Raw genomic sequence first — 57,671 nt, 5'->3', positions numbered from 1 at the left:
AACTTAGAATGTATATTGACTATGTCGAGAATCATTCTGTTTTGATGGATGCGAAAATTATTTTAACAACAATCAAAGAAATAATCATAAAATGAGTACAATAACTAAAATTCCTTTTTCTAAAATTTTCATAGGAGATAGTGAAAGAAAATATTTAAATGAGGTATTAGATTCTGGCTGGTTAACTACGGCAGGAAAAACACTTGAGTTTGAAAAAAAATTTGCTGATTTTATTGGAGCCAAATATGCTTGTGCTGTAAATTCTTGTACAGCCGCATTGCATCTCGGAATCGATGCATTAGGAATAAAAGCTGGAGATAAAGTACTTATACCAAGTATGACATTTGCAGCAACCGGAGAAGTTGTAAGGTATATTGGCGCAGAGATAATTCCAATCGATACAGAATATGGTACTAATTTGATTACACCAGAGATTTTAGAAAAAGCAATAGAAAAACATAAAGACATTAAGTTGTTAATTGTTGTTCATTATGGTGGTCAAGCTGCTCAAATCAAAGAATTAATTGAGATTTGTAATCGTCATGGAATAAAAATTATGGAAGATGCAGCTCATGCATTTCCAACTCGAAAGGATGGGCAATTAGTAGGCACTTTTGGAGATATTACTTGTTTTAGTTTTTATGCAAATAAAACAATAACAACGGGAGAAGGAGGGATGCTAGTCACTAATGATGAAAGTGTGTATAAGAGGGTGAAAACCATGCGTTTGCATGGGATTAATAGAGATATATGGGATCGATTTACATCAAAAACTCCATCTTGGGAATATGATGTTATTGATGCTGGATACAAATATAATATGCCAGATTTAGCTGCTGCTATTGGATTAGGACAGTTAGAAAAAGCTGAATTGTTTAGATCTGAGAGACAAAAGGCAGTAGAGTTTTATTATGAAAAATTGAAAGATTTATCAATGATAGATTTGCCAATATGTCATGGTGAATTGGAAGATCATGCTTGGCATTTATTTCCAATCGTTTTAAACCAAAAAGCTTCAATCTCTAGAAATGAATTTATTGAAAAAATGTCGGAACAAGGAGTGGGTACTTCTGTACACTACAAACCGATTCATCAATTAACTTATTATAAAGAACGATACAATTTGATTAAAGAAGATTATCCAAATGCCGAGTTAACTTGGTCAGGAAACGTTTCTTTGCCATTATATCCTTATATGACTAGTGAAGAACTGCAATACATTGTTGATGCAGTTAAAAATATATTAGCTTAGTCTAGATTGTTAGAATAGTGTGTAAATAGAGTTTATTTTAAATTAACTATATTATATTGAAACAAATTAAACTTCCTAATTTAATAAAAGGAGGAATTCATACAGATGAACGAGGGCAGATTTCGTTTATTAATGATTTTAAATTTGATATTATTGAGCGATTTTATATTATTTGTAATTCAGATGAGTATCCATTAAGAGGCTGGCATGGGCATAAAATCGATAATAAATTTTTTTATTGTGTCCATGGAAAAGTTAGGGTACATTTTGTAAAAATAGACAACTGGGAATCTCCTTCAAAGGACTTACAGATAGAAAACATATTACTTACTTCAGAGGAAAGCAACATACTTCATATTCCAGAAGGTTATGCTAATGCTATTGAATTTTTGGAATCAAGTTCAAAATTAATATCATTTACAACATTACCTCTGACTAATGTAGAGGAGGATAGTGTTCGTTATCCCTTTGATTATTGGCTTATTAATGAATAAAAAAATATATTTATCGTTATGTCAAGAAAGCGGATTTGAAAAAGAATACATTACAAAGGCTTTAACTACGCAATGGATTACTACCGGAGGTTCTAATGTTGACGAGTTCGAAAGTGTATTGGAAAATTACTTAGGACAAAATTCTTTTGTTTCGGCTTTAAATTCAGGAACTTCAGCAATACATCTCGCTTTAATTTTGCTAGGCGTTAATAAAAACGATGAGGTTATTTGTCAAAGCATGACATTTTCGGCATCTGCTAACCCTATTTTATATCAAAATGCAACTCCTATATTTGTTGATAGTGAGTGGGACACTTGGAATATTTGTCCCAAACAATTGGAGATTGCGATTAAAGATAGAATTAGAAAAGGGAAAAAGCCAAAAGCGATCATTGCAGTTCATTTATATGGTATTCCATATAAAGTTGATGAAATTCATGCAGTTGCAGATAAATATTCTATTCCTATAATAGAGGATAGTGCTGAAGCCTTAGGGAGCACCTATAAGGACAGAAAATGTGGTACTTTTGGTGATTTAAGTATATTTTCATTTAATGGAAATAAAATTATTACTACTTCAAGTGGTGGAGCTTTAGTTGCTAGAAACCTTTCTCAAAAAAATAAAGCTATTTTTTACTCAACCCAAGCTAAAGACCAAGCAGTACATTATCAGCACAGTGAAATTGGATATAATTACAGAATGAGTAATATTTGCGCAGGGGTAGGGTTGGGACAAATAAAAGTACTAAATGAAAATATTCTTAGAAGAAAAGAAAATCATAAATTTTATAAAGAGATTTTTGATCAGATAAAAGATGTGAAACTTTTGCAAGTTTTAAATGAGGACTATGAATCTATTCATTGGTTAAATGCAATCTTAATATTACCGCAAAGTGGGAAAAGAAGTGAAGATTTAAGAATTGCGTTAGATCAAGAAAATATTGAGAGTAGGCCTTTATGGAAGCCAATGCATTTACAGCCAGTTTTTGAAAAATATCCTTATTATGGAGGAAAAGTTGCTGAGAGCTTATTTGAAATGGGATTATGTTTGCCTTCAGGATCCAATTTAACAATCGAAGAAATGAATAGAATTAAAAAAGTGATTTTTAATTTTTTTAAAAATAAAAAAGATTTTTAGTGTATATGAAAATTAAGGAAACATATATTAAAGATTTACTAATAGTCGAACCCATAATTATCAAAGATGAAAGGGGCTATTTTTTTGAATTGTATAATAAAAAAAAATTTTCTGATTTTGGAATTGATATAGAATACGTTCAGGATAATCAGTCTTTTTCAAAGCAAAATACTTTGAGAGGATTGCATTATCAAAATCCACCTTTCGCGCAAACTAAATTATTAAGTGTATTACAGGGAGAGATTATTGATGTAGCTGTAGATTTGAGGAAAAAATCTGCTACGTATGGAAAAGCATTTAGCATACTATTATCTGCGGAGAATAAAAAACAATTATTTATTCCGCAAGGTTTTGCCCATGGTTTTTCTGTAATAAGCGAAACGGCTTGTGTAATGTACAAATGTGACCAATTCTATAATAAGGCTTCTGAAGGAGGAATTAAATATGATGATCCATCTCTGAATATTGATTGGGGAATGGATTTAAATGATGCAATTGTTTCAGACAAAGATCAAGTTCTACCTTTCATTGAAAATTGTAATAGCTTGTTCTAAATGAAAAAAATTCTTGTAACGGGAGCAAATGGACAGCTAGGGTCAGAACTTAGAGTTCTAGCTGAAAATTATAAAAATTATGAATGGTTTTTTGCAGATCGCATTGAGATAACATTAAACAACTTGGAGTTGCTTAAGACACAGTTAAATAACATTAATCCTGATGTGATTTTTAATTGTGGAGCTTATACAGCAGTTGATAAAGCAGAAATTGAAAAGGAAACAGCCTTTATAATAAATCATTTAGCAGTTGAAATAATTGCAAAATTTACTTCAGAAAATAATGTGAAGTTAATTCATGTTTCTACTGATTACGTTTTTGATGGCACTTCTTCAATTGCTTTAAATGAAGAGGCGCAAACAAATCCAATTAATCTATATGGACAAAGCAAATTGGCGGGAGAGATTGCATGTTTAAAAGAAAATCCAGATTCAATCATTATTAGAACTTCATGGGTATACAGTAAATTTGGTAATAATTTCGTTAAAACTATGCAACGATTAATGCAGGAAAGAGAAGCGATAAATGTAGTTAACGACCAAATTGGCTCACCAACTTATGCCCATGATTTGGCGAAAGTAATGATTGATATCGTTGAATCTCCAAACTGGATTCCTGGAATTTATAATTATTCAAATGAAGGTGAAATAAGTTGGTACGACTTTGCGTTGAGTATTAAAGAATTAGGCAGGTACAATTGTAATGTAGTAGGCGTGCCATCATTATCTTATTTTACTCCTGCTAAACGCCCAAAATTTTCATTATTAGATAAGAAAAAAATTAAAGAGATTTACAATTTAGATATTCCAGATTACAAGGAAAGTTTAAAAAAAATGTTTTGAGCAAATATGAAATGATTTAAAAGATTTAGGTATATAGTTTCAACTTAAGGGAAATCTAAAATCTAAAATCTAAAAATCTAAAATCAATTTTATGAAAGGAATAATATTAGCTGGAGGTTCTGGTACCCGTTTACACCCATTGACATTAGCAATGAGTAAGCAAATGATGCCCATATATGATAAACCGATGATTTATTATCCATTATCAACTTTGATGATGGCCGGTATTAATGAGATTTTGATTATTTCAACTCCTCATGATTTGCCTAATTTTAAAAAACTTTTAGGTAATGGAAATACGATTGGTTGTAAGTTTAGTTATGCTGAACAGTTAATACCTAATGGTTTAGCTCAAGCTTTCGTAATTGGAGAAGAGTTTATTGGTAACGATGATGTAGCTTTAATACTGGGAGATAATATATTTTTCGGTTCAAATATGCAAGAGCTTTTAAAATCAAATACAAAACCACAGGGAGGAGTTGTTTTTGCTTATCATGTTTCAGATCCGGAGAGATATGGAGTAGTTGAATTTGATGAAAATTTTAAAGCAGTTTCTATAGAAGAGAAGCCACTCGAGCCAAAATCAAGTTACGCAGTTCCTGGATTGTATTTTTATGACAATTCTGTTGTGGAAATTGCAAAAAATATTGAGCCAAGCGCACGTGGTGAATATGAAATTACTGATGTGAATAAAGTATATTTGGAACGAGAAGCTTTAAAAGTAGGTATTTTAAGTAGAGGTACTGCTTGGCTTGACACAGGAACTTTTAACAGTTTGATGCAGGCTGGTCAATTTGTACAAGTTCTTGAGCAAAGACAAGGACTGAAAGTTGGTTGCATTGAAGAAATAGCGTGGAGGCAAGGTTTTATTAATGACGATCAACTTCAAAAAATAGCTATGCCTTTAGTTAAATCAGGATACGGAACATATTTGTTAGATTTTATAAAAGCAAAAGAAAAAAGAGGATAAATTTAATTTCTTTTAGAAATAACGATTTAAGCCTTTAATTTGTATTTTTGTAAGATATTATAAGTTTACAAAACTAAACTAAGCCAAATTGGATACCGAGAAATCAACAAAAATATCGTCCTTGCTTTATACTTTTTTATCACCAAGGAATCTGAAAGCTAATATCAATAATCTAAGTTATCTACCTAGATGGATTATTGTTGCAATAGATGTAATGGTTTTGATTTTTTCATTTACCTTCACTTATATGCTGTTTGAAGGAACAGCTCTGGGGTATATTATAACCTCTCATGATTTTTATTTTGTGGGGAGTTTAATACTAGTAAATATATTTTTCTTTTGGTTATTTCGGACTTATTCGGGAATTATTAGGCATTCATCATATATAGATGCTATTAAGCTGTTGTTTTCTCAAATGTCAGTTTTGGTCTTCTTTTTATTTTTCAATTTAGTTTTCGAATTATATACAGGACACAAGGCATTTTTAAATACAGCACTTTTTATTAATTTAGTATTGTCTTTTTGTGGTTTGTTTTTGTATAGAGTTATAGTTAAGCAAACTTTTGAATTGTATTTTTCTGAAAAAGCTAATACAAAGCTAATTAGAACCGTAATTTATGGTACAGATGCAAATGCAATATCTGTTGCAAATGCATTAAAATTTGAAACACCTTCTCGATTTAAAATAGTTGGTTTTGTTGATAAAAACAACCAAAATGCATCCAAGAGAATGTTGGATTTGCCAATCTTAATCCTAAGAAAAAAATTGCCTGCGTTGATGCGTTCTGTAGCTGCAGAAGGAGTGATCATTGCAGATAAAAGTTTGTCTAAAGACGAACAATTAATTATTGTAGATCAATGTTTGGAATTCAATTATAGAGTTTATACAGTTCCGCTTATTTCAGATTGGGAAAACCAAAAAGAGATTTCTCAAAAGGTAAAAAATATTCAGATTGAAGATTTATTAGAAAGAAAACCGATTGTTTTGGATAGCAAGTCAATTTCTAAGCAGTTAAAAGATAAGACTATATTGATCACTGGTGCTGCAGGATCTATTGGAAGTGAAATCGTACGACAAGTTCTTGGATTTAATCCTAAGGTAGTTATTATATTAGATCATGCTGAAACTCCATTGCATAATTTGTGTTTAGAAACATTTGCAACAAAAGCAGAAACTAATATAGTTGCCGTAATTGCAGATGTAAAAAGCAAAAAGGCACTAGAAAAAGTTTTCAAAAACTATAATCCGCATGTTTTTTTTCATGCTGCGGCTTATAAACACGTTCCTTTGATGGAAGAAAATCCATCTCAAGCAATTTTGACAAACATAAAAGGCACTAAAAATCTCGCAGATTTGTCTTGTAAATATCACGTTAAGAAATTTGTTATGGTTTCTACAGATAAAGCCGTGAATCCTAGCAATGTAATGGGGGCAAGCAAGCGTATTGCAGAGAAATATGTTCAGTCATTATTTTTGAAAAACCAACGCGAAAATAATCATCATGTTACTAAGTTTATTACAACTCGTTTTGGAAACGTATTAGGATCAAATGGTTCTGTAGTTCCTCTATTTACAAAACAAATTGCAGAAGGAGGCCCAGTCACGATAACGCATCAGGATATTATACGTTATTTTATGACTATTCCTGAGGCTTGTCAATTAGTTCTTGAAGCTGGTGCAATGGGTAATGGAGGTGAAATTTATATTTTTGATATGGGTAAACCTGTCCGAATTATAGATTTAGCTAAAAAAATGATCAAATTAGCAGGTTTTATTCCAGATAAAGAAATCAAAATAAAGATTGTAGGCTTGCGTCCTGGTGAAAAACTTTACGAAGAATTATTAAATGATACTTCTAAAACGTTACCAACCTATCATAACAAAATTATGATTGCGCAAGAAATTCAGGATGAATATGAAAATTTGCATACTGATATAGACGAACTTATTGGGATAGCTGATTTTTATGATAACGACGATATAGTAGCAAAAATGAAAAAAATTGTTCCCGAATTTAAAAGTATGAACTCTGCTTTTGAAGTTTTGGATAAATAAAATTCGTACAATAAGATCGTAATTTTATTATTAATTATAAGAAAAGGTGTTTTTTAAATAAAAACACCTTTTTGCATTTTGAAGAATTTGTAAAAGGGTAAAAATCTTGTTAATTAACCGAGCTTTGTCTGCATGATAAATTAAATTTTTAAAAATGGTTTAATAGCTTTATTTGTTTGTCTTTTTTCTATATTGCGCCAAAATTTAAATAATTATTCTACTCAAATTTAAATGGAATTAAAAACCACTGTTTACCAAAAAACAAACAATAAAAAAATTGGTAAACTTTTACTAGAAAGTCTCAGTGACATGTATAGTTCTCGTTTTTTAGCAAAGCAATTGGCAGTTCGTGATATCAAAGCACAATACCGTCAATCTTTTTTAGGTATTCTTTGGGCATTTATTACCCCATTGTCAACAGCTTTAGTTTGGATTATTTTGAGTAAGTCGGGAACGGTGCAACTTACGGATACTGGAGTGCCTTATCCTGTTTTTGTGTTTTCAGGAACATTATTATGGTCTATTATTATCGAATCTATTAATGCCCCAATGGTCAATACGAACGGAGCACGAGGAATACTTTCTAAAATTAATTTTCCGAAGGAAGCCTTAATTTTATCTGGTGTTTACAAATTAATCTCAAATAGTTTTGTGAAAATAATTGTGCTTTTAGTTTTCTTAATTGTTTATGGGGTTGGTTTTCATGCTTCAGCGTTATTTTTTCCACTTGCTTTTTTAGGGATTATTTTTTTTGGTACGACTTTAGGTTTATTTATTACACCTTTAGGGATGCTTTATAATGATGTGGGAAAAATAATTAGTATGGGATTAAGTTTTTTGATGTATGCAACTCCAGTAGTATATGCTATTCCAAAGACAGGGTTGCTAAAAACGTTAATGGAGATGAATCCTTTGACGCCTTTATTGCTGACTACTAGAAATCTGTTGTTTGGACAAAATTTGGATTATTTGACGTATTATTTTGGAGTATTTACAGTTTGTATTCCATTGTTTTTTTTAGGATTAGTTTTTTACAGAATTTCTATTCCAATAATTGTTGAACGTATGAGCGCTTAATTATGGAGGAGAATGAAGTATTAGTAAAAGTTGAGAATCTTTCAAAGAAGTTTTGTATAGATTTAAAAACGAGCCTGTGGTATGGTGTAAAAGATTTATGTTACAATGTTTTTGGTAATAAAAATGAAAATTCAGAAGAATTGCGGCCAAAAGAATTTTGGGCAGTAAAAGATATTAGTTTTGAATTGCGACGTGGAGAATGCCTTGGTTTAATTGGCCATAACGGTGCTGGAAAATCGACATTGTTAAAAATATTAAACGGATTAATTAATCCAGATGAAGGAAAGGTAACGATCAAAGGAAGAGTTTGTGCTTTAATTGAATTAGGTGCTGGTTTTAATCCGATATTAACAGGCAGAGAAAACATCTATAATAATGGTGCTGTTTTAGGTTTTTCAAAAAATGAAATCGATTCGAAAGTAGAAGAAATTATTGATTTTGCTGAGATCCGTGAATTTATTGATATGCCTGTGCAAAATTATAGTAGCGGAATGAAAGTGCGTTTGGGATTTGCTGTCGCTGCGCAAATGGAGCCAGATGTACTAATAATAGATGAGGTTTTGGCAGTTGGAGATTTGGGGTTTAGAGTGAAATGCATGAACAGGATTACAGACTTGTTATCAAGTTCAGCAGTTATATTTGTATCACATTCAATGGCCCAAGTCACAACAGTGAGTAATGAAGCAATGCTATTAGAGCATGGAAGGATAGATTCTTACAGCAAAAATGTTGGCGATGTAGTTGAAAAGTATTTTTTTAAGTTTCAAACGAGTGATGAGCAATTAATTGGAGATGGAAGCATAAAATTAACTGAATTTAGCTTTATTGAAAATTCAAAAAAAGTTGTTGAAACTTATATTAGAAATGGAGAAGATTTGAAAATTGAATTTGAAATAAAAGCTGATGAGGATGTTGAAAATCTAAAATTTAGAATTGGTTTTTTTAATATTGAATATAAGCTTCTGGCTGAGGTTGATTCCGATACAGTAAATTTTATTGGAAAAGTGGTTGATGGGAAACTTATAGTGAGTGTAGTTATTAAAGGATTATACTTAAGATATGGAAAGTATAGTATTCATCTGCATGTAATAAATCTTGATACAAATAAAAAATTATTACGGCAGAGCAATATTGGTCACTTTATTGTAAAACCAACCATTTCTATTGGAGCTGATTTTTTGTTGCCAAGTGAATGGAGTTAGCTATGTAGTATTTTAAAATAGGCCCTTTAGGCAATTTGATTTATAAGCTTGTTCGAAAAACAAAAGTTATGTATAAAAACTTCAAAATGATTGTTCTTTTCCCGTCAGTAAACATTTATATAATTGATCCGGAAAGCGAATAAAAGAAATATAGTTTGTATTGAGATAGTATGTTAAATCAAGAAAATTTTATTAAAGAGTTTGAAAATCATGAGTTTTTATTTTATGATATTAATTGGTGGCCTCTGATAAAAGTACAGGTGGCATATCAACTGCATTTAAAAAATAGCGGTATTTTTAAAATAAATAATAGCGCCAAGTGTTTCTGTGAAATTGCAATAAAAATAACTTTAAAGGATCGTTTAAAGTTTTATCGACAAAGTTTTAAAAGAAATAAAACGATTAAAAATGTAATTGTTACTGACTCTTCTCAGAAGATTAATTCGGTTTATGGTTCAATGGATTTGATTAATCCATATACAGATCCATTTATTGATTATTTTGAAAAGCTAAAGATTGATTACTGTATTTTTGATTTAAAAAAAGAGAATTTTTTTCTTGGTTATGATATAAATATTTTAAAAAAAATCTATTTAGATAAAGTTAAAAACGAGTTTAATAAAAATTCGGAAATCAAATTCAAGCTAAAACAATTTTGTGAGTTTTTAACTCATGAATATGGAAAAGATTTTAATCTTTATAATCATTTAGTGCAAAATATTATCACCAATCAAACTGAGTATTTTGTGTATTTCAATGTTTTAAGAAAAAATAATGTAAAAAATATTCTATTGTATTGTTATTATAATAATACAATGATGAGTATTATTAGAGCGTCAAACAAATTAAATGTTACTACCCTAGAGTATCAGCATAGTCAAGTAACGGCAAATCATTTTGCATATAGTAGCTGGAGATCTATCCAAGGAAGTGGAAAAGATTTTTTTCCTTCAAAAATTTGGGCATGGAGACAGAGTGATGCTGCATATTTAGAAAGGCAATTTCAAGACGTAAAAAAAATAGATTACATTATAGGGGGTAATCTTTCTTTAGAGTTGTCAAAAAAAATAGAACTCCATAAAACAGACTCGCGTATTAAGGTACTTGTTACTTTGCAAGGAACTGGCTTGCCTGATTATGTAATTAATTGTTTAGATAGACATCCACATTTAGTATTGTATTTGAGATTGCATCCACGTTATTTTCAAGATAAAGAAATATGCGAAATGCTTAAATTAAAGTATAAAGAACAAATAGAAATTGATAAAGCAAATTCATTAACCCTATACGAACTTTTTAGTATTGCAGATTATCATTTAACTAATTTTTCAGGTTGTGCAATTGAAGCAGAATATTTTGATCTTACAAATATTATCTATGGAGAAAGAGGATATTTGGCATATGAAAATGAAATTAAATTAAAAAAATATTTATTTGTAAATAATCAAGATGATTTAGATTTTATTTTTAATCAAAAAATAAAATACAAAGGAAATTCAAGAGTTGAGAAAAAAGATATTTCTAAATTGATTAAGGAAAATTTTAGTTAAATGGGATTATTTAGGAAGATATATAGGAAATTTAAAAATACTTTAATTAGGAAACTAAAAAAAACGGATATTGAAAATATAATTGAGTCGAAGATTCAATGTTCAGAGTTAATTGATGAAAGTGCACAAGTACTATTTTCAGAATTAAGAGGAAAAGTAAAAGTTGGTCCAAGAAGTTTGATAAATAAGGTGCTATTTGATGGTAACATAATTATAGGTTCAAATACGACGATTAATGGTCCTAATACAGAGTTCTATTCTTTAGATTTTCCAATAAAAATTGGTAATTTTTGCTCAATTGCTAGAGGAACAAATATCCAAGAGCATAATCATGATATTAATTGCATAACAAGTTACTTTATTAAATATAGAATTTTTAATGATAAATATGGCTCAGATGCTGTTTCTAAGGGAGGCATTGAAATTGGAAATGATGTTTGGATCGGGACGGGTTCTACAATACTAACCGGAGTTAAAATAGGAGACGGTGCTGTAATTGCTGCAAATGCAGTGGTAACAAATGATATACCTCCTTATGCAATAGTAGGAGGAACTCCTGCAAAGGTTTTGAAATATAGATTCTCTGAAGAAATTATAAATGAATTGCTGAAAATCAAGTGGTGGAATTGGGAAATGGATAAAATTAAAACCAATAAAGATTTATTTTATGGGAATTTAACAATGAAAAAATTACATAGTATTAAATAGGCAAATAGTTTTTATGACAACGTATAGTAAAATAGAAATTCAAAGAATAGAACCATTAGATTCACTGCGAGGAATAGCTGCAGTTTTGGTTATGATTTATCATTTGAAGTTTATTTTTAAATTACCAATTGATTCCTACTCAGATTTTATTATTAGTAGATTAGGTCTTAGTGTAGAGCTTTTTTATGTTTTAAGTTCTTTTTCAATTTTTTACTCGTTACATGGTAAAGAATTTTCTATTCAATCGATGCAGTCATATTTTATTAGACGTTTTTTTAGAATAGCACCACTTTATTATTTTTTATTAATAGTGTTCTTCTTTTATAATAATCAATCATTGTTTTCATTGCAATATCTTAGTAACTTGTTTTTAAATATCACATTTTCTTTTGCTTTTTCACCATTACATCATGAAGGTTTGGTTCCGGCTGGTTGGTCAATAGGCATTGAGTTTTTAATTTATTTTGTTCTACCTATTTTATTTTGTTTAATTAGATCTGTAAAATCGGGAATAATTAGTTTAGTTGTTATTTATCTAATATCATCTATATTAGCCTATGAATATGGCTCAGAAAGTTACAAAGGGTTAAGTTATTCAATTAAAAATTTGGTAGTAATGCTTCCTTTCTTTTTTCTTGGAATAATGATTTTTTGGATTTATATGTCATCACAGATTATGAATATACTCTCAAAATGTAGATACTTACTTTTTATTTCATCCCTTATTGGTATTGCCTTAGTTTATTTCTTTTTTTATTATCAGTCACATAATGATAATATGTATGGAAATTTCATAAAGTACTCAAAGTTATATGTTTACATTGCCATGTTTTGTTTTTTGACTGTAATTTTACTTCAACTTACTAAGCCCATAGCTTTATTGCATAATAAATTTTTTAATTATGCAGGAAAATGGAGTTACAGCATCTATTTAATTCATCCGTTGGTTATTTTTTCGAGTAAACCAATCTATGATTATATTTATTTAGTGTTTCCATTAACAAGTATTTCATTTTGTGTTTGTCTTCTATATACATTAATTATTGTAGTTGGAATGTCTTATATTAGCTTTAGATTCATTGAAGAAACAGGGATAAAAAAAGGTAAAAGTATTATTGAAAAATTTAAATTAAAAAAATAAAGATTTATTTTATGGCGATTTATGGGTAAAGTTGCAGAATTTGAAATGATTAAAAAACCGAAAATATTAGTTTTAGCCCATGAGCAATATTTAAATGGGGCATCTCATTCTTTAATTACTATTTTAGAAGGGTTAATGACAGTTTATGAATTTTTAGTAATTGTGCCAGACAACGGAATGATGGTCAATGAACTAAATAGAATCGAAGTAAATTATGAGATATTAAATTTGCCAAGATGTGGTTATTTTAATTATTCTTCATTTCAAAATCATTTAAAGGAAACAATAAAATATTACAAAAAGAAAAGAGTATTAAAAGAAAGACTACTTTTAGTTGCACAAACTTTTGCTCCAGATTTAGTATATACTAATACTTCTGTTATATCTTTTGGTTATGATTTATCAAAAAAAATGAAGAAACCCCACTTGTGGCACATTAGAGAATATGGAGATAAAGACTTTAATATTTCTTATATTCCATCACGGAGAGTAGTCGTAGATAAAATAAAAAAAAGCGCTGTTTCAATTTTTACAACAAATTTGCTTAAGGAACATTGGTTGGGATCAAAAGTTTTCAACTCCGAAGTTGTATACAATGGTTTTTTTGAACATAAGGATGTTTTTGCAAGGGAGATAAATAAAACTACAATTACAATAGGAGTTGTGGGAGTGATTATGATGCTAAAAAAACAAGATTTTGCATTGCAAGTTTTTAAAGAATGTTATAAAAAGAACCATAATTTAAGATTGAATTTTTATGGAGGTGTTTCGGAACATCATTATTATAAAGAATTGAATGAATTTATTGAAAACAATAAATTATCTGATGTTGTTAGTTTTTTAGGATATATACCAAATCAATTGATATATAAAGAAATAGATATATTAATGAGTTGCTCTAAAGATGAAGCTTTTGGAAGGACATTGATCGAAGCAATGAGTAATAAAATACCGGTTTTAGCAAGAAATAGTGGAGGACCATCTGAAATTCTAAACGCAAATTATGATTTGTCTTTATATAATGAAACAAAAGAGGCAATAACTAAATTAAATAATCTTATAAACGACTCTAGTTTTTATAAAAAATCATCAGAAGAAGGTTATAAATTAGCAATTGATTATTTTTCTAAAGATATTTATTTGCAAAGCATGGCTTCTGTTTTTAATAAGACATTAAATGAACAAAACTAAACTGATAGCATTTCATCTGCCTCAATTTCATCCAATTCCAGAAAATGATTTGTGGTGGGGCAAAGGATTTACTGAGTGGACGAATGTAACAAAAGCAATGCCTTTATTTTCGGGGCATTATCAGCCCCAATTGCCTACTGATTTAGGGTTCTATGATTTACGTTTGCCCGAAGCTAGAAAAGCTCAAGCTGATTTAGCGAAATCATATGGAATAGAAGGATTTTGCTATTATCATTACTGGTTTAATGGAAAAAGATTGTTGGATCAGCCAATTGATGGAATGCTTAAACAGAATGATTTGAAAATGCCTTTTATGTTATGCTGGGCAAATGAAAATTGGACTCGCAGATGGGATGGTAAAGAAGAAGATGTTCTAATGCAGCAAGATTATAATTTTGAAGATGACAAAGCTCATATGCGATGGTTGTGTGAACATGTTTTTTCTGATTCAAGATATATTAAAGTAGGTAATAAACCTGTCTTTGTACTTTATAGACATGATTTATTGCCAGATATAAAAACAACAGTCGCTCTTTGGAGGAAAGTAGCAATTGAAGAATTTGGTTTTGAAGATTTATATTTATGTTTTACAGATAGTTTTGGAGATGTGATTGATCCTAAAGAAATTGATTTTGATGCAGTAATAGAGTTTTCTCCTCTCGCAGTAATTAAGAATAAATTGAAAATTAAACAAAAAAAAGCAGTATTTGATTTTTTTAAAAAGAAGCAAAAATCTGTTTCAGTTGATTTTAGAGATTTTGAATTAGGGGTTAAGAAATGTATTGATAAAAAAATACCAGATTATAAGTATTTCCGATCTGTTACACCATCTTGGGATAATACTCCTCGAAAAAAAGAAAAAGGGGTTGTCGCTGTGGGAAGCAATCCAGATTTATATTATAAGTGGTTAAGTCATATTATTGCTAATTTTAAGCCGTATTCAATTGATGAAAATTTTATTTTTATAAATGCGATGAATGAGTGGGCAGAAGGTAATCATTTAGAACCATGCACGAAATATGGTACTGCTTATTTAGAAGCCACCAAAAAAGCATTAGAGTCTTGAATCCAAAAGTTTCCATAATTATTCCTAATTACAACCATTCAAAATTTTTGGTTCAAAGACTTGAGAGCGTATTTAATCAAACTTTTCAAGATTTTGAAGTTATACTTCTGGATGATAAAAGTACAGATAATAGTGTAGCCATTTTAGAACGCTACTCTGATCATTCTAAAGTTTCACACTTAATTGTCAATGAAGAAAATTCAAGAAGTCCTTTTAAGCAATGGCAAAAAGGAATACAGTTAGCCCGAGGTGAATATATATGGATTGCTGAGAGTGATGATTATTGTGAATTAACTTTTTTATCGAAATTAATAAAATATATTGACGACGATCAATCAAAGGGAATTGTCTATTGCCAATCCACTGATGTTGATGAAAATGGAGATTTTTTGAGCCATAGAGTAAATTATACAAATAGGTTTCAGCCTAATATATGGCAGATGAATTTTGTCAAAGAAGGAAGAGAATTCGTTGAATCTTATTTTAGTAATTTTAATGTCATTCCTAATTCAAGCGCTGTAATTTTTAAGAGGGAATTAGTGGAAGATTCTATTTTCTCAAGATCTTTATTAGAAATGAATATGTGTGGAGATTGGTATTTTTGGATCAAATTAGCTTTAAAAACTAAAGTATGTTTTTTATCAGAAACATTGAATTATTTTAGAGAGCATCAATCTGTAAGTCGCAATCATAAAGATGTTCAGAAGAAAAAAAATAGATTACTGGAAGAAAAGATAGTACGAACTTTTATGCGTTCTGTGAAGATTATAAATTTACAGTCAGAGTATTTATTATATCATAAATGGTTTAATTTGCATGGTTATTTGTCAATTTTCAGCAAATCTTTTTATAATGTAAGATTAAAAAACACATCTTATTTTGCCTTTATAAATATGTATATTACATATAGGTTTGCTAGCAATAAATTCACAAAAAAAATCATGATTTTCAAATCGATTTTATGAAACTAACTCAAAGTAGAATTGCTATTATTTCTCCCTCTAAAGATGGTTACTCAGAAACTTTTATTCAAGAACAAAAAAATGGATTAAAAGGAGAAATTTTTTATTATTATGGAGATGTTATCCCACAATATTTGGAAGGAGTTGGGAAATTGAATAATAAAAATATTGCTTGGATGGTAAAAATAAAACGTAAACTTGGATTTAAAACACCTTCTGTTATCGAAATGAATTTTATGCATTCGCTTCAAAAGAATAAAATACAAGTTGTTTTAGCGCAGTATGGTAATACGTCTCATAGAATTTTAAATTTTTGTAAAAAATTAGACATTCCGTTAATAACTCATTTTCACGGATATGATGCCTCGGTTGAAGCTGTAATTAAAAATTGTGATAACTATAAAGAAGTGTTTGCATGCAGTAAATATGTCATAGCAGTCTCGCATTCAATGCAAAAAAAACTGCTTGAATTAGGTTGTCCTAAAGAAAAATTAATATATAGTGCGTGTGGATCAAGTGATCTGTTTTTGAATGTTGTTCCGAAATTTACTGATTCGACATTTTTAGCTGTAGGACGTTTTGTGAATAAAAAAGCACCTTACTATACATTATTAGCATTTAAAAAAGTACATGATAGATTCCCGGAAGCAAAATTAATTATGGGAGGTACTGGAGAATTGTTAGAGAGTTGTTCAAACATAGTAAGAGCATTTAAGTTAGAAGATGCGGTTTTGTTACCTGGAATTATTGATCGACCACAATTTATAGAATATTTATCTAATGGATTGGCTTTTGTACAACATTCTATAACTGCACTAAATGGTGATCAGGAAGGCACCCCTGTTGCAATTTTAGAAGCAAATGCTGCTGGTTTACCTGTAATCTCAACGAGACATGCTGGTATTCCAGATGTCGTCATTGAAGGCGAAACAGGCTTTTTGGTAGATGAACATGATGTAGATACAATGGCTGAAAAAATGATATTGCTATTAGAAGATAAAACCCTTGCGAAAAAACTCGGCACTAATGGAAAAGAGAGGATTAAAAATAATTTTACATTAAAAAGACATTTGGATGTCATTGATGATTTAATTGAGAGATCAATAAGTAATATTTAAAGAATAGCCGTTATTTTTTTTAAAATGACTGCTGTATATAAATTAGAGATGAATGATATACTAATTTCGATTATTATCCCAACATACAATAGAGCAAGTATTTTAAACCAAACGCTTGATAGTGTTTTGAGCCAAACTTACAGTAATTGGGAATGTATTGTAGTCGATGATGGTTCATCAGATGATACTGAGGAGTTGTTAGCCCAATATTGTGCAAAGGATTCTCGTTTCAAATATTTTAAAAGACCACTAGAAACTCCTAAAGGAGGAAATGTTTGCAGAAATCTAGGTTTTGAATTAAGTAAAGGAGCATTCGTTAAATGGTTGGATTCGGATGATCTATTGTCTGCTGATCTTTTACTTTCCCAGATAAGTGCGGCTGCAAAATATCTAGAAGAGAAATATGTTTTGATAACCAGTAAATGGAATTATTTTTCAGAAACCGTAGATGATGTTAAGCCTAGAATAGAGAAAACTAATAAAAATTATGATAGTGGATTTAGTTTAATTTCTGATTTTGGAAACTTTGGTACTTTTTTGCCTTCGCATGTTTATTTAGTTCGAAGAGAGTTAATTCAGAAAAGCGGATTATGGAATGAATCTTTATCAATAAATCAGGATGCCGAATTTTTTACTAGAGTTTTATTAAATACTAAAAAAATTATTCATCCTGTAGATGGTATGGTGTATTATAGATGTAGTTTCTCCGATGAGAATGTGAGTCGTTTTACAACATTAGATAAATGCAGGGACTCGATCATAAGCTGGATACTTATAGATTCGTATATTAAATTATATACTAAAAGTATTCATTCTCACAAATATATCGAAAACGGAAAACGACACCTATTAAGCAAAATTCAAAATAAAGAAATTTTAATTGAATATAATTGGTTTTTAGGCAAAAGAAATTTAAAAGATTGGTTACTAAAAAGAAAGCTGAAAATGTATGGAATTACGAGACATTTCTACTTAATACGTATTTTTAAAAATCACTAAAAAATGACATTTTATTCTTTCAGAAGATTGATTAGACGTAAGGTATTAAGTTATTTTTTTTTATTGAAAGTTCTCTTCACGAGTTCTTTTATCAAGCCGAAACAAAAGAAAATATATATAGATGTTCGAGGTGTAGTATTAAATAGATATCTATTTAATTTTATAAAATTTTTTACACTTAACGACTACACCGTTTATCTGCCATATGATAGTTCCGTTATCGGAAAGCTTTCTTTTGATAATAAAAGCGGCGAACCTAAATATGCTTCAATGATTTTAAAGGAAAAAATTAAAATTGGTAAGCCCATAAAAAAATCAGGTGTTTCATGGATTACGAAAGAGCAGCTTAGTAATGATTTTTTTAACTCGGAATATTACGATAATAAGCTATATTACCATGTTCCAATGAGTAAATATCCCTTAATGTACAATTCTGAATATTTAAGTATTAGCACTGATTTTGTATGTAGTAGAAAGAAATCAGGTTTTATATCAGGTAATTTTGACAATAAGCGATATAAACAAATTACTAAAAATAATTATTTTGACATCCCCAATAGAGTAGAAATATTTAATTATATAGGCTCCCAAAGTTATAATAGGAAAATAAAAACGTATAATGAATTAGTCGATTTTATTGAAAGTGATGAGGACAATATAGTTTTACTAATCAATGCTGAAGATGATTTTAGATTAAGTTTTTCTGAATTAATAAAGACTTTAGAAAGGTTTAGTTTTTTTATTGCCCTACCAGGTGTGGTAATGCCTCAATCTCATAATGTGATTGAAGCTATGAGTGCTGGTTGTATTCCTATAATCCATGATACATACGCAAATTTATTTATACCACCTCTCGTTAATAACGAAACTGCGTTAATCTATAAAAATAAAAAAGAATTAAATGATTTACTAATAGAGTGTTTCGCTAGAAGTCAAGAAGGAATATCAATTTTAAGAAAAAATGTTGTTGACTATTATGATTTGTATTTAAGTCCTTCGTCAGTAGTTGAAAAGATAGTAAACAATCAATTTGATAAAATTTTTATACAGGCAGAACATATAAGTCTTTATTTACTGGAAAATAAAAAAAATATATAATTATGCCTGCTTCATTAAATCACTATGTTTTGAGAATTTGGAGTGCATTATTGATGATGAAGAAGCAATAATTGATTCAGTTATTAGATTTAGATTGTAAGAGAAATTTCGGTTTCAAATATTAAAGATTAAAAGTAGATTTTAGAGATTATTTAAAAGTTATTATTGTAGCAAAAATGAGTAATTTAAAATGGAAAATAAAAAGATAATTTTTAAACTTGGGCAGTTTCCTCACTTGTCCGAGACGTTCATATTAGCACAAATTATAACGGCCATAAAATGGGGATTTGATGTGAAATTGATAGTTGATAAATTATTAGATTTTGAAAGTAGCAAGCAACAGGATTTATTAACGAAATACGAAATCAAGGACAAAATAATTTTAGAAGAGTATAAAATTCCAAAAAATAGAATAATTCGCATACTCAAATGGTTTGTTTTATTGTTTTTTAATTTAAAGAATGTAAATCAGATATTTAAATATTACAAAGCGCATTCAAAATTTAGTTTGACTTGGTTATACCAATGGGTTTTTTATAATCAATTCAATGATGTTGATATTTTTCATGTTCAATATGGAACAAATTCAGGGATTTTATCGTTACTAAAAAAGGTTGGTTTTAAACCTTCTTTAGTTGTTAGTTTTCATGGCCATGATGCGATTTTTCCTATAAGTGGTTTTATACCAAATAATGGTTATTACGATAATCTTTTTAAATATGGAGATTTAGTAGCGGTTAATACTCCGTATTTAGCAGAAATTCTTATAGATTTAGGTTGCCCAGAAAAGATACTTACAATTGTTCCTGTAGGAGTAGATACAGATTTTTTTCATCCAAATAAAATAAAACGAGATGATCAAATCTCCAGATTAATTACAGTGGGGCGATTAAATATTGTAAAAGGACATATTTATGCTTTTCACGCTGTAAAGAAATTAAAACTTGAAGGACTTGATTTTAAACTGACAGTTGTCGGTGAAGGGCCAGAACGTGAAAATTTGGAAAGCTACATCCGTGATAATAATTTAACAGATTCAATAGTTTTAGTAGGTTCTAAATCCCGAGAAGAAATTCGCGAATTGCTATGGGATAATGACATTTTTTTATTGTCGTCGGTTTCATTGCATAATGGGAAAAGTACCGAAACACAAGGATTAGTAACAATTGAAGCTATGGCATGTGGTTTGCCTGTTGTAGTATTTGATTCAGGAGGAGTAAAATATACTTTAGAGAATGGAATTTCGGGATTTATTTGTGACGAGTATAATATTGATTGTATGGCGACTAAAATTAAAAGATTAGTTGATGACAATAGCACTTTAATTGAAATGGGCAATCAAGCCCATTATTTTGCAAATAAAAATTATTCACAGAAAATGGTTGATGCAAAATGGCAAACAATATATAATAGGCTGATTAATGAAAGATAATGATTTAATATCGATTGTTATTCCTTGTTTTAATGATTTTAAGTTTGTAGAACAAGCTGTAGATTCTGCATTAAATCAAACAAACACGAATGTAGAAGTCATAATAGTTGATGATGGTTCAGATTTAGAAACGAAAGAAGTTTTGAAAAGGCTCGAACCAAAAATCACGAAATTAATAATACAAGAAAATCAGGGGCAAAGTAAAGCAAGGAATGAAGGAATTGAAGCGTCAAATGGTCAATATATTCTAGTATTAGATAGTGATGATTTTTTTGAGCCAAGTTTTTGCGAAAAGGCTTTGCTAATTTTAAAAAATGATCCAGATTACAGATTAGTAAGTTGCTATGCTAATTTAATTTTTGAAGATAAAAAGACGACACTGTTTAAGCCTAGTGGTGGTGACATAGTTGATTTTTTATTTTCAAATGCCGCACTGGGTACTTCAATGTTTAGGAAAGAGGATTGGAAAAACTGTGGAGGATATGATGAAACGATGAGGCAAGGTTTTGAAGATTGGGAGTTTTTTATTCGACTTTTGAAAAATGGGGGCACCGCGTACATAATACCAGAACCACTATATAATTATAGAAAAAGAAATTATTCCACAACTACTATAGCCAATAAAGTTAAATATAGTTTGTTGATGGTTATTTATTTAAAGCATAAAGATTTATATGTAAATCATTATGAAAAATTTATAACCCATTTGTTGTATAGAATAGAAAGAGAAGAAAAAGAAAAGATTAAGAATACACTAAGACTTGAGTTTAAAATTGGGAAAGCAGTTTTAAAACCATTTCGATGGCTAAAATCAAAATTTTAATTAAATGAAACCTTTAGTTACTATCCTCTTAGCAACTTTTAATCGATCAAACCTGATTGCTGAAACATTGAATTCAATTGTGTCACAAACTTATTCTAATTGGGAGTGTATCGTAATTGATGACAATTCTACAGATTCAACTGAAGAAATTGTATGTGAATACATAAAAAATGACAACAGGTTTAGTTATTATAAGAAAACAGAAAAATATAAAAAAGGACTCTCAGGAACTAGAAATCATGGATTAGATATTGCAATTTCTCGAAACGCCGAATTCATTCAGTTTTTTGATGACGACGATTTAATGTGTCCAAACAATATAGAAGCAAAAATTTTATCATTGGCTCCGAAATCTGACCTAAATTTTACCATCAGTAAATTCGAAAAATTTGATCATGATGATAGATCTAATGTATCGAGACCAATTTTTAAACTTTCACATTCGCATATGGGAGATGCTATATTGGTTGGTGACTTAAAGGTAAATATTCAATGTATTTTGTGGAGAGCAATATATATTAAAAAATTTCGCTTTGACGAACATTTATTATATGCTGAAGAATGGGAACTCCTGACAAGGATAGGGTATCTTAACCCAACTTATGATATTGTGGACGAATATTTATTTAAGTATCGTAAACATAAAAAATCATTAACAATGGGGGATGATTTAGATTTTAGTAGAAGAAAGACTTCTGCAATTATACGAATAAAGATATATGAATATCTTACTATAAATAGATTGCATACTAAAAAAAGTATTCTATTTTTGGCAAAAACATTTTTGATTGATAGTTATCAGCCGTATTATGTAAAAGCCCTATTGGAATATGTGAGCCAAAATAAAGAGTTTTCTTTGAAGTTAAGGCTTTATTTAAAATCGGTTCTCTATATTTCCAAAGTTAGCAATAAAATTATAGGTAAATTAGCCACTTGGGTATAGCAATGAAATATTTATGAGCTTTAAATGAACGAACACTATATAATTAAGGTTTCTATAATTATTCCAACTTTTAATAGAATTGATCTTCTGCAAGAAACTTTGCTATCAGTCAAAAAGCAAACAATTAGCAATTGGGAGTGCTTGATAATTGATGATGGTAGTGCGGATCAAACAGATGTAATTATTCCAGCAATAATAAGCGATGATTGTCGATTTAAATATTTCAAAAGACCAGAAAATTACTTAAAAGGAGCAGCAAGTTGCCGAAATTATGGTTTTGAATTAAGTAAGGGAAAATATATCCAATGGTTGGATGATGATGATTTACTTTCAATAAATAAGTTGGAATTACAAGTAAAATTGTTGGATAAGTTGAATGATGAAAAAATATTTGCAAGCTGTGACTGGGATTTATTTTGGCCACAAAAAAAATTTGAAAGAAATAGTGTTTTTGATTCTAATTCTTACTTAACAGCAAATAACTTTTTCCTTGAATTAAGAAAAAAGCAAACTTTTATACCCATTCATGCATTCTTGATGCATAGAGATTTGATTTCTATTTCGGGTAATTGGAATACTGATTTGAAATTGAATGATGATGCAGAGTTTATGACTCGTATTTTGATTAAAAGTAAAAAGTTGGCAAACACTCGAGATTGTTTTGTTTTATATCGTAGTTATGAAAGTGGAAGAATTAGCACTTCCAAAGATGTTCAGAGTTTAAAGTCGCTCCTTTACAGTCTACAGTTAATGAGTGATCATTTAAAATTTAATGATATACAATGTGTTTCTTATTTTAAATGGAAGTTATTTAAAGTTTTTTATAATCATTGGAAATCAAATAAAGTCTTACTAAAAGAACATTTTTATTTCTTTAAAGAAAATGAAATTAATTTGAGACTTGCAAGATATTATATGCTGAAATACACTATTTATAAAAAACTATATCCGTTTTATAAAAAATACAAATAATAGATTTTTGCATTTTTTTTATTATCACGCAATTAGAATTATAAAATTTTATAAAACAAAAAAAATAATGAAAACCCTTCTTTGTTTCGGAACTCGGCCAGAAGCTATAAAAATGGCACCACTTTATCACGAGCTTCAGAAGAATAATTTTGAAGTTAAGGTATGTGTCACTGCCCAACATCGAGAAATGTTAGACCAAGTTTTGGATTTCTTTGAAATTATTCCAGATTATGATCTTGATTTGATGCAACCTAATCAAAGTTTAAATGAATTAAGTGCTAAAATCCTCTTAAAAATAAATGAAGTTTTAATGCAGGAAAAGCCTGATTTAGTTTTGATTCATGGGGATACAACCACATCATCTATGGTAGCCTTAGCCAGTTTTCATATGGGTATAAAAACCGGACATATTGAGGCTGGATTAAGAACATATAATAAAAACGCACCATTTCCTGAAGAAATAAATCGTCAAATTACTAGCCGAGTTGCCGATGTTCATTTTTCGCCGACACAGCAAGCAACGCAAAATTTGTTACAAGAAGGCATTTCTTCTGACAGAATTGTTGAAACTAGTAACACTGTTGTCGACGCTTTACTTTGGACAATTAATAAAATAGATTCAGACGATTACAAACATCCTGAGATAGAAACATTAAAAAATATGATTTCAAAGGATAAAAAAGTTATACTAGTAACAGGTCATCGCAGAGAGAATTTTGGTGAAGGAATGAAAAATATTTGTGAAGCGCTGTTAGATATCTCTAAACGTGAAGATGTTATAATAGTGTATCCTGTACATTTAAATCCAAATGTCAAAGATGTTGTCTACCAATTATTATCTGGTAAAGATAATATTTTACTTATTGATCCTGTATCTTATCCAGCTTTTATATGGCTAATGCAACAATCATTTCTAATTGTGTCTGACTCGGGAGGTATTCAAGAAGAAGCACCTTCTTTAGGAAAACCTGTTTTAGTAACTCGCACTATTTCGGAAAGACCAGAGGGAGTAACGGCGGGTTTTTCAAAATTGGTTGGAACTGATAAGGTTAATATTGTAAATACTGTAAAAGAATTTTTAGAAAAATTTAATGGTTTTGGAAATAAATTAAATCCATATGGAAATGGTAATGCATCGAGGAATATAATTGATTTTTTGAAGAAAAATAGTCTTAATAAGTAATTGTTATTTGTTTAAAAAATAGATAATGACTGGAGAGAACAAACTAGCAAAATGTTAAAAAAAATACTTATAATAGTCGATTCTATCGATATGGAAGATAGTAGCGGATCTAAAGCAAATGTCGCATTGATAAATAATTTGCACAAGGGTGGATTTGAAGTTTTAGTTTATCATTATACACGAAAAAAAGTAATCTTAAAAAACATAGATACATTTGAGATTTCCGAGATTAAGTTTAGTGTTTTATATTTTTTAAGTAGGTTGGAAAGAGTTTTTACTCGAGCTACAAAAATCAGTTTGAATCCTTATCTTGAAAGTTGGTTTGGATTTTCTTTTACCTTTTTTAATGATACGCAAAGTATTAAAAAGGCATTGAAAAAAGAAATTAGAAATAATTACGATTTGGTTTTAACTTTAAGTAAAGGAGCAAGTTTTAAGCCACATTATGCCATTCTAGATATTCCTGAACTACATGATAAGTGGATGGCTTATGTGCACGATCCATATCCCTTTCATTTTTATCCTCGCCCATACAACTGGATTCAACCCGGATTTCGTCAAAAAGAAAGGTTTTTTGTAAAAGTTTCTGAAAAAGCAAAATTTAGTGCTTTTCCTAGTTTTTTGTTGAAAGAATGGATGTGCAGTTATTTTCCTAACTTCCTTAAAACAGGTATTGTAATTCCTCATCAGAGTGCTGAATATAATATTCAAAAGCAAGATTTGCCAAGTTATTTCGATACATCAAAATTTAATCTTCTTCACGCAGGAAACTTAATGAAGCAACGTTCTCCTGAAGGTTTGATTGAAGGATTCAAATTGTTTTTAGATAAAAATCCAGAAGCTCGTGGGGTATCAAGATTAATGTTGCTAGGATACGCTTCATATCATAAAGAGATGCTTGAAAAGTATAAAGTTAATACTCAGGAACTTTATGTTTCTGATGGAAATGTTCCTTTTGATATTGTTTATGAGCTTCAACAATGCGTCTCAGTAAATATTATTTTGGAATCTAAATCAGAAATTAGCCCTTTTCTTCCGGCTAAATTTCCACATTGTGTCAAAGCAAATAGAGCCATTCTATCTCTAGCGCCTTATTATAGCGAAACTAGTAGATTATTAGGAGATGATTATCCATATTGGTCTGAGGCTGATGATGTTAGAAGAATAGCGTTTTTAATCGAACAAATGTATCAGCAATGGAAAATTAATCCAGATAATTTGCTACTAAATAGAAAAGATCTTGAAGAATATGTTTCGTTGTCATATTTAAAACAAATTATAGAAAATCTAACACCAGCCGGTTAAAATAATGAAGGCTACAATATTGATTGTTTCAAAAAACAGAAAAGAAGATTTATTTAAAACATTAAATATTTTAAATAATTTAATTGATAAATCTCAGGTAGAAGTTCTCGTCTTTCTAGATGGATGCAATGATGATTCTAAATCTTTAAAAAATGAGTTAGCATGGGTAAGATGGTTTATTAGCGAAAAATCAATAGGTGCTTCAGCAGCAAGACATCAAATTTATCCATTAGCAAAATCAGAAATTTTAATAGGTTTGGACGATGACGCGCATCCATTAAATAATGATTTCATAGAGCGAATTGAAAACTTGTTTGAAAAGAATACTAATGTTGGAATTTTTGCTTTTGAAGAAATAAAAGGTCTTTTTCAATCAGATGCTGAAGCGCTAAGTCAGGCTAAAATTGAAAAGAGAGAATGTCTTACTTCTGAATTTATTGGTTGTGGATTTGCAATCAGGAAATCGGTTTATAATCTAACAAATGGTTTTCCAGTCTGGATTGATATTTATGGAGAAGAATCTTGTCTGTCTATTGAAGTTTTGTCAAAAGGATATAATATTTTATATTCTAATGAAATTAAAATAAATCACAGGATTAATAAAGAACAGAGAAAATTAAGTAAACAAAATTATTTTAGATTTGAGAAACAACTAAAAAACGCCACTTATTATTATTTGGTTTATTATCCGTATCCTTTACTCAAGATTTTAAAGTTATTTTGGCATAATTTTAAAAAATACGCATTATCAGATTTAACGTTCTGTAAAAGCTATTTTAAAGCTATTTTTGCCGTAATGATCAATTTACCTAGAATTTTGAGTTATAGAAATCCGATTAATAAATCAGTAATCTCGAAAATGAAGACTTTATCTCATCCGAAATTTTAAAGCTCAAAAGTTTGACAAAAATTTGAAAATCTGCTCAAATACACAATGAGTATTTTTGAAAAAGTAAAGCTAAAATGTAAAAAAATAAAGAGTAATTATACGCTGTAACAAGAAATTAAAAAAATGATAAAAAAAATAAAAAATGTTGTAAAAGCAATTTATGCTAGCAAGCGTTTAAATGAAGAATTGCTATGGGCAAATGTTTTTCATGATAGTATAAAAGAAACGTGGGCAGATAAGATAGCTTTTAATATTGGAAGATGGGCTGGAAGTTATGCCTTTTTTTATGTTTTATTTAGAATTTTAAATGATTACAAACCTAAAAATATATTAGAATTTGGTTTAGGAGAATCCACAAAAATGATTTCTAAATACATTGTTGCGAATGGGGAGTATAAAAAGCATATTGTAATAGAGCAAGATGAAAATTGGAAAAATATTTATTTGAACAATAATAGTAATACTTTATCTGGTAATTCAATCATAAAGATAATGCCTATGATTGAAAAAACTTATAAAGGTGCAACTTATAAAAGTTATAATAACATTGAAAGTATTAAAGATATTTCTTTTGATTTTTACTTGATAGATGGTCCTCATGGCTCTGAAAATTTTTCAAGGTTTGACATTTTTACAATTTTAAAAGATAAGTCACCTTTGGACGAATTCATAATATTGTTTGATGATTACGAAAGATTTGGTGAGAAACAAACTGTGGATGAGGTTGTTAAAATGCTAGAAAGTAAAAAAATAAAATTATTTACAAAATCATATACAGGTGTTAAATCTGTTTTTATTGTCGCTACTGAGAAATATAAATATGCAACAAGTTTTTAGATGCTTTCTTTAATAATTCCTTTATTTAACAGGGAGGATTTTATTTTATCAACCCTAGAGAGTATTAGACACCAATCTGATCCTAATTGGGAGTGTGTTATTATTGATGATGGTTCAAAGGATAATAGTTATAACCTGGTTTTAGATTATATAAAAAATGATTCTCGTTTTGTATTACTAAAAAGGCCATCTAATCATAAAGCCGGCGGAAATGGTGCGAGAAATTATGGCTTTAAGCAAACAAAAGGTGATTATGTTAATTTTATAGATAGTGATGATATTTTGCATCCTGATTTTGTAAAGTATAAATTGAAAGCGATTTCTGATTGCAAAGCTGATGTTGTTATATCAAAAACGATGATTACTTCTTTAGATATAAACGAGATATTAATATATGAAGAGCGTACCCGATTGACAGATTCTTTGCTAGATGATTTTATTACTCTAAAAGTAAGTTGGTATATTGTTGATCCAATATGGAAAAAACAATTTTTAATGGATAAGAAATTGTTTGACGAAGATCTTTTAAAAGAACAGGATAGGGATTTTCATATTCGGATGTTATTAGAAAATCCAAAGATTCAAATATTAGATAAGTATTTATATTACTATAGGACTAATCCCACTAGTATTTCGACAAATATGAGTCAAAATACAGCATTATCAATTTTAAGAGTGGGGATAAAAAGGAATGCATTACTTTTGAAAAATAATTTAAGTGATACGACTCACTTTTTTGTTTATAGACAAATGATAAGACTTTATCCATTAGTATACAAATCGGAAAAAATTCATACTATATATTTTAGAGTAATATGTAAATTTTTTAAGTTTAAAAAGAGATATTTGATTATGAACATTAAATTTTTCATTGCAATTATCTCCTTTAAACTATTTGGTAAGGGAGAAAGAATATTGAAATAAAAATTATGAAAAAAATAGCCATAATTCCGCTTCGTAAAGGATCTAAGGGAATACCAGGAAAAAATAAAAAAAAAATCGTAGGCCGCCCTTTGTTTTCTTGGGTGCTATCAGAGGCTATTTTTTCCAATTTAGATGAAGTATATATATACACTGATGATGAAGAAATTATCAATTATGTTAATAGAGAATATGCTTGGAGTTCAAAGGTAAAAACAGCTTTGCGTTCAGAAAAAAATGCAAATGATACTGCCTCGACAGAAAGTGTAATGATTGAGTTTGTTGAAAATGTAACGACAGATTTTGAAATTTTTTGTTTGTTGCAGGCAACGTCTCCTTTTACTCAACGTAAGGATATTAATGCTGTTTTGAAAGAAGTTTTGGAAGATCATGATTCTGCCTTAACAGTAGTGAACACTCATCGATTTACCTGGAATACTAATGGGACGCCTCAAAATTATGATGTTTTTCAACGTCCACGCCGACAGGATTTCGAAGGATTGTTAATTGAAAATGGTGCAATATATGCCACTACCAAAAAGGCCTTTTTAGAAACAAAAAATCGGGTAAGTGGAAGTATTGGTCTTGTGCATATGTCTGAGGAGAGTTTGACCGAAATCGATTCAATGCCAGATTGGCTTATTGTCGAAAATTTGTTGATACAGCGTTTAAAGAGAGAAAAATTACAGCAGCGTATTGACTATTTAATTTTGGATGTAGACGGAGTGTTTACAGATGGACGTGTTGCATACAATAAAAACGGAGAGGATTTTAAAGTATTTGACATGCGAGATGGTATGGGGTTAGAAATATTAAGGCAAAATAATGTTAAAGTTATTGTCTTGACTTCAGAAAATTCCGAATTAGTAGCACAACGTATGCGAAAATTACAAATTGAAGATACATTTTTAGAAGTAAAAGATAAATATAGTTTTTTACAAAATTATTTACAAACGCGAGGAATTTCAAGAGGAGCATTAGCTTACGTGGGAGATGATGTAAATGATATGGCCAATATGTGTAGTGTAGGTTGGTCATTTGCTCCAAGCAATGCTGTTGATGTTATAAAACAAAATGCTGATTTTGTCCTGACAAATTCTTCTGGAGCAGGAGCAATTAGAGAGGTATGCGAATGGATTATAAAATACAACATTAGATACTAATAAGTTTCTCCTTGAAAAATTAAAAATTTTGAATATTAAAATAGTAAAATATAAATAAAAATAAGAAATGAAAAATTACAAAGCCCCATATGTAATTGCAGAAATTGGATGTAATCATAAAGGAGATATAAAGATTGCAAAAGAGTTGATTCGCATGGCAAAAATTTATTGCCAAGCTGATGCTGTCAAATTTCAAAAACGAAATAATATCGAATTGTTAACTGAAACACAATATAATGCTCCGCATCCAAATCCAGCAAATTCATACGGACATACTTATGGAGCACATCGCGAGTATCTAGAATTCAATCTTGAACAACATGCTGAATTGAAAAAATATTGTGAAGAATTAGATATCAAGTATTCTACTTCTGTATGGGATTTGACTTCTGCTAAAGAAATAGCTTCTTTACAACCAGATTTTATTAAAATTCCATCAGCATGTAATAATAATTATGATATGTTGTCTTGGTTGTGCGAAAACTATCAAGGCGAAATTCATATTTCAACTGGAATGACAACAAAAGCTGAAGCAGATGATCTAGTGAACTTTTTTATTGGGAAAAAAAGAAATCAAGATTTAGTTCTGTACAACTGTACTTCAGGATATCCAGTTCCATTTGAAGATGTATGTTTATTGGATATTAATTTGCTTAAGGCAAAATATGAGGGTGTTGTTAAACATATTGGTTTTTCTGGACATCATTTAGGAATTGCAGTAGATGTAGCCGCTTATACTTTGGGAGCAAATATCATTGAAAGACATTATACTCTGGACAGAACATGGAAAGGAACTGATCATGCGGCTTCATTAGAGCCAGAAGGTTTGCGCAAGTTAGTACGTGATTTAAAAGCAGTTCATAAAGCTTTAACATTTAAATCACAAGATGTTTTACCAATTGAACAAGTACAAAGGGAAAAATTGAAAAATCAAAAAGTTTAAATTTTATAGTAAAGATTTTTAGATGTCTTCAAAAAAAATAATGGTTTTGTTTCCAGATGGAGGAGGATTAAGAAATTTTGCCTATTCTTCATTTAAGGGAATAGGTGATGAATTGGGCTTTGAAATAATTTATTGGAATGCAAGTAATTTCCCGATTCATGAAAATTTAGGATTTAAAGAGCTAAAAATTAAGAATGGAAAGGTGCGACCACTCACACCTCTTTTTTTAAGAGCGAAAAAACATATTGAATTAAATCTTTGGAAAAAAGAATTTAATGATTCGGTTTATGATAAATACAAATTTCCTTTCAGTTTTTATGGAGTAAAAAAAACGCTTATAAGTCTTTTCATACTTCTATTAATTCAACTTTATGCTTCACGGAAAGGGTTGGCTCGATTAATAAAAAAAATTAATAATCAAGAACGAAAAAATTCGCGTTATGAGTTTTGCAAGAAGCAATTGTTGGAAAATAAACCACAAATTGTATTTTGTTCTAACCAAAGAAATTCACAAGCTATTAGTGCAATTTTGGCAGCAAGAGATTTAGGAATAAAAACAGTTTGTTTCATACAATCATGGGACAATGTTCCTAAGGCAATGAATGTGTACGAGGCTGATTATTATATAGTATGGAGTAATTTGATGAAAAAAGAGTTGCTGCAATATTATCCGCTAATAAATGAAACTCAAGTTTTTGTTACTGGAACACCGCAATTCGAATCTAATTTTAATGAAAGTTTAGCTTTGTGTAGAACAACTTTTTTTCATGAACATAATTTAGATGCAAATAAAAAATACATTTGTTATTCAGGTGATGACTTTACAACTTCGCCACTAGATCAATTTTATTTAGAAGATCTTTGTAAAGCAGTAAGGGAGCTAAATATGCAAGGAGAAAATTTAGGAATTATTTATAGAAGATGCCCTTTTGATAGTTCTGATAGGTATGATTTTGTTTTGGATCAAAATAAAGACATAGTTCAGGCTATTGATCCATTATGGAAAAAGATTCATGGTGTTGGTGATTTAATGCCATTGCGAGAAGATGCACAAATGTGGTATAATATCTGCGAGCATAGTGAAATGGTGGTAAATATTTGTTCAACTACCATTTTTGATTTTGTTACCCATAATAAGCCTTGTATTTACTTGAATTATGAACAGCCCCAATTAAAAAAAGGAATTAGGGATATTGGCCAAAATTATGATTATGTCCATTTTAGATCGATGCCGAGTAAAGAAGCCGCTGTTTTTTGTACTAGTAAAGAACAATTAAAAGGACAACTAAAAAAAGTTCTTTATGGTGAAGTTTCAAATGTTGGCGAGTGTAAAAGATGGTTCAATATAGTTGCCGGAAAAGAACCTGAAATTGCATCAGAAAAAATTTGGGAAGTTTTTAATCAACTAATTTAATAGTTAATTAGTATGGTTCAAAGAATAGCAATTATCTGCAACTACGAATTGCTTCCTGAAAGAGTTGGAGGAATGGATTATTTTTTCTGGGATTTTGATAAAAAATGCAAAGAAAATGGTGTTGAGGTCGATTGGTTTTTTCCAAATATTTCTGATCATGGTAACTATTCAGAATTGACAATTTATGAAGCTGGAGAAGTAAGTTTGGAAAATAGCTTTTTGAAATTTCTTGAAGAAAATAAATCTAACTATTCCCATATTATTACTCATTTTGTCGAATTATGTACACCTTTTTTTCATAAAATAAAAAAAGCATCTGAAGCAAAAATCATTGCTGTCGATCACAATCCTAGACCTTTAAATGGTTATTCATTAAAGAAAAGAATTAACAAGAAATTAAAAGGATTCCTTTTTTCTAGATATATAAATCTTTTTGTTGGCGTTTCTGATTATACAGTAAATGAAATTTTAAAAGATTTTGGCTCTCATTTAAAATCTAAAACAGTTACAATTTATAATGGAGTTGTTATTGATAAAATTTTAATGAGAGAAAACAGAAAAGTTGCTAAACCTTCTTTTTTAGTTGCCTCTCACCTCAGAGAGTCAAAAGGAATTCAGGATTTAATCGACGCAGTTTCATTTCTTCCGAAAGAAATAAAAGAAGAATTGCAGATTGATATTTATGGTGACGGACCTTATAAAAATGAGTTAATAGAGAAGGTTGGGAAAAATGATCTTCAAAATTGTTTTGTCTTTAAAGGAAGCAGATCCAATTTAAATGAGATTTTTTCTCAATATGATTATATGTTGCAGCCTACACATATGGAATGTTTCAGTTTGTCGATTTTGGAAAGTCTTGCAGCCAATGTGCCAGTTGTTACCACAAATGTGGGTGGAAATAATGAAGCAATAACAAATGAAGAAAATGGATTTATTTTTGAAGCTAAAGACATAAAAGCTTTGGCCCAACTATTAGAAGATATTTATATTGGAAACAAAAAGATATCTATAAATACAAGGCAATTAATTGCCAATTCCTTTTCTTTGCCAAAAATGCTGGAAACTCATTTTAAACTAATTAAAAATTAAAATTTCAAAAATACCTGAATGTTTTTTAACTCATTAGCGTTTGCTATTTTTCTGCCAATTGTTTTTTTTCTGTATTGGTTTGTTTTCAATAAAAACAAAAGCACACAAAATGCTTTACTAATTGTTGCCAGTTATTATTTCTATTCTTGCTGGGATTGGAGATTTTTATTTTTACTGGTTTTTTCTACATTTCTAGATTATTACACTGGAATTCAAATTGAAAAAGAAAAATCTGAAAACAGTCGTAAATTTTGGTTTTGGTTAAGTATAATCATAAATCTCGGTTTTTTAGGAATTTTTAAATACTATAATTTTTTTGCTACTTCATTTGCCGATTTACTAAATTCAGTAGGAATCAAGGCAAGCCCTATTTTATTGAAAGTGATACTTCCAGTCGGAATTTCATTTTACACTTTCCACGGGCTTTCGTATGTTATTGATATTTACTATAAACGAATTAAAGCCGAATATAATTTTGTTGATTATTCACTTTTCGTGAGTTATTTTCCGCTTTTGGTAGCAGGTCCAATTGAAAGAGCTACACATTTATTGCCACAGGTTAAAGTAAAACGAGAATTCGATTTTCAAACAGCCAAAGAAGGCATTTATCAAATCATCTGGGGATTAGTCAAAAAAGTAGTTATTGCTGATACTTGTGCAACTTATGCAAATGCTATTTTTGACCATTACACTTCAATGAATTCGTTTTCATTGATTTTAGGTGCAATTTATTTTGCTTTTCAAATTTATGGAGACTTTTCGGGATACTCAGATATAGCATTAGGAGTTTCAAAATTGTTTGGATTAGACTTATTGAGAAACTTTAATTATCCTTATTTTTCAAGAGATATCGCTGAGTTTTGGCGTCGTTGGCATATTTCACTTTCTTCTTGGTTTCGCGATTATTTGTACATTCCATTAGGTGGAAGTAAAGGGGGGCTTTGGATGAAAATCAGAAATACATTCATCATTTTCTTAGTCAGTGGTTTTTGGCATGGAGCCAATTGGACTTACGTAATTTGGGGATTGATAAATGCAGTTTACTTCTTGCCACTTCTTTTGTCAAATAGCAACCGAAATAATATGGACGTTTTTCAGCTTAAATTTGACTTTGATTCTTTTAAAGTGTTGGTCAGTATTTTATATACGTTTGCATTAACTTGTATTGCATGGGTTTTTTTTAGGGCCAAATCAATTACTGATGCTATTCTGTATTTAAAGCGAATTGTAATTAATCGAGACTTTGGATTTCAGTATTTAGATAATGAAAGATATAGTTATGAATTATTATTATTAATTGCAGTTTTTGTTGTAGTAGAATGGTTTAGTCGAAATAAAACAGAGCCTATTTCAGGAAAAAGAAGTTTGTTAAAAGCTGCATTAGCAATTGCCGCAATTATGGCGATAGGTACTTATTCCGATTATAAAGAATTTATATATTTTCAGTTTTAATGAAGAAGTTTTTAATTTATATAGCTAAAATTATAGCAATTACTTTCTTAATTGCGATTGCACTTGACGGACTTTACACCTATATTTTTCTGCAATCACAAAATAGAGGAAAAATTGAAACTGTCGTTAATTCAACAGCTCAAAAATATGATGTTGTAATCTTAGGATCTTCAAGAGCAAACAATCATTTTGTTGCACCAATGTTTGAAGAAAAAGGATTGAAAACGTTTAATTACGGAATGAGCGGTGGTCATTTATTTGAAGCCTCTTTAATGTTGAAATTAATGGTTGAAAGAAAATATGTTATTAAAAACATAATTCTAGAAGCCGATTTGAATCTTTCTAATGATAGAGAATCTGAAGGAGTAGCAGCTAAGTTTTTGCCCTATATTCATAACTCAGAGGTTATAAAAAATCATTTTGAAACACATGATAATTTCAATGAATTATATTACATTCCATATTACAGATATGTAAAGTATGACTCAAAAATTGGTTTCAGAGAAGTATACAAAGTTGTAAGAAAAGAAACTACGAATACTTTGGACAACTTAGGGTATTACCCGTTGCAAAAGCATAAAAATGGTAATATGAAAAACAATATTGTCAATTTAAATCCGCTTCCTCACAATAAATATTACGAGGAAATAAAAAGCATCTGTAAAGCGAATAATATTAATTTTATCGCTATAATGACACCAATGTGCGAAAATGTAGTAGGAATGAATTATTTTGACAAAGTAAAAAAAGCATATCCGGAAATTCATAATTGTGAAAATGTTGTTGTTGAAGATAAATATTTTTCGTCATGTGGACATATGACAGATGAAGGAGCTAAACTTTTTACAGCTAGAATTTTAAAAGATTTCTTCAAGAAATAACAGATGAAAATAGCTTTTTTAACGCCAGAATATCCCCATGCGAAAACTGGCAATTCAGGTGGTATTGGAACAAGTATCAAGAATTTAGCAATTGGGCTTTTGGCACAGGGAGTTTCAGTTCGAGTTCTCGTTTATGCACAAAAAGAAGATGCTTTATTTGATGATAATGGTGTTTTAATTCAGCAAATAAAAAATGTAAAAATTAAAGGATTGTCGTGGTGGTTTACCAGAAAGAAATTGGAAAGAATTATAAATGAATTATATTCTAATAAAAAAATTGATTTAGTTGAAGCGCCAGATTGGACGGGAATTACGTCGTTTATTAATCCAAATAAATGCCCAATTATTATACGATTGCATGGCTCTGATGCTTATTTCTGTCATTTGGATGATCGTCCCGTAAAATGGAAAAATAAATTTCATGAAAAAAGAGCTTTAAAAAATGCTGATGTATTACTTTCAGTGAGTCAATTCACAGCGGATAAAACTAATTCAGTTTTTGGATTGAATAAGAAATTCGCAATTATTCCGAATCCTATTAATTCGAAATTGTTTCAAAATGACAGTGAAAATACTGATACAGACCAAACCATACTATATTTTGGAAGTTTAATAAGGAAAAAAGGACTTTTAGAATTGCCTTTAATTTTTAATAAGGTTTTAGAGAAAAATCCAAATGCTAAATTAATTTTAATTGGTAAAGATGTTCCAGATATTATTTCGGGAAATGCTTCAACTTGGGGAATGATGCAAAAACTCTTTTCAGAATGTGCTTTGAAAAATGTGGAATATTTAGGAAGCGTTCCTTATGATGGAATAAAAGTAAAAGTTCAGCAATCAAGAGTATGTGTTTTCCCTTCTTTTGCTGAGGCTTTTCCTGTTTCTTGGCTTGAAGCAATGGCATTAGAGAAACCTATTGTTGCTTCAAATATTGGTTGGGCAAATGAAGTGATCGATGATGGAAAAAGTGGTTTTTTAGTAAATCCTAAAGATCATGTTTTATATGCAGAACGAATAATTGATTTTTTAGAAGATGAAAATTTATGTATGAAAGTAGGAAAACAAGCTCGAAAAAAAATTGAAGAATTTTTTGATATAGAGGTTTTGGCTAAAAAAAATATTGATTTTTATAAACAGATAAAAGTATAATTCAGATAAAAATGCAGTTAAAGGAATTCATTACAACTAACGGAGAAATTATACTTTATAATGGAGAGCCAAATTTTGCTAAGCTTGAAATTTTAGCAAGTGGTGGAGGTGATATTTGGCATAGTTCGTTCGAGCAAGGATACAAAAATGCTTTTCCTGAACTTGTATATCAAACTGCCGTTTTTTTTATGTTTATAAATGATTTTGATGATCTTGACGAAAGTGTAAGCTGGAGAATCAATCCAAATCAATTTGCTGTGCGTAAATCGGTTTGGGACCAATTGAATGGGTTTGATACCGATTATCAAAATGTTCAATTGCAGGCACTAGATTTTGGCTATAATGCGTTGCGTAATTCTGCAGCAGTTCCATTATATGTCAAAGGGCTTTTTAAGCAAAATTTGAATGAAGAGATTAAAATTTCAGCAAAAGACAGATATGTTTTCTTCAGAAAAAACTTCAAAATAGATCATTCTATTTATATGTTATATAGAGAAGGGTTTTGGAAATGGAATGAGTGGAACGCTTTTTTTTATGCAAAAAAAAATTTCAAGCAATCGCCGAATAAACCTGTAATAGCTCCTCGTGAATTATTACCAATTGAAGGAGAACCAACTGTAAGTTACATTATTCCTACAATGATGCGTCAAGATTTTACCTTGCAGTTGCTACACGATTTAGCAGTTCAGACATATCCGCTTTCTCAGGTCGTTATTGTTGATGCAACTCCAGAAAATGCAAGAGATGAAAAAATGTATCAAAGAGAAGATTTTCCTTTTGAATTAATTGTTAAATGGCAAGAAACCAAAGGAAGTTGTCGCGCAAGAAATGAAGCGATTGAATTATGTACAGGAGATTATATTGTTTTTGGAGATGATGATGTTCGAGTATTTCCTAATTTTATAGAAAATCACATTAAAATATTGCAGACTTATAAAGTTAGTGCATGTAATGGTTTGGATATTCAGGCAGATAATCAACAGCAAAATCTGGCTGATTTACAAAATAAGCTTAAAAAAGTCCAAAATAGTAGATGGAAAGTTGGAGCGACTCCAAATTTCAGTAATGCAAATTCTTGTGTAAAAACAGAATACGTTAGAAAATTGGTTGGCAACGACATTAATTTTGATGGCGGTTACGGAGAAGACAGCGATTTTGGATTGTCATTATTTAAATTAGGACAAATTGTTCTTCATAACCCATTTTCGCCTAATCTTCATTTGAAACCACCTATGGGGGGATATCGATTTTGGGGCAAGCAAGCTAGTGTTTTAGGGAAAAAAAGAAAAACACAACCTTGGGAATTAGATGTTCCAGTAAAAAATATTCGTCCAGTACCAAGTCCAACTATCATGTACGGCATAGTAAAGCATTTTTCTAAACAGCAAGTATTAGAATATAAATACAAGTATTTTTTCTTATATCTTTTTAAAGGATCAAAAAAAGGTTTCATATATCGGTTTTTACGAATTCCGTACAAAAATCTTCAGTTTAAAAAATCGCTTTTTTATGCTAAAAAATTAAACGATTTAGGAATTAGACACAAATAATATATGAAATTTTCCTTAATCATTTGTACATATATGCGCCCTGAGCCATTGCTAAAACTATTACAATCGGTTCGATTACAAAGCGCTTATCCTGACGAGATTTTAATTGTCGATGGGTCTTTAAACAATAAAACGGAAACAGTTTTAAGAGAAAATCAATTCGAAAATTTAAAATATTTTTTAGTTGATGATGCCGGTCGAGGACTTACCAAACAGAGGAATTTTGGAATTAAAAAAGTTAATAGCAATAGTGAGGTCGTATGCTTTTTAGATGATGATACTGTTTTAGAACCAGATTATTTTGAGGAAATAATTAAAACATTTCAAGATAATAAGGACATAATAGGAGTTGGAGGTGTAGCTATAAATGAAAATAAATGGAAACCTCAAAAAGCTAATGTCCATTACAAGACTAAAAAATATTATTTGTTTGAAGACTATTTTTATCCTGAAGGATTAAGAAATATTGTCAGAAATTATTTGGGATTATCTTCCAATTTAGGGCCAGGAAAAATGCCAAATTATTCTCATGGACGAACTTGTGGTTTTCCAATGACTGGTGAAATCTATGAAGTTGATTTATTGATTGGAATGTCAATGTCTTTTAGAAAAACCGTATTTGAAGAAATAAAATTTTCTAAATTCTTTGAAGGTTATGGTTTATATGAAGATGCAGATTTTAGTTTAAGAGCTTTGCAGTTTGGTAAGAATGTAATTAATACCAAAGCTAAATTAAGCCATTTTCATGACCCTTCAGGGCGACCAAATCAGTACAAATATGGAAAAATGGTGGTAAGGAACGGCTGGTACGTTTGGAGAGTTAAAAATCCGAAACCGAATTTTAAAGATCGTTTTAAATGGAATGTCATAACTATTTTGTTGACTATAATCAGATTTACTAATACATTTTCAGGCAATAACAAAAAAGAAGCTTTTACTGAAGCGATGGGAAGAACAATAGGTTGGTGGAGTTTATTATTTGATAAACCAAAAATTGAAAAATGAAAACAAAAGAGACAATTTTAGAAACGAATATAAAGCAGAAAGAATTTTATAATCATAAAAAGAAAAATTTTGCTACTAGTGTTTGGTCGAAAATCAGAAATGGACTTTTAAACCGAATCAAGAAAAATATTGGAGTTCAAGATCAATCATATGTTTTGCATAAAGAATGGTTTGGTGACTTATCTTCGAAAAAGATATTAGATTTAGGTTGTTTTTCTGGGAATTATTGGTCAATGTATTTAGCAGAAAATGCAAAGGAATATTTAGGGATCGATTTAAGTGACGTCGCTATTTCAAAATTGAGTGAAAGAATCAAACATTTGCCGAATGCAGAAGCTAAAGCAATTGATTTCCTTTCTGATGAATTTACTTCAAAAGATTTTGATCTAATTTATGCGTACGGAGTATTACACCATTTTTAAAATACATCAATTTTAATTGATAAATTAAATGAAAAATTAGCCATAGGTGGAGAAATTATTAGCTACGATCCGCTTGAAACGAGTTACCCTGTTAGATTTTAAGAACATTATACAGATCTTTTCAATCTGATGCTGCTTGGGAATAGCCATTCACAAAAAAAAACATTTTATTTGTTTCAGAAATCGTTTAATATTGTTGAAAGAAGAGGACTGCTAGGTAAATCAAAGTGGGTCGCTTTCGTAAATATCTTACCAATTTCTGGTAAAAGGAAAAATGAAATTGGACTAAAATGGCATCAGCAAGATTGGAACGATTCTAAAAACATTAGATTCAGTTTTGTTTAGTTGTATGCGCCTCACAATTTTGATGAAAAAAAAATAGTAATTCAATGAATGTATTTCAATTAATAGCTTCAGATTATAAAAAGTATCAGAAATATGGTGGTCATTTTTTTAGCATCGTATTTCTTACACAAGGTTTTTGGGCTGTTTTTCAATATAGAATTGCAAATTTTGTTCACACTAAAGTAAAATGGAAATTAGTTAGATTTCCTTTGTTAGCTTTCATTTTGTTCTGGCAGAAAAACGTTGAAATTTTTACAGGTATTTCTATTCCTTATGCTGCAAAAATTGGACATTCATTTTACATTGGTCATTTTGGCGGGATTATTATCAATTCAAATGTTGTAATTGGGGATAATTGTAATATTTCTCAAGGAGTAACAATTGGAGTTTCTGGGATTGATGAGAATCGAGGAACACCTATTTTAGGAAATGAAGTGTATGTTGGAGCAAATTCAGTTATAGCAGGCAAAATTATTTTAGGGAATAATGTTGTAGTTGGAGCATGTTCAATGGTGAAAGAATCATTTTCTGAGAACTCAATTGTATTAGGAGTTCCGGCGGTTTTAATTTCTCAAAAAGGTTCTAAAGGTTATATTTAATGAAATTTTTAGTTGTTACGAACGCTCCCATCATTTATAAAGATGACAAAGCATTTGCATATAGTCCATATGTGAAAGAGTTAGTCGTATGGTCAAATTATGTTAATTTGACTTTTTGTTGTCCAGTGTGGAAAACAGACAATGGGCTACTTATTTCTGAAATTCCTTTTTCGATTAATGAACATTATAAGTTGTTTGATAATAATCTTAAGTCATTAAAAGAAATCGCAAAAACATTTTTCTTGACTTTTGCTAATATTTGCATTCTTTTTAAAGCAATGTATCATGCCGATCATATTCATTTGCGTTGCCCTGGGAATGTTGGTTTGTTGGGGTGTGTAGTGCAAATCTTTTTTCCTAATAAAAAGAAAACCGCTAAATATGCAGGCAATTGGGATCCTGAAAGTAAACAGCCTTTATCCTATAGATTGCAAAAATGGATTTTAAATAATACTTTTTTAACTCGAAATATGCAAGTTTTGGTTTATGGAGATTGGAAAAATAAGTCTAAAAACATAAAGCCATTTTTTACTGCAACTTATTCTGAAAAAGAAAAAGAAGTTTTTGCAGAGAATAAATCAAATGAAATAATAGAATTTATTTTCGTTGGAAGTTTAGTTGTTGGTAAAAATCCTCTTTACGCTATCAAATTAGTTCAAAAGCTAATTGAAAGCGGGAAAAAAGCACACTTGAATTTGTATGGGAATGGTATGCAAAAAGATAATCTCGATTTATACATTAAAGAAAATAAATTAGGAGATTTTATTGTTTTACATGGAAATCAAGATAGAGAAACAATTAAAAAAGCCTATCAAAAAAGTCATTTTGTAATATTGCCATCTAAAAGTGAAGGTTGGCCAAAAGCAATTGCCGAAGGTATGTTTTGGGGATGCGTACCTATTGCGACAAAGGTTTCCTGTGTTCCTTTTATGCTTGATTTTGGAAATAGAGGTGTTTTACTAGAAATGGATTTAGAAAAAGATTTTACTCAGCTTCTTGAAGTGCTTGATAAACAGGATTTTTTTTCGGTAAAAAGTAAATTAGCACAAGATTGGTCGCAACTTTATACGACAGATTTTTTTGAGAAAGAGATTAAAAATTTACTGTAAACAATGAGAATTGTACAAATTATTGATTCCCTAGATGCTGGTGGGGCTGAACGTATGGCAGTAAATTATGCCAATGCATTGGCGAGTAAAATTGAGTTTTCTGGGTTGGTCGCTACAAGGAAAGAAGGCGCTTTGAAACAGCAGTTAGGTTTGGGTGTCGAATATCTTTTTTTACAGAAAAAAAGACAGATTGATATTATGGCGATTTTTCGATTAAGGAAATATATTACTAAAAATAAAATAAAGATCATACATGCACACAGTTCATCATTTTTTATAGCTGTAATTGTAAAACTGACTTTGCCTAAAATAAAAATTATTTGGCATAATCATTATGGGAAAAGAGCAAATGAATCATTCAAAGAGAATAAAGTTTTAATTTTTCTTTCAGTATTTTTTTCTTCTATTTTGGTCGTTAATCTTCAATTAAAAGATTGGAGTAAAAAAAACATGAAATGTAAGAACATAATTTTTATTCCTAATTTTGCTTCGGAGCATAATATTTCTGAGTCATTAACAACATTAAAAGGTGTAAATAACAAAAGAATTGTGTTTTTGGCTAATTTAAAAGACCCAAAAAATCACATTTTGATTCTTAAAGTATTTTTAGATTTAAAATTGAAGGAACAAAACTGGAGTTTGCATTTGATAGGTAAAGATTACTTTGATTCTTATTCTGATGTTTTAAAAGATTTTATTGCGTCCAATTCTCTGGCAGAACACATATTTTTGTATGGGGAACAAAATGATATTAAGCATATTCTTTCTCAGTGTTCTATTGGTGTTCTATCTTCCACGGAGGAAGGTTTTCCTGTCACATTGTTGGAATATGGTTTGCAAGGCTTGGCAGTCGTTTCTACAAATAAAGGGTATTGCCCTTTTGTTATTAAAAATGAAATTTCAGGATTGTTATTTAATCCATTTTCAATAAACGAAACTAGTGAACAAATGTTGAGGATGATTGAAAATGCTTCACTCAGAGAAAAAATGGGTAATAATTTAAAACAGTTTGTTTTGGAAAACTATTCAGAAGATGTTATTATAGAAAAACTAATCTCGGTTTATCAATTAAACTATTAATGAAAAATACCAAACTTTTATATCCTTTACTTGTTATAATTCACGCTTGTATTGCATTGGCAATTTTTGTTTTGCCAATACTTTCAAAATTGTATGCTTTTATAATTCCTGCTTTTGGTCTTTATTATATAATTAAAACAAAAAACAAAAATAATGAAGTGTTACTTGTTTGTGCCTATTTAGTAGGTATTGAAGTTTTTTTGCGAATGACTGGAGGTAATTTTAATAATGAGTATGTGAAATTTAGCCTTATTTTTTTCATGTTTGTGGGCATGATTTATAGTAGTTTTTCGCCAGCTTCATTTATTTATTGGTTTTTCTTGATTTTGCTTGTTCCATCTATTCTAATTACATCAACAGCTGTAGGATATGATATTGATGTCAAGAAAATGTTGTTTTTTAATCTTTCAGGGCCGGTTTGTTTAGGGATTTGTTCGATTTATATGTACTCCAGGAGAATTGAGCTTTCGCAATTGCAAAATACTCTTTCCATGATGGGATTGCCAATTGTGACAACAACTGTTTATTTGTTTTTATATAATCCAAGCGTGAAAGATGTGGTTAGAAGTACTGGATCTAATTTTGAAACCTCAGGTGGATTTGGGCCAAATCAAGTTGCGACAGTTTTAGGCTTAGGAATTTTTATTTTTTTTACACAGCTAATATTGTTTTCAAAGTCTATAAAAGAAATGGCTTTAAATGGATTTCTGCTTGTATTTATTAGTTATCGTGGGATTGTTACTTTTTCAAGAGGAGGAATTATAACTGGAGTAGTGATGATCTTGTGTTTATTGGTTTTTTTATATTTTTTTACAAAAGGAAAAGGAAAAGCAAAATTTGGTTTGGTCCTTATTTTGACGGGTTTAATGGGAATAGCAATTTGGACTTATAGTTCGATTCAGACCAGTGGATTGATAGAAAAACGCTATGCAAACAAAGATGCTTTAGGGCGAGAAAAGAAAAGCGTTTTAAGTGGACGAGAAGGAATTATGGATTCTGAAATAAAGCTTTTTTTAGATAATCCGATATTAGGAGTAGGGGCAGGAATGGGGAAAGAAATACGAAAAGAATCTGGAACCGTAATTGCCTCACACAATGAAATAACCAGAATGCTTGCTGAACATGGTATGTTTGGCGTTTTAGGACTTTTGATATTACTTATAACACCATTAATTTTTTTTATAAATAATAGACAACATCTCTATTGCATATCTTTTTATCTTTTCTGGCTTCTGACCATAAATCATGCCGCCATGCGAATTGCGGCACCTGCATTTGTTTATGCTTTGTCATTGCTCTCTGTTCGAATTGTATTTCCTGAAAAAGCAACAAAATCTGACAGTTAAATTATAATTTTTATAATACATTTGCGTTGAAGAAAAGTCCCCAACTTTAAAACTTACAACCTATTATGGCACGAAAAAAAATGCATTTCGAGATTTCGGAAAGGAAAATATTATTGCGCTTTTTTGATGCTGTTTTTGTTTTCACTGGCTTATACCTACTGCACTTCTTTTTTGATAATAGCTACTACATATTAGACTGGCATTATTTTTACCGACCAATTCTGCTTTTTGCTTATATCTTTATCTTTGGAGTTATATTTGAAATGTATAACCTTCAGGTTTCAAGCAATCAAATTCAAATACTTCGAAGTGTTATATTGACGGTAACAAGTTCTGTAATACTATATTTGTTTACTCCTATTTTATCTCCAGAACTTCCCAAAAAACGTTTAGTCATTTTGTTTTTTTATTTTGTAGTACTCTTGATTTTATTGTTTTGGAGAATTTTTTATGCGGTTTTTTTAGCATCCCATCGCTTTTCGCAGAACGTTGTTTTAATATGTGAGAGAAGCCAGGCTGAAGGATTGGTTACGGGACTTGAAAACGTTGACCCGCATTATAATATAATTGGTTTTGTAAATTCTGATTCAACTTTCGATGAAAACAATGAGTTTAATTATGTGAAGGAAATTAAGAAGCATGATTTGGAAAATTTTGTACTTCATCACAATGTTTCAGAAATCGTAATTGCAGCGCAAAAAACAGATGGAATTACAGCTGATTTGTACCAGCAATTACTTCATTTATTAGAATCAGGAAATATTATTAAAGAATATACGCATGTTTATGAAAGCAAAACACAGCGCATTCCGGTTCATTATATAGAACGAGATTTTTATCGCTTTTTCCCATTTAGCCGAAGCAACAGTAATAAGTTATATTTGATATTAATTCGTTTAATAGAATTTGTTCTTTCTTTTATTGGGTTGGTCTTTTGTTTTGTTTTTATTCCGTTTATTTTTATTGGAAATCTTATTGCAAATAATGGAAGCTTATTTTATACGCAAGAACGAGTGGGTAAAAATGGTGAAGTATTCAAGATTTATAAATTTAGAACCATGATCGAAAATACTGATGTAAATGGCCCTTTTGCACAATCAAATGATCGAAGAGTTACGCCATTTGGGAAATTTATGCGAAAATCTAGATTAGATGAACTGCCACAGTTTTTCAATGTTTTGATTGGCGATATGGGTGTGATTGGTCCTCGTCCTGAACGTCCTTATTTTGTTGCTGAAATTGCCAAAATTATGCCATTTTATGAAACACGACACGTAATCAAACCTGGATTAACCGGTTGGGCTCAGGTAAATTATTCTTATGGAGAATCTATAGACGAGAGTTTGATAAAACTTCAATATGATTTGTACTATATCAAGCACAGAAGCGTTTTTCTTGATTTAAGTATTACATTCAAAACCATAACAACAGTTTTGTTTTACCGTGGACAATAACTTAGATAATAATCGGAATACGTTTTTTGTTTCTGATGGCTACTCTTACTAAAACAAATCCGCTGGTAATAATCATTGGCAAAACGATAAAAAAGTGCGCTTTGTTGATTAGGAATAATGTATAGGCCAATAAAAAAAGTAAATGTAAAACGGCAAATCGATACGTCCATCTTTTGTTTTTCAGAATTGAGAAAACAAGCAAAATCAACAACAGCGGACTAAACAAAAGAACATTATAATTCATCGCCAATTCGTGGTGAAAAGAATAAAATCCAACAGCCACAAAAAAGACTCCCATTAACGATAAAATCAAAAGATAGATCTTGTCAACCACTTTGTTTTTTGCCAAGATTACAAAGCCCAATATTATGATATAAGTATAAACATTATTCCACCACGATGAAGGTGTTTCTTTCTCAAAACTCAATAATGTTTGACTTTTTTCTGCCAAAGGATGTCCTTGAAAAGTAGTTTTCTCTAAACTGCTTTTTAATTCAAAAGGAAGAAATATTTTTGTTCCCAATTGATCTACTTTGGTTCCAAAAATAATGCTGGTTCCAAGTTTATCATAAAAATGTCCGTCAAAATAGGGGAATAATATCGAACGATACGTTTTGTCAGTATCTCTTTTTTTTGTTATTACATTTCCATTTAAACTTTTATTGATAATATCGACAACCATCGAAGTACAATTTTTATCAATAAATTTATAAGTATAGTAACGATCTTCAGAAAGCAAAGTAGCATTCAAATTGTCAAAAATCTTTTGTTTTGAATCTTGTGAGATAATCAATTCTTGCTCAAAAACACTTCTCTTCTCGTAATTATATTCATTCATAAAATCAATAAATGGATGAGTAATTACAAAATATTGTAAATCACCTTTTGCAAATTTGGCTACAAAATTTGGTGTTCTAAAATCAAACGCACCATAATTGTAAACCAGATCAATGTTGTTTGAAGGATCGGCAACACGAATGGCTGTATGACCAAAATAAGAATAAGTTTCGTTTCCAAGTCCGCAAGTTAGAACGCTAATTTTGGCATCTTTTGATAATGGCAAATTTTGGCTGTAGCCAATGAAACTCATTAAGAATAGTAAACAAAAAAGTGTTTTTTTGAAAAGGACATTTTTCATAATTTAAAATTTTTAAGAAGTTTTATTGAGTTGTAAAAATTATCTAAAGATACCTAAATCGACTTTTAGGGAAAAAATATTCGAATACAAAGCAGTGCTTTGATTTCCTAAATCAGTTAAAGCATAATCAACCTGAATGCCTTTGTATCTAAAACCAAGACCAATATTGGGTTGGAAATTCACTTTTTCAGTATTGTCCAATTGCATTACATTTTGAAAGTTTCCAGCGCCTGCTCTCAAGAAAACAAGATCGGTATAACCAAATTCAAAACCAATTGCAGGATCAATACTTACCGCTTTTGAAGAAATAATGTCATTTGTTTGCTCAAAACGCATGTTCAAATTTACAGCTGTCATAAGACTGTAGTCATTATGAAAATCAAATCGTCGTGAAACTCCCAATTGTGCTTTTGGCAAAGTTATCTCAGTACTTTCGGGCAATTCGTTGTTTTCTCCCGGAATTGCATTGGCGATTTTAGCATATTCTTCTTCGTCAATATTCCAGATATTATAAGTGGTCGTAATGTCGCGAAGCATCAATCCGAATTTCCAGTCATTTCGCTCAAATTGCAAGCCGAAATCAAAACCAAACCCCCAAGAATTGGCAAATTTTCCAATAATTCTTCGAATCACTTTTGCATTTACGCCATATTGAAAACCTTCAACAGGGAGTTTTCTTGCGTAAGAAAATGTAAAACCATAATCTGCCGTCGAGAACAAGCTGATTCTATTATAATCGATATTTCCTTGGTTGTCGATTAATTGTGTGGTGTCCATAATATCGTCAACACCAAAACGAATCATCGAAATTCCCCAAGCACTTCTGTCATCAATTGGACTAGCATAGCCTATATAGTCGTACTGCGCAATATTGGCAAAATAATTTGCATGCATTAGTGAAATTTGATGATCTTCAAGATGCGTTAATCCTGCAGGATTCCAGTAAACTGCATTCACATCGTCTGTAGAAGCTACAACCGCACTCGACATTGCTAATGCTGAAGCATCAACACCAATATTCATAAACTCATTCGAATATTTTCGAACGGTTTGTGCATACTGTGAAGCATAACTCCAAAACAATAAAAACGCAAAAAGTTTTTTCAACGGCTATTTATTTGCAGACTGAGGCCTGTTTTAATTTTTTCCAAAAATAGAATATTTTACTCATCTAATTTTCGTCCTTCTGATAAATATCGACAAAGTTGCGATTTGAAACTTCTTTTTAACGGACTCGTTTTCTATCTAGTATGAGAATTCAGGTAGATTGTTTAAATAATTTAGCATAAATGTAAAAATGGCATGTTATTTTATACGAAATTTGTTCTCACCATTGTCAAAATTTAAAAAGATGAATATCAAAAAACACATTCCTAATTTAATTACCTTAATAAATCTTTTCTGTGGCTGTGTGGCCATTGTTTTTATTTCCAAAGCTGTTGAAACAGGAGATTCATTTAACTATGAAATGGCTTTTTATATGGTTTGTTTGGGAATCTTCTTTGATTTTTTTGATGGTTTTTTTGCCAGATTATTCAAAGTTTCAAGTCCGCTAGGGTTACAGTTGGATTCTTTGGCAGATATGGTTACCAGTGGTGTTGCACCAGGTTATGTTATGTACACTTTGTTTCTAAATAGCGCGCACGAGTTAGGAACAAATCCAGCGATTCCGTTTCTTGGATTTATCGTTACTTTGGGTTCTTGTTATCGATTGGCAAATTTCAATATCGATACACGTCAAACCGATTCGTTTATTGGTTTGCCAACTCCTGCAAATTCATTGTTTATTTTAAGCTTGCCTTTGGTTTTGAAATTTTCAGACTCGTTGATGTTGCTTGAAATTTTAACGAATCAGTATGTTTTATTGGCGATTACATTGTGCAGTGCTTATATTTTAAATGCAGAGATTCCTTTGTTTGCGTTAAAAATTAAAAAGTTTACTTTCAAGGATAATGTGTTGCAAATTGTGTTTTTAGCAATTTCTCTTGTTCTGCTTTTATTGCTTCAGTTTGGGGCAATTCCAGTTATTATCATTTTTTATGTATTGCTGTCAATCGTAAATAATTTGTTTTTGAAGAAGTAGTTTACATTGTAATGGCAAGAAAAACAACTTACCGTAAAACATATGCAAGAAAACCGGCCGGCAGATCTTTTCTAAGCAAGCTGATTCGGTTTATTGTATATTCCTTTTTAATAGTGCTTTTCATTGGAACAATATATCATTATCGTGCCGGATTAGCGTATTACCTCGGATTTAAATCAGATAATACTTTAGATGAGAATGAAGTTGATAAACATCTTTCAGATGTTCGTAATATTCGTGTTCTCGAAAATCACAAAGGAAAAGTGGTGGGGTTTGATGTATCTGAATTTCAAGGAAAAGTGGATTGGGAAGAAGTTGAAATTCTGGATGAAAAATATCCGGTGCAATTTGTTTTCATTCGAGCAACTGCCGGAAATGATTATGTGGATAGGCAATTCAAAAGAAATTGGGAAGGTGCAAAAGAAAATAAAATTATGCGCGGGGCATATCATTATTATCGTCCAAATGAAAACTCCATTGAACAAGCGAATCTTTTTATTAAAACGGTGAAATTGCAGAAAGGCGATCTTCCTCCAGTTTTGGATATTGAAAAATTGCCAAAAAATCAGCCTTTAGACAGTTTGAAAAAAGGATTGAAGCGTTGGTTGACTAAAGTCGAAAAACATTATCAGGTTCGTCCGATAATTTATTCGGGCGAAAGATATTATTCGGATTTTCTAAAAGAAGAATTTAGCGAATATTTATTCTGGATTGCGAATTACAATTTTTACAGAGAAAAAATAGAAGACGATTGGCTTTTCTGGCAGTTTACAGAAAAAGCATCTTTGCCGGGAATCAAACATCGCGTTGATGTTAATATTTATAACGGAGATTTAGAACAATTGCAGTTTATTACAGTAGAGTAAGTTTGCAGTCACAGTCGCAGTTTTCAGTGTTTTTGTAAAGAATTTTTAGTTGCAGTTTTCAGTATTCACTGAGACTGAAAACTGCGACTGAATACTTTTTTTAAAACTCAAGTTTCTTTTTACGAAGTTCAAAATTCTGTCCAAGATAAACACGGCGAACCATTTCATCTTCAACCAATTCTTCCGGAACTCCGGCTTTTAGGATTCCTCCTTCGAACATTAAGTATGTTTTATCGGTAATTGCTAAAGTTTCCTGAACGTTGTGATCAGTAATAAGGATTCCGATATTTTTATTTTTTAATTGTGCAACAATTCGCTGAATATCTTCAACCGCAACCGGGTCAACTCCGGCGAAAGGCTCATCCAATAAAATAAATTTTGGATCAGTTGCTAATGCGCGTGCGATTTCCGTACGACGACGTTCACCTCCAGAAAGTAAATCACCTCGGTTGGTGCGAATATGTTCTAAGCTGAATTCTTCAATTAAACTTTCCATTTTGGCAATCTGAGCTTCTTTAGAAAGTTTTGTTAATTGTAAAACACTCAAGATGTTATCTTCGATACTTAATTTTCTAAAAACCGAAGCTTCTTGTGCTAAATAACCAATTCCTTGCTGTGCACGTTTGTACATAGGATAATCGGTAATATTCAAATCATCAAGATAAATATTCCCCATATTTGGTTTTACCAATCCTACAATCATATAGAAAGAAGTGGTTTTTCCAGCACCATTCGGACCCAAAAGTCCCACAATTTCCCCTTGATTTACCTCAACAGAAATTCCTTTTACAACACTTCGGCCTTTGTATGTTTTGATTAAATTATCGGCTCTTAGCTTCATTTTTTTAATTAGATAATATCTTAATTAGATAATGTGTCAATTTGATAATGAGATAATTATTATCTCTGTTGGCAAAATAAGATAAAATAAATTAATCAATTAAAGGAATTAACATATTGTATGAAAATTATCTAATTGACTAATTATCTCATTCTCTAATTATTTGCCTTGCTCTTCAAGTGCTTCCCAAAATTCGTAAGCTCTTCTTAAATGAGGGATAACGATTGTTCCGCCAACAAGAGTTGCGATTCCCATAGCTTCCATCATTTCTTCTTTAGAAATTCCTTCCTTGTAGCTTGTTTCTAAATGATATTTTACGCAGTCGTCGCAACGCAAAACAGCTGATGCAACTAAACCTAAAAGTTCTTTTGTTTTTACGTCAAGTGCTCCGGGAGCGTATGCGTTTGTGTCAAGGTTAAAAATTCGCTTTACAATTTTATTATTGTCAGCTAATAATTTTTCGTTCATTTTAGAACGATAGTCGTTAAATTCTTGAACTATATCAGACATTTTCTTTTAATTTATTTCGATAAACAATTTTTGAAATAAGGATACTTACTTCGTAGATAATCAACATCGGAATTGCCACAATGGTTTGGCTTACAACATCCGGTGGTGTTACGATTGCGGCGATAATCAAAATGATTACTACAGCATATTTCCAGTATTTTCTTAAGAAAGTAGGAGTTACTAATCCTAACTTGGTTAAGAAATAAATAGCGATTGGCAATTCAAAAAAGATTGCACTTCCAAGAATACTCGTTTTGACCATTCCCATATACGATTCGAGCGTAAATTGGTTTTTTACAACATCACTTACAGAGAAAGTGGCAACGAAATTCACCGACATTGGGATTACTACAAAATACCCAAACAATACGCCTAAAAAGAAAAGCAATGATGAAACGAATATAAATAGTTTCGCATTTTTTCTTTCTTTTTCATATAAAGCCGGACTGATAAATTTCCAGATTTCCCATAAAATATAAGGAAAACTCAATATGAAACCTGCCAGAAGACACATCCACACAAAAATGTTTACTTGGCCTTCCATTTCGGTATTCTGAATGATGAAATTCAGTTCTGTGATACAAATGCTATCTGCAAATCCTAATGAATGCGATAAGTCGCAAAACCAAACATAGGTAAAAAATGTTGGCCGAATTGGGCCTAAAATAATTTGATCAAACAAATAATCACTAATAAAATAAGTAACAAATGCCATAATGCATGTTGCAAGTGTACTTCTAACCAATAACCATCTTAGTTCTTCAAGATGATCCAAAAATGACATTTCGCCAAGATTTTTCTTTGCCATTATACGATTCCTTCTTTTAAAATGTCATGTAAATGTAATACTCCTTTGTATTCGCCGTTATCAGCAACGATTAATTGTGTAATCGAAAAATCTTCCATAATATTCAAAGCGTCAACCGCCATAGTTTCCGAAGATATTGTTTTAGGATTTTTTGACATAATATCTCTGGCAGTTAAGTCCGCAATAGTATCTACGTCATTTAGCATTCGTCGGATGTCTCCATCGGTAATAATTCCGACGATTTTGCCATTTTCAATAACAACTGTTACACCTAATCTTTTTTCAGAAATTTCGAAAATTGCTTTTTTGATTGAGGTTTCTGGTGTAACCATTGGTTTTAACGAGTGCTCAATCATATCTTTTACTCGAAGCAACAATTTTTTGCCTAAAGCACCTCCCGGATGATAAATTGCAAAATCTTCAGGTTTGAAATCACGCATTTCCATCAAACACACGGCCAATGCGTCTCCCATAACCAGTTGAGCAGTTGTGCTGTTTGTTGGCGCAAGGTTTATTGGGCAAGCTTCGATTTCTACAGTTGTGTTTAAAACATAGTCTGAGCCTTTTGCCAAAAAGGAAGTTATGTTTCCTGTCATAGCAATTAAAGTATTTCCAAAACGTTTTAATAACGGAACTAACACTTTAATTTCCGGACTATTTCCGCTTTTTGAGATGCAGATAATGATGTCTTCATTTTGAATCATTCCTAAATCGCCATGAATGGCTTCTGAGGCATGCAAAAACATAGAGGGAGTTCCTGTAGAGTTGAAAGTGGCTACCATTTTTTGAGCGATGATAGCGCTTTTTCCTATTCCGGTAACAATCAAACGGCCTTTGGTTTCATAAATCCGCTGGACAGCTTCGTAGAAATTTTCGTCAAGAAAATCAATTAATTTTGTAATTGCCTCACTTTCAGATAGTATTGTTTTTTTGGCAATCGCCAATATATTTTCTTTTGAGATCAAAACAGAATATTTAAAATTTGTATGTATAAAAGAAAGTTGTATCTTTATGTGTTGCAAATTTATACAAAAATATCCATTAAAATAAAGAATGAATTCAAACGAAATTGAAATACACAAGGAATTAAAGAAGTATTTCGGCTTTAGCCAATTTAAGGGCTTGCAGGAGCAAGTCATTACGAGTATTTTAGATAAGAAGAATACTTTTGTAATTATGCCTACGGGCGGTGGAAAGTCTCTTTGTTATCAATTACCCGCTTTAATTCAGGACGGAACAGCTATTGTTGTTTCACCCTTAATTGCTTTGATGAAAAATCAGGTCGATGCGATTCGAAGCCTTTCTTCAGAAAACGGAATTGCCCACGTTTTAAATTCCTCGCTTACTAAAACTGAAATTGCCCAAGTTAAAAAAGATATCAGCTCTGGTTTAACCAAGCTTTTATATGTAGCTCCCGAATCATTGACAAAAGAAGAGTATGTGGCGTTCCTGCAAAGTGTGCCAATTTCTTTTGTTGCAATTGACGAAGCACACTGTATTTCAGAATGGGGACATGATTTTAGGCCGGAATACAGGAATCTTAGAAATATAATTAAACAATTAGGGAAAGTGCCAATTATTGGGCTTACCGCAACTGCAACCCCAAAAGTTCAGGAAGATATTCTGAAAAACCTTGATATGTCTGATGCAAATACTTTTAAAGCATCATTCAACAGACCGAACTTATTTTATGAAGTTCGCACCAAAACGAAAAACATTGAGTCGGATATTATTCGATTTATCAAACAACATAAAGGAAAATCGGGAATTATTTATTGCTTAAGCCGTAAAAAAGTAGAATCGATTGCCGAAGTTTTACAAGTTAACGGAATCAGCGCTGTTCCGTATCATGCAGGTTTAGATGCAAAAACACGAGCCAAACATCAAGATATGTTCTTGATGGAAGATGTAGATGTTGTTGTAGCAACAATCGCCTTCGGAATGGGAATTGACAAACCAGATGTTCGTTTTGTAATTCACCACGATATTCCAAAATCACTTGAAAGTTATTATCAAGAAACGGGTCGTGCCGGACGCGATGGTGGTGAAGGACATTGTCTTGCTTATTACTCTTATAAAGATGTAGAAAAGCTTGAGAAATTCATGTCTGGAAAACCAGTTGCTGAACAGGAAATTGGTTTTGCACTTTTGCAGGAAGTTGTGGCTTACGCCGAAACCTCAATGTCACGCAGAAAATTCCTTCTTCATTATTTCGGAGAAGAATTTGACAGCGAAACGGGTGAAGGAGCCGATATGGACGACAACGTTCGTAATCCAAAACATAAAGTGGAAGCGAAAGAGCAAGTGGTCAAATTGCTTGAAATTGTTCGCGATACCAAACATATTTATAAATCAAAAGAAATTGTGTTTACTTTAATCGGGCGTGTAAACGCTGTGATAAAAGCACATAAAACAGATACACAATCGTTTTTTGGTTCAGGATCAGATCATGACGAAAAATACTGGATGGCATTATTGCGACAAGTTTTAGTTTCAGGCTATTTATCAAAAGATATTGAGACTTATGGCGTTATAAAAATCACAAAAGAAGGTTTGGATTTTATCAAAAATCCAGTGTCATTTATGATGTCTGAAGATCATGAATATACTGAAGCAGATGATGAAACAATTGTGACAGGAGGGAAAGCTTCTGGTACTGCAGATGAAGTTTTAACGGGAATGCTTCGTGAACTTCGTAAAAAAGTAGCCAAAAAACTTGGAGTACCTCCATTTGTAGTTTTTCAGGATCCTTCTCTTGAAGATATGGCTTTAAAATATCCGATAACTATACAGGAATTGTATAACATTCATGGTGTCGGAGAAGGAAAAGCAAAAAAATACGGAAGCGAGTTTGTGGCTTTAATTAGCCGTTATGTCGAGGATAACGATATTATCCGTCCAGACGATTTGGTTGTAAAATCTACAGGAGTTAACTCCGCTAATAAATTATACATCATTCAGAATATTGACAGAAAGTTGCCTTTAAGTGATATCGCTTCTGCAAAAGGACTTTCGATGGATGCTTTGATTAAAGAAATGGAGCAAATTGTTTATTCTGGAACCAAATTAAATATCAAATATTGGTTGGATGATATGCTTGATGACGATCAGCAAGAAGAAATTCACGATTACTTTATGGAATCAGAATCAGATAAAATCGAAGATGCTCTAAAAGAATTTGATGGTGATTATGATATTGATGAATTGCGTTTAATGCGTATTAAATTTATTAGTGAAGTTGCTAATTAAAAAGTTTACAGTCGCAGTTTACAGTCTCGGTTAGCAGGCTGTAAGCTGTGATTAAAAAAGTTTACAGTCTCAGTTTACAGTTTGCAGTTTTTTACTGAGACTGAAAACTGAGACTGCGACTTTTACTGATCACTATACACTTCCCCTCGATGCGGTTTCAAAGCATCTCTTACCTGAATCATATTTTCATCGGTTACAACCATAAAAGCTATGGCGTACATGTCATCGATGATTTTAAATCCTGTAATATTTAAAGGAAGCTTTTCAATAGCGATATATTCTTTTAAATGAATTTCGTGATGTTCGGCAGTTTTTGCAGAAGCCGGGCCACGGAAATCCCAAATTAGTTTTATTTTTCTAGACATTTTTTTAAGGTGCAAAGGTTCAGGGTTGCAAAGGTACAAAGTCTTTTTGAAAAAGGTTCTGAGATTCTGAGATGCTAAGATTCTAAGTTTTTTTGTAGAGACGCACTGCAGTGCGTCTAACTGCTCTTGAAAGAAATCTTTTTTAATCCAATCTGTGGACAAATTTTTCAGTAACATATAATCTCATTTTAAAATGTTATTTTTGCAACTTCTTTTCATAGAAAGAAAAGCTAATAAATAAGATACAATGCCAAGAGAACTTTTACTTCAGGTAACTCCAGAAACTGCTGCAAACGAAGTGTTGCTTAAAGATTATTTGTCTAAACAAATTAAAGTTTCTCCAAACGAAATTCAGCATATTACTATTTTAAAGCGTTCGATTGATGCGCGCCAGAAAGCAATTAAGATCAATTTGAAAGTTGTTATTTTTTTGAAGGGAGAACCTTTTCAAGAAACCAAAATTGAATTTCCAAAATATAAGGATGTTTCCAAAGCACAAGAAGTGATTGTGGTTGGTGCTGGTCCAGCGGGTCTTTTTGCTGCATTGCAATTAATAGAATTAGGCCTAAAGCCAATTGTACTTGAGCGCGGAAAAGACGTTCGCGGACGCCGACGCGATTTGAAAGCAATTAACAGAGAACATATTGTAAACGAAGATTCTAATTATTGTTTTGGTGAAGGTGGAGCTGGAACTTATTCTGATGGAAAATTATATACACGTTCTAAAAAACGTGGTGATGTAACTCGAATTTTAGAACTTTTAGTTGCTTTTGGTGCTTCTGAAGATATTTTGGTGGAAGCGCATCCACATATTGGAACCAATAAATTGCCAAAAATTATTGAAGATATCCGAAATAAAATCAGGGAATTTGGCGGTCAGGTTCTGTTTGAAACTCGCGTAAGCGATATTCTGGTAAGGAATAATGAAGTTGAAGGAATTGTAACTCAAAACGGCGATAAAATTCACGCTAATAAATTGATCTTAGCAACGGGACATTCGGCGCGTGATATTTTTGAATTATTAGATAAAAAGAAAATTTTAATAGAAGCGAAACCTTTTGCTTTGGGAGTTCGTGCAGAACACGCACAAGAATTAATCGACAGTATTCAATACAGTTGCGATTTCCGTGGCGAACATTTGCCTCCGGCACCCTATTCAATCGTAAAACAAGTTAACGGTCGCGGAATGTATTCATTCTGTATGTGTCCGGGTGGTGTAATTGCACCCTGCGCAACAAGCCCAGGCGAGGTTGTTACAAACGGTTGGTCGCCATCTAAACGTGACCAATCTACAGCCAATTCAGGAATTGTGGTGGAATTAAAATTAGAAGATTTTAAGCCTTTCGCAAAATTTGGGGCTTTGGCCGGAATGGAATTTCAAAAAAGTATCGAACAAAAAGCTTGGCATTTGGCTGGAAGAACTCAAAAGGTTCCAGCGCAAAGAATGATTGATTTTACGCAAAGCAAAGTTTCTGCGGATATTCCGAAAACGTCCTATGTTCCGGGAACTACTTCGGTAGAATTGGGACAAGTTTTTCCTGGATTTTTAACGCAGATTATGCGTCAGGGATTTCAAGAATTTGGTAAATCAATGCGAGGTTATTTAACTAATGAAGCGATTTTGCATGCACCTGAAAGTAGAACTTCATCACCGGTAAGGATTCCGAGAGATCCTTTGACTTTAGAGCATTTGCAAATAAAAGGATTGTATCCTTGCGGAGAAGGAGCAGGTTATGCTGGTGGAATTATTTCTGCAGCAATTGATGGTGAAAAATGTGCCTTAATGATTGCTGAGGCTTTGAAATAATTAAGAAACTGAAAAGGTTTTTGAAAACGAGTTCGCGTGAGGGATAGAGCTAAGCTACCGAAGTAGCAGCGAAAGCCCGACAGCAATAAAAAAAGGAGCCAACTAAGCGTTTTGCATAGTTGGCTCCTTTTTTTATTGGTGGCACGCCCAGATTATTATTTACGGGATCAAAATGATTTTTCCGGTGCTTTTTCTGCTTTCCAGATAATCATGTGCCAATTTTCCTTCTGATAACTTGAAAGATGTTGGTTCTGAAAGTTTAATTTTTCCTTCTGTGAT

Annotated in this window: 55 protein-coding genes (2 of these 55 cut by a window edge); 47 read left to right on the top strand and 8 right to left on the bottom strand. The window is 30.9% G+C overall.

Translation table 11 applies throughout. From position 1 onward, the window contains the following. From H600_RS0105355 to H600_RS0105145, 43 genes are all read left to right on the top strand, one after another. A protein-coding gene (locus H600_RS0105355) for a sugar transferase (protein WP_026727828.1) crosses the window boundary here: on the top strand, window positions 1-95 show its 3' end. 496 nt of this gene lie to the left of the window's left edge; only the last 95 of its 591 coding nucleotides appear in the window; the start codon falls outside the window, past its left edge; its stop codon occupies window positions 93-95. Continuing rightward, the gene (locus H600_RS0105350) at window positions 92-1,252 is read left to right on the top strand and encodes a DegT/DnrJ/EryC1/StrS family aminotransferase (RefSeq protein ID WP_026727827.1); all 1,161 of its coding nucleotides are present in this window, start codon (window positions 92-94) and stop codon (window positions 1,250-1,252) included. The genes H600_RS0105355 and H600_RS0105350 overlap by 4 nt, the downstream gene beginning before the upstream one ends. Window positions 1,253-1,308: 56 nt before the next feature. Next, window positions 1,309-1,746 carry a WxcM-like domain-containing protein gene (locus H600_RS0105345; RefSeq protein ID WP_026727826.1) on the top strand — a complete coding sequence of 146 codons (438 nt, stop codon included), beginning with the start codon at window positions 1,309-1,311 and terminating at the stop codon, window positions 1,744-1,746. Continuing rightward, window positions 1,739-2,884: a DegT/DnrJ/EryC1/StrS family aminotransferase gene (locus H600_RS0105340; protein ID WP_026727825.1), complete on the top strand. Its 1,146-nt coding sequence runs from the start codon at window positions 1,739-1,741 to the stop codon at window positions 2,882-2,884. Before H600_RS0105345 ends, H600_RS0105340 begins: the two co-directional genes overlap by 8 nt. A 5-nt stretch (window positions 2,885-2,889) precedes the next feature. Continuing rightward, on the top strand, window positions 2,890-3,438 hold the full coding sequence (gene rfbC, locus H600_RS0105335) for a dTDP-4-dehydrorhamnose 3,5-epimerase (RefSeq protein ID WP_026727824.1): 549 nt from the start codon (window positions 2,890-2,892) through the stop codon (window positions 3,436-3,438). Next, window positions 3,439-4,281 (top strand): dTDP-4-dehydrorhamnose reductase, encoded by an 843-nt coding sequence (gene rfbD, locus H600_RS0105330; protein WP_026727823.1) that lies wholly within the window; start codon window positions 3,439-3,441, stop codon window positions 4,279-4,281. Window positions 4,282-4,372: 91 nt separating this feature from the next. Further along, window positions 4,373-5,251, top strand: a complete 879-nt coding sequence (gene rfbA, locus H600_RS0105325) for a glucose-1-phosphate thymidylyltransferase RfbA (RefSeq protein ID WP_026727822.1) — start codon at window positions 4,373-4,375, stop codon at window positions 5,249-5,251. 88 nt (window positions 5,252-5,339) lie between these two features. Next, a complete protein-coding gene (locus H600_RS0105320) occupies window positions 5,340-7,307 on the top strand; it encodes a polysaccharide biosynthesis protein (protein WP_026727821.1) in 1,968 nt (655 codons plus the stop codon). A 231-nt stretch (window positions 7,308-7,538) separates the two neighbouring features. Then, window positions 7,539-8,384 carry an ABC transporter permease gene (locus H600_RS0105315; RefSeq protein WP_026727820.1) on the top strand — a complete coding sequence of 282 codons (846 nt, stop codon included), beginning with the start codon at window positions 7,539-7,541 and terminating at the stop codon, window positions 8,382-8,384. 2 nt (window positions 8,385-8,386) lie between these two features. Continuing rightward, window positions 8,387-9,586, top strand: a complete 1,200-nt coding sequence (locus H600_RS0105310; RefSeq protein WP_026727819.1) for an ABC transporter ATP-binding protein — start codon at window positions 8,387-8,389, stop codon at window positions 9,584-9,586. A gap of 170 nt (window positions 9,587-9,756) precedes the next feature. Further along, window positions 9,757-11,136 carry a hypothetical protein gene (locus H600_RS0105305; protein ID WP_026727818.1) on the top strand — a complete coding sequence of 460 codons (1,380 nt, stop codon included), beginning with the start codon at window positions 9,757-9,759 and terminating at the stop codon, window positions 11,134-11,136. Then, entirely contained in the window at window positions 11,137-11,844 is a 708-nt protein-coding gene (locus H600_RS23280; protein WP_051234374.1) for a CatB-related O-acetyltransferase, read from the top strand. Window positions 11,845-11,857: 13 nt separating this feature from the next. Then, complete coding sequence (locus H600_RS0105295; RefSeq protein WP_026727817.1) at window positions 11,858-12,985, top strand: acyltransferase family protein; 1,128 nt, start codon at window positions 11,858-11,860, stop codon at window positions 12,983-12,985. A 21-nt stretch (window positions 12,986-13,006) separates the two neighbouring features. Then, window positions 13,007-14,176 carry a glycosyltransferase family 4 protein gene (locus tag H600_RS0105290; protein WP_026727816.1) on the top strand — a complete coding sequence of 390 codons (1,170 nt, stop codon included), beginning with the start codon at window positions 13,007-13,009 and terminating at the stop codon, window positions 14,174-14,176. Further along, window positions 14,163-15,242: a glycosyltransferase WbsX family protein gene (locus H600_RS0105285; protein WP_026727815.1), complete on the top strand. Its 1,080-nt coding sequence runs from the start codon at window positions 14,163-14,165 to the stop codon at window positions 15,240-15,242. Before H600_RS0105290 ends, H600_RS0105285 begins: the two co-directional genes overlap by 14 nt. Next, window positions 15,239-16,207 (top strand): glycosyltransferase family 2 protein, encoded by a 969-nt coding sequence (locus H600_RS21885; RefSeq protein WP_051234373.1) that lies wholly within the window; start codon window positions 15,239-15,241, stop codon window positions 16,205-16,207. Before H600_RS0105285 ends, H600_RS21885 begins: the two co-directional genes overlap by 4 nt. Next, window positions 16,204-17,322 carry a glycosyltransferase gene (locus H600_RS21880; protein WP_026727814.1) on the top strand — a complete coding sequence of 373 codons (1,119 nt, stop codon included), beginning with the start codon at window positions 16,204-16,206 and terminating at the stop codon, window positions 17,320-17,322. Before H600_RS21885 ends, H600_RS21880 begins: the two co-directional genes overlap by 4 nt. A 48-nt stretch (window positions 17,323-17,370) precedes the next feature. Continuing rightward, the gene (locus H600_RS22490; RefSeq protein ID WP_167330294.1) at window positions 17,371-18,321 is read left to right on the top strand and encodes a glycosyltransferase family 2 protein; all 951 of its coding nucleotides are present in this window, start codon (window positions 17,371-17,373) and stop codon (window positions 18,319-18,321) included. Window positions 18,322-18,324: 3 nt separating this feature from the next. Then, window positions 18,325-19,419 (top strand): hypothetical protein, encoded by a 1,095-nt coding sequence (locus tag H600_RS0105265; RefSeq protein WP_026727812.1) that lies wholly within the window; start codon window positions 18,325-18,327, stop codon window positions 19,417-19,419. Window positions 19,420-19,609: 190 nt separating this feature from the next. Then, complete coding sequence (locus tag H600_RS0105260) at window positions 19,610-20,851, top strand: glycosyltransferase (protein WP_026727811.1); 1,242 nt, start codon at window positions 19,610-19,612, stop codon at window positions 20,849-20,851. Then, a complete protein-coding gene (locus H600_RS0105255; protein ID WP_026727810.1) occupies window positions 20,841-21,674 on the top strand; it encodes a glycosyltransferase in 834 nt (277 codons plus the stop codon). The genes H600_RS0105260 and H600_RS0105255 overlap by 11 nt, the downstream gene beginning before the upstream one ends. A gap of 4 nt (window positions 21,675-21,678) precedes the next feature. Then, the gene (locus tag H600_RS22485) at window positions 21,679-22,617 is read left to right on the top strand and encodes a glycosyltransferase family 2 protein (RefSeq protein ID WP_026727809.1); all 939 of its coding nucleotides are present in this window, start codon (window positions 21,679-21,681) and stop codon (window positions 22,615-22,617) included. A gap of 24 nt (window positions 22,618-22,641) precedes the next feature. After that, window positions 22,642-23,589: a glycosyltransferase family 2 protein gene (locus H600_RS22480; RefSeq protein WP_051234372.1), complete on the top strand. Its 948-nt coding sequence runs from the start codon at window positions 22,642-22,644 to the stop codon at window positions 23,587-23,589. Window positions 23,590-23,656: 67 nt separating this feature from the next. Further along, complete coding sequence (wecB, locus tag H600_RS0105240) at window positions 23,657-24,772, top strand: non-hydrolyzing UDP-N-acetylglucosamine 2-epimerase (protein ID WP_280648073.1); 1,116 nt, start codon at window positions 23,657-23,659, stop codon at window positions 24,770-24,772. 51 nt (window positions 24,773-24,823) lie between these two features. Further along, window positions 24,824-26,077, top strand: coding sequence for a glycosyltransferase family protein (locus H600_RS0105235; protein WP_026727807.1), 1,254 nt, complete (start codon window positions 24,824-24,826; stop codon window positions 26,075-26,077). Between the two features lie 19 nt (window positions 26,078-26,096). Further along, window positions 26,097-26,966, top strand: a complete 870-nt coding sequence (locus H600_RS0105230) for a glycosyltransferase family 2 protein (RefSeq protein WP_167330293.1) — start codon at window positions 26,097-26,099, stop codon at window positions 26,964-26,966. A 123-nt stretch (window positions 26,967-27,089) separates the two neighbouring features. Next, window positions 27,090-27,803 carry a class I SAM-dependent methyltransferase gene (locus H600_RS0105225; RefSeq protein ID WP_026727805.1) on the top strand — a complete coding sequence of 238 codons (714 nt, stop codon included), beginning with the start codon at window positions 27,090-27,092 and terminating at the stop codon, window positions 27,801-27,803. After that, complete coding sequence (locus tag H600_RS22475) at window positions 27,804-28,727, top strand: glycosyltransferase family 2 protein (RefSeq protein WP_026727804.1); 924 nt, start codon at window positions 27,804-27,806, stop codon at window positions 28,725-28,727. Between the two features lie 5 nt (window positions 28,728-28,732). Continuing rightward, on the top strand, window positions 28,733-29,887 hold the full coding sequence (locus H600_RS0105215) for an acylneuraminate cytidylyltransferase (RefSeq protein ID WP_026727803.1): 1,155 nt from the start codon (window positions 28,733-28,735) through the stop codon (window positions 29,885-29,887). Between the two features lie 67 nt (window positions 29,888-29,954). Next, complete coding sequence (locus tag H600_RS0105210; RefSeq protein ID WP_026727802.1) at window positions 29,955-30,830, top strand: N-acetylneuraminate synthase family protein; 876 nt, start codon at window positions 29,955-29,957, stop codon at window positions 30,828-30,830. A gap of 22 nt (window positions 30,831-30,852) precedes the next feature. Then, window positions 30,853-32,244, top strand: a complete 1,392-nt coding sequence (locus H600_RS0105205) for a hypothetical protein (RefSeq protein ID WP_026727801.1) — start codon at window positions 30,853-30,855, stop codon at window positions 32,242-32,244. Between the two features lie 12 nt (window positions 32,245-32,256). After that, on the top strand, window positions 32,257-33,333 hold the full coding sequence (locus H600_RS0105200; protein WP_035108379.1) for a glycosyltransferase family 4 protein: 1,077 nt from the start codon (window positions 32,257-32,259) through the stop codon (window positions 33,331-33,333). 18 nt (window positions 33,334-33,351) lie between these two features. After that, a complete protein-coding gene (locus tag H600_RS0105195) occupies window positions 33,352-34,785 on the top strand; it encodes an MBOAT family O-acyltransferase (RefSeq protein ID WP_026727799.1) in 1,434 nt (477 codons plus the stop codon). Next, complete coding sequence (locus H600_RS0105190; protein WP_026727798.1) at window positions 34,785-35,666, top strand: hypothetical protein; 882 nt, start codon at window positions 34,785-34,787, stop codon at window positions 35,664-35,666. The genes H600_RS0105195 and H600_RS0105190 overlap by 1 nt, the downstream gene beginning before the upstream one ends. Window positions 35,667-35,669: 3 nt before the next feature. Beyond that, entirely contained in the window at window positions 35,670-36,815 is a 1,146-nt protein-coding gene (locus tag H600_RS0105185; RefSeq protein WP_026727797.1) for a glycosyltransferase family 4 protein, read from the top strand. An 11-nt stretch (window positions 36,816-36,826) separates the two neighbouring features. Further along, window positions 36,827-38,365 carry a glycosyltransferase family 2 protein gene (locus H600_RS0105180; RefSeq protein ID WP_026727796.1) on the top strand — a complete coding sequence of 513 codons (1,539 nt, stop codon included), beginning with the start codon at window positions 36,827-36,829 and terminating at the stop codon, window positions 38,363-38,365. Between the two features lie 3 nt (window positions 38,366-38,368). Beyond that, the gene (locus H600_RS0105175) at window positions 38,369-39,370 is read left to right on the top strand and encodes a glycosyltransferase family 2 protein (protein ID WP_026727795.1); all 1,002 of its coding nucleotides are present in this window, start codon (window positions 38,369-38,371) and stop codon (window positions 39,368-39,370) included. Beyond that, the gene (locus H600_RS23160) at window positions 39,367-39,792 is read left to right on the top strand and encodes a class I SAM-dependent methyltransferase (protein ID WP_245176540.1); all 426 of its coding nucleotides are present in this window, start codon (window positions 39,367-39,369) and stop codon (window positions 39,790-39,792) included. The genes H600_RS0105175 and H600_RS23160 overlap by 4 nt, the downstream gene beginning before the upstream one ends. Window positions 39,793-40,181: 389 nt before the next feature. Continuing rightward, window positions 40,182-40,736 carry a serine O-acetyltransferase gene (locus H600_RS0105165; protein WP_026727794.1) on the top strand — a complete coding sequence of 185 codons (555 nt, stop codon included), beginning with the start codon at window positions 40,182-40,184 and terminating at the stop codon, window positions 40,734-40,736. Continuing rightward, window positions 40,736-41,845 carry a glycosyltransferase family 4 protein gene (locus H600_RS0105160; RefSeq protein WP_026727793.1) on the top strand — a complete coding sequence of 370 codons (1,110 nt, stop codon included), beginning with the start codon at window positions 40,736-40,738 and terminating at the stop codon, window positions 41,843-41,845. Before H600_RS0105165 ends, H600_RS0105160 begins: the two co-directional genes overlap by 1 nt. A 3-nt stretch (window positions 41,846-41,848) precedes the next feature. Next, the gene (locus H600_RS0105155) at window positions 41,849-42,925 is read left to right on the top strand and encodes a glycosyltransferase family 4 protein (RefSeq protein WP_026727792.1); all 1,077 of its coding nucleotides are present in this window, start codon (window positions 41,849-41,851) and stop codon (window positions 42,923-42,925) included. Further along, window positions 42,925-44,271, top strand: a complete 1,347-nt coding sequence (locus H600_RS0105150) for an O-antigen ligase family protein (protein ID WP_026727791.1) — start codon at window positions 42,925-42,927, stop codon at window positions 44,269-44,271. Before H600_RS0105155 ends, H600_RS0105150 begins: the two co-directional genes overlap by 1 nt. Before the next feature lie 62 nt (window positions 44,272-44,333). Beyond that, window positions 44,334-45,725 carry a sugar transferase gene (locus tag H600_RS0105145; protein WP_026727790.1) on the top strand — a complete coding sequence of 464 codons (1,392 nt, stop codon included), beginning with the start codon at window positions 44,334-44,336 and terminating at the stop codon, window positions 45,723-45,725. Between the two features lies 1 nt (window position 45,726). Here H600_RS0105145 and H600_RS0105140 read toward each other — a convergent pair whose 3' ends face one another. Further along, window positions 45,727-46,863 carry a lipoprotein N-acyltransferase Lnb domain-containing protein gene (locus H600_RS0105140; RefSeq protein WP_035108378.1) on the bottom strand — a complete coding sequence of 379 codons (1,137 nt, stop codon included), beginning with the start codon at window positions 46,861-46,863 and terminating at the stop codon, window positions 45,727-45,729. Between the two features lie 39 nt (window positions 46,864-46,902). Continuing rightward, window positions 46,903-47,970, bottom strand: coding sequence for a putative type IX sorting system protein PorV2 (locus H600_RS0105135; protein ID WP_483413840.1), 1,068 nt, complete (start codon window positions 47,968-47,970; stop codon window positions 46,903-46,905). 244 nt (window positions 47,971-48,214) lie between these two features. Between H600_RS0105135 and H600_RS0105130 the strand changes: the two genes are divergently transcribed. Beyond that, a complete protein-coding gene (locus H600_RS0105130; protein ID WP_026727787.1) occupies window positions 48,215-48,946 on the top strand; it encodes a CDP-alcohol phosphatidyltransferase family protein in 732 nt (243 codons plus the stop codon). An 11-nt stretch (window positions 48,947-48,957) separates the two neighbouring features. Continuing rightward, window positions 48,958-49,812 (top strand): glycoside hydrolase family 25 protein, encoded by an 855-nt coding sequence (locus tag H600_RS0105125; RefSeq protein WP_026727786.1) that lies wholly within the window; start codon window positions 48,958-48,960, stop codon window positions 49,810-49,812. A gap of 100 nt (window positions 49,813-49,912) precedes the next feature. Here H600_RS0105125 and lptB read toward each other — a convergent pair whose 3' ends face one another. The 4 genes from lptB to H600_RS0105105 all read right to left on the bottom strand — a co-directional run bounded on the left by lptB (window position 49,913) and on the right by H600_RS0105105 (window position 52,936). Continuing rightward, entirely contained in the window at window positions 49,913-50,653 is a 741-nt protein-coding gene (lptB, locus tag H600_RS0105120; RefSeq protein ID WP_026727785.1) for an LPS export ABC transporter ATP-binding protein, read from the bottom strand. A gap of 159 nt (window positions 50,654-50,812) precedes the next feature. Beyond that, the gene (locus tag H600_RS0105115; RefSeq protein WP_026727784.1) at window positions 50,813-51,163 is read right to left on the bottom strand and encodes a carboxymuconolactone decarboxylase family protein; all 351 of its coding nucleotides are present in this window, start codon (window positions 51,161-51,163) and stop codon (window positions 50,813-50,815) included. Further along, the gene (gene tatC, locus H600_RS0105110; protein WP_026727783.1) at window positions 51,156-51,971 is read right to left on the bottom strand and encodes a twin-arginine translocase subunit TatC; all 816 of its coding nucleotides are present in this window, start codon (window positions 51,969-51,971) and stop codon (window positions 51,156-51,158) included. Before tatC ends, H600_RS0105115 begins: the two co-directional genes overlap by 8 nt. Continuing rightward, window positions 51,971-52,936 (bottom strand): KpsF/GutQ family sugar-phosphate isomerase, encoded by a 966-nt coding sequence (locus tag H600_RS0105105; RefSeq protein ID WP_026727782.1) that lies wholly within the window; start codon window positions 52,934-52,936, stop codon window positions 51,971-51,973. The genes tatC and H600_RS0105105 overlap by 1 nt, the downstream gene beginning before the upstream one ends. 88 nt (window positions 52,937-53,024) lie before the next feature. Here H600_RS0105105 and recQ point away from each other — a divergent pair, with 88 nt between their 5' ends. Next, window positions 53,025-55,220, top strand: coding sequence for a DNA helicase RecQ (gene recQ, locus H600_RS0105100; protein ID WP_026727781.1), 2,196 nt, complete (start codon window positions 53,025-53,027; stop codon window positions 55,218-55,220). 122 nt (window positions 55,221-55,342) lie between these two features. On the opposite strand, the gene H600_RS0105095 is transcribed toward recQ, so the two are convergent. Beyond that, window positions 55,343-55,585 carry a hypothetical protein gene (locus H600_RS0105095; RefSeq protein WP_026727780.1) on the bottom strand — a complete coding sequence of 81 codons (243 nt, stop codon included), beginning with the start codon at window positions 55,583-55,585 and terminating at the stop codon, window positions 55,343-55,345. Between the two features lie 247 nt (window positions 55,586-55,832). On the opposite strand from H600_RS0105095, the gene H600_RS0105090 reads away from it, so the two are divergent. Beyond that, a complete protein-coding gene (locus tag H600_RS0105090) occupies window positions 55,833-57,392 on the top strand; it encodes an NAD(P)/FAD-dependent oxidoreductase (RefSeq protein WP_026727779.1) in 1,560 nt (519 codons plus the stop codon). 159 nt (window positions 57,393-57,551) lie between these two features. Here H600_RS0105090 and H600_RS21850 read toward each other — a convergent pair whose 3' ends face one another. Continuing rightward, window positions 57,552-57,671 carry the 3' portion of a zinc-binding dehydrogenase gene (locus tag H600_RS21850; RefSeq protein WP_245176539.1) on the bottom strand. The gene runs 636 nt beyond the window's last position, so 120 of the gene's 756 nt are visible here — the last part of the coding sequence; its start codon lies beyond the right edge, outside the window; it ends in the stop codon at window positions 57,552-57,554.

This window comes from Flavobacterium denitrificans DSM 15936, assembly GCF_000425445.1.
Lineage (GTDB): Bacteria > Bacteroidota > Bacteroidia > Flavobacteriales > Flavobacteriaceae > Flavobacterium > Flavobacterium denitrificans.
The sequence above is the reverse complement of the archived record's forward strand: the minus strand, read 5'-3'. Positions and strand labels throughout refer to the sequence as shown.

Coding starts and splice junctions, on each gene's coding strand:
- H600_RS0105260 (WP_026727811.1), top strand. CDS start 19,610: ATGGAAAATAAAAAGATAATTTTTAAACTTGGGCAGTTTCCTCACTTG.
- H600_RS0105235 (WP_026727807.1), top strand. CDS start 24,824: ATGTTAAAAAAAATACTTATAATAGTCGATTCTATCGATATGGAAGAT.
- H600_RS0105315 (WP_026727820.1), top strand. CDS start 7,539: ATGGAATTAAAAACCACTGTTTACCAAAAAACAAACAATAAAAAAATT.
- H600_RS0105150 (WP_026727791.1), top strand. CDS start 42,925: ATGAAAAATACCAAACTTTTATATCCTTTACTTGTTATAATTCACGCT.
- H600_RS0105125 (WP_026727786.1), top strand. CDS start 48,958: ATGGCAAGAAAAACAACTTACCGTAAAACATATGCAAGAAAACCGGCC.
- H600_RS0105190 (WP_026727798.1), top strand. CDS start 34,785: ATGAAGAAGTTTTTAATTTATATAGCTAAAATTATAGCAATTACTTTC.
- H600_RS0105195 (WP_026727799.1), top strand. CDS start 33,352: ATGTTTTTTAACTCATTAGCGTTTGCTATTTTTCTGCCAATTGTTTTT.
- H600_RS0105130 (WP_026727787.1), top strand. CDS start 48,215: ATGAATATCAAAAAACACATTCCTAATTTAATTACCTTAATAAATCTT.
- H600_RS0105285 (WP_026727815.1), top strand. CDS start 14,163: ATGAACAAAACTAAACTGATAGCATTTCATCTGCCTCAATTTCATCCA.
- H600_RS0105160 (WP_026727793.1), top strand. CDS start 40,736: ATGAAATTTTTAGTTGTTACGAACGCTCCCATCATTTATAAAGATGAC.
- lptB (WP_026727785.1), bottom strand. CDS start 50,653: ATGAAGCTAAGAGCCGATAATTTAATCAAAACATACAAAGGCCGAAGT.
- H600_RS22475 (WP_026727804.1), top strand. CDS start 27,804: ATGCTTTCTTTAATAATTCCTTTATTTAACAGGGAGGATTTTATTTTA.
- H600_RS22480 (WP_051234372.1), top strand. CDS start 22,642: ATGAACGAACACTATATAATTAAGGTTTCTATAATTATTCCAACTTTT.
- H600_RS0105340 (WP_026727825.1), top strand. CDS start 1,739: ATGAATAAAAAAATATATTTATCGTTATGTCAAGAAAGCGGATTTGAA.
- H600_RS0105295 (WP_026727817.1), top strand. CDS start 11,858: ATGACAACGTATAGTAAAATAGAAATTCAAAGAATAGAACCATTAGAT.
- H600_RS0105140 (WP_035108378.1), bottom strand. CDS start 46,863: ATGAAAAATGTCCTTTTCAAAAAAACACTTTTTTGTTTACTATTCTTA.
- H600_RS0105350 (WP_026727827.1), top strand. CDS start 92: ATGAGTACAATAACTAAAATTCCTTTTTCTAAAATTTTCATAGGAGAT.
- H600_RS0105185 (WP_026727797.1), top strand. CDS start 35,670: ATGAAAATAGCTTTTTTAACGCCAGAATATCCCCATGCGAAAACTGGC.
- H600_RS23160 (WP_245176540.1), top strand. CDS start 39,367: ATGAAAACAAAAGAGACAATTTTAGAAACGAATATAAAGCAGAAAGAA.
- H600_RS0105290 (WP_026727816.1), top strand. CDS start 13,007: ATGGGTAAAGTTGCAGAATTTGAAATGATTAAAAAACCGAAAATATTA.
- H600_RS0105205 (WP_026727801.1), top strand. CDS start 30,853: ATGTCTTCAAAAAAAATAATGGTTTTGTTTCCAGATGGAGGAGGATTA.
- H600_RS0105155 (WP_026727792.1), top strand. CDS start 41,849: ATGAGAATTGTACAAATTATTGATTCCCTAGATGCTGGTGGGGCTGAA.
- H600_RS22485 (WP_026727809.1), top strand. CDS start 21,679: ATGAAACCTTTAGTTACTATCCTCTTAGCAACTTTTAATCGATCAAAC.
- H600_RS0105180 (WP_026727796.1), top strand. CDS start 36,827: ATGCAGTTAAAGGAATTCATTACAACTAACGGAGAAATTATACTTTAT.
- rfbD (WP_026727823.1), top strand. CDS start 3,439: ATGAAAAAAATTCTTGTAACGGGAGCAAATGGACAGCTAGGGTCAGAA.
- H600_RS0105265 (WP_026727812.1), top strand. CDS start 18,325: ATGACATTTTATTCTTTCAGAAGATTGATTAGACGTAAGGTATTAAGT.
- H600_RS0105210 (WP_026727802.1), top strand. CDS start 29,955: ATGAAAAATTACAAAGCCCCATATGTAATTGCAGAAATTGGATGTAAT.
- H600_RS0105200 (WP_035108379.1), top strand. CDS start 32,257: ATGGTTCAAAGAATAGCAATTATCTGCAACTACGAATTGCTTCCTGAA.
- H600_RS0105175 (WP_026727795.1), top strand. CDS start 38,369: ATGAAATTTTCCTTAATCATTTGTACATATATGCGCCCTGAGCCATTG.
- H600_RS0105095 (WP_026727780.1), bottom strand. CDS start 55,585: ATGTCTAGAAAAATAAAACTAATTTGGGATTTCCGTGGCCCGGCTTCT.
- H600_RS0105310 (WP_026727819.1), top strand. CDS start 8,387: ATGGAGGAGAATGAAGTATTAGTAAAAGTTGAGAATCTTTCAAAGAAG.
- recQ (WP_026727781.1), top strand. CDS start 53,025: ATGAATTCAAACGAAATTGAAATACACAAGGAATTAAAGAAGTATTTC.
- tatC (WP_026727783.1), bottom strand. CDS start 51,971: ATGGCAAAGAAAAATCTTGGCGAAATGTCATTTTTGGATCATCTTGAA.
- H600_RS0105165 (WP_026727794.1), top strand. CDS start 40,182: ATGAATGTATTTCAATTAATAGCTTCAGATTATAAAAAGTATCAGAAA.
- wecB (WP_280648073.1), top strand. CDS start 23,657: ATGAAAACCCTTCTTTGTTTCGGAACTCGGCCAGAAGCTATAAAAATG.
- H600_RS0105215 (WP_026727803.1), top strand. CDS start 28,733: ATGAAAAAAATAGCCATAATTCCGCTTCGTAAAGGATCTAAGGGAATA.
- H600_RS0105255 (WP_026727810.1), top strand. CDS start 20,841: ATGAAAGATAATGATTTAATATCGATTGTTATTCCTTGTTTTAATGAT.
- H600_RS0105225 (WP_026727805.1), top strand. CDS start 27,090: ATGATAAAAAAAATAAAAAATGTTGTAAAAGCAATTTATGCTAGCAAG.
- rfbA (WP_026727822.1), top strand. CDS start 4,373: ATGAAAGGAATAATATTAGCTGGAGGTTCTGGTACCCGTTTACACCCA.
- rfbC (WP_026727824.1), top strand. CDS start 2,890: ATGAAAATTAAGGAAACATATATTAAAGATTTACTAATAGTCGAACCC.
- H600_RS22490 (WP_167330294.1), top strand. CDS start 17,371: ATGAATGATATACTAATTTCGATTATTATCCCAACATACAATAGAGCA.
- H600_RS21880 (WP_026727814.1), top strand. CDS start 16,204: ATGAAACTAACTCAAAGTAGAATTGCTATTATTTCTCCCTCTAAAGAT.
- H600_RS0105115 (WP_026727784.1), bottom strand. CDS start 51,163: ATGTCTGATATAGTTCAAGAATTTAACGACTATCGTTCTAAAATGAAC.
- H600_RS0105090 (WP_026727779.1), top strand. CDS start 55,833: ATGCCAAGAGAACTTTTACTTCAGGTAACTCCAGAAACTGCTGCAAAC.
- H600_RS0105305 (WP_026727818.1), top strand. CDS start 9,757: ATGTTAAATCAAGAAAATTTTATTAAAGAGTTTGAAAATCATGAGTTT.
- H600_RS23280 (WP_051234374.1), top strand. CDS start 11,137: ATGGGATTATTTAGGAAGATATATAGGAAATTTAAAAATACTTTAATT.